Source organism: Pseudomonas sp. Irchel 3H3, assembly GCF_900187635.1.
Lineage (GTDB): Bacteria > Pseudomonadota > Gammaproteobacteria > Pseudomonadales > Pseudomonadaceae > Aquipseudomonas.
Genome location: NZ_FYEC01000031.1, coordinates 1 through 56,919, shown reverse-complemented (window position 1 = coordinate 56,919; position 56,919 = coordinate 1). Strand labels below are relative to the sequence as shown.

Below are 56,919 nucleotides of genomic sequence, written 5' to 3'. Positions count from 1 at the left end.
GCAATCACCTTGCTGCTCTCGGAGATGCTACGGCGCCAGAAAGAATATGAAGTGGACATCGTGCTGTACACTTACGGCTCCCCAAGAGCGGCTGACGCTACCTTTGTAAAAGGGGCTGCTGACTTAGTGCATTACCGCATGGTCAACCATAACGACCCAGTGCCGAGCGTGCCTGGAACATGGATGAACACCAAGACCTCGGTCTATGCGACAGGGGCAGCCTTAACCTTCGTAAACGTTCCAGCGGGGCTCGCAGTGTTTTCTGCGGGCATTACCAACCTGAGCGGTGAACCCTATGAGCACCACGGCAAGTTGCGCCACTTCTTTCCGGTGGAGCTTGGAGGCAAAGAGAAATCTTCGATCCTCTGGGAGCCTGGTTGCGACACCATTACCCAGCACGCCGCCTGCTCGTTGGCTGTCCAGCAAATCAATGACCTCCCCAACCGCCCCGGTTTGATTTCTCAGGCTTTTCATGGTGGCAATCACTCAATGGTGGGGGGCTATATTCCCAACTGCTGGGCCGCTCTTAAGCGCGCGCAGGAATCGCTGAAGCTGAAGAGCTCGCTGGTCACCGACCGTGAATTCGATTTCGTAGATGGTGCTCTGACACGAATTACCGACCAGTTGCGCAGTAAACGCAATGACTTGCGGGGTCGTAGTTTCAAATATCGTGAAACTCACGAACCTGCAGTTGATGCATTTAACCGAGAGGTTGATAAAGTGCAAGAGACCCGCGACCGATTAGCGACCGTGCATAAGGATAAGGTTGACGCAGCGAAGGTCTACGGTTTGCTTTCACAAGATGCCGAAGCACTGGCAAAAAACTTGCTTCGCTGGCAGGCCCACCCTGAAAACAGAGTAGCTGAACAACTGGCCATGGCGCCCACCGCAGTAGAAAGCGACCATGAATTATTCGCGTCCATATTAGGTCGCCCAATCGGCGCACCACACACACTTGATATTGATTCAATCGTCTGAAACAGGACGGTAGCAGGCAACGCTTCGAAATGGTTGCCAGCAAGATATCCGGCAGGTTATCTAAGGTTTCAGGAGTCCTTCAAGAACGTCTGCAAGCGCTTCTACGGGATTCCCTGAGCCGTAGTTATCATAGGCAACTCCTGTAGCGTGCCTCACATACGCCTACTTCAATTTGTAGTCGTGCTGATCGAGTTTAAGTAGCTTGATGGACGACGATTCCAAACTGAAAACGGACCTTAGTATTTCCAGTCGAAACCTGGTCCATCATTGGGACAAGGCAGGGGCGCCGGCACAGATACCGGGTTAATTGGCGACTAAGCGCCGGCTTGCGAGAAGGTCAGGTTTACGCAAGGAGGTCAATTGGCCGCTAGCGGCCTCCCCACTGATCTTTCCCCCTCACCGCAAACTCCAAGAAACCCCCGCATAAACCCCAAACCCTTCCCCAGGCGTCGACCGTGCTGCATCCAGCCCCCTATCGTCATACCCCGGCGTAACCGTCGCCGCGTACCGCTTATCCGTCAAATTGCGCAGGTCCAGCCAGGTTTGCCAGTCGCCCTTTGGGGCGTTGTAGCCCAGGGTGGCGCCGAAGAGGGCGTAGGGGTCGGCGTATTCGCTGTTGGCGTAGTCGACGGCGACTTTGGAGACCAGTTGGCTGTTGATTGCGGCGAAGAAGCCCCGGGGCCAGTCGTAGCGCAGTTCGCTCTGGTAGTAGTGCATCGGCAGGCCGGGTAGGCGGTTGTCGTCGAAGTGGTCGTCGTCGCGGTAGTGGAAGTCGCTGAAGGTGTAGCTCTGGCGCAGGCTCAGTTGTTCGCCGGTTGGCGATGCCCACAGGGTGCTTTGCAGGCTGGCTTCCACGCCCTGGTGCACGGTGGGGCTGGCGTTGAGTTCGTAGGGGGTGACGGTGTTGGCGTCCGGCAGGACGGAGAGCAGTTCATGGCGGACCTGGGCGTAGTACCAGGACAGGCTCCATTGTCCGAGGACGGCATCGCCGCGTCCGCCGAGTTCGAGGGTGGTGGCGGTCTGGTTTTGCAGTTCGATCGGGTCGCGCTGGGTGCCGGTGGCGGGACCGCTGCCTTGCGGGAAACGAATGTTCGAGCTGTAGATCAGCGACCAGGGGTGGGGCGCTTCCACCGAGCGGCTGAGGTTGCCGAACACTTGCACGCCGGGCGTCAACTGGTAGCGCAGGCCCAGGCGGGCGGCGTAGTCCCAGTCGTGTTGGCTGGTCTTGCCGCCTTCCTCGGGGTAGGTGACGGCGCTTTCGCGGCGGGTGTAGAGGGCGGCGAGGCCGGTGGTCAGCCACAGGTCGTCGGCGATTTCCAGGTCGTTGCCGGCGTGCAGCACGGAGTCCGAACCCTGGTAGGTGAAGTCGCGCATCGGTGTGCCCGGGACGTAGCCTGCCGTGTTGCCGGTGGGGATGCGCACTTCTTCGCTGGCGCCGGCGTTGGGCAGGTGCTTGGTGGTGCGCAGGCCCAGGGTGCTCTGGCTTTCCAGGCCCCAGAGGGTGTCGCGGCGCTTGTAGTCGAAGGTGCCGCTGACATCGCTGTAGGCGACTTTCAGGCGGTTGGGTCCTTCGCGCAGGTCCATCGGGTAGTCGTGGTAGACCAGGCCGGTCTGGATGCTCGAATCGTCGTCGATGTAGTAGGTGGTCTTGTTGCCGATGAAGGTGCTGCCCGGTTGCTCGCGGCGATCGTCGCGCGTCACGTACGCAGGGTTGGCAGCCCGTGGGTCGTGCTCGATCGAGTACTTGCTGACCCGCCCGGCCAGGTCGTTGTCGGTCTGGCGGTAGCGCAGGTAGAAGCGGGTTTCCAGATTCGGGTTGAAGCGATAGCCGACGTTGGCGATGAACCCCTGGCTGTCGCTGGCGGTGTGGTCCTGGTAGCCATCGGAGCGGGCATCGGTCACGGCCAGGTAGTAATCGAAGTCGCCCAGCACCTGGCCGGAGCTGATCTGGCGCTGTTGGTAGCCGTGGCTGCCGATCCCGTAGCGCACCTGCAACAGCGGTGAGTCATAGCCGGTGTGCTGACGTAGTCGATGGCGCCGCCCAGGGCGAGGGCGCCGCGGTCGAAACCGTTGGCGCCGCGCAACACTTCCACGTGATCGAGCCACAGCGGCTCGAGCAGTTCATAGGGGGTGCCGCCTGGGCCGGTCAAAGGCAGGCCGTCGAGCATGGCGTACAGTCCCGAGGCGTGGGCGCCCGGGGCGCGGTTGATCCCCGAACCACGGATCGAGATCTTGACCCCTTCGTTGCCCGCGGACTGGGCATAGATCCCCGGCTGATAGGCCAACACATCCTGGTTGCTGGCAACCCGGCCCTGGAGCGGTCGGCGCAGGTCGACCACGTTAGTGCCACCGGGCACCTGGGCCAGTCGGGCCTTGGCTTCTTCCACCGACGCGTCTTCGCCGCTGCGCTCTTCGGCACCGATCAGCACCTGGCCCAATTCCAGGCCCTGCGCCTCGGCCATGGCCGGACAGGCCAGGGCCAGGCCGAGTAATGCAGTGGGCAAGGATTTGGACGCGGGCATCGGGCGAACTCCAGACGAAAAGGGGGCGGGCAGTAAACAACTGCGACGCCGGGGAGCCCCCGGGGAACACATGAAAACGCGGTTTTTTACCGTGAATTTCAGTGGCTTGCCTGCCAGATCATGGTCTGGACCAGGGTCTACGGATGACTGGCCAAGGGCTCCCACTCATCGATGAAGACGAAACCTGCGTCAGTCGAATAAGCATGATCTTCCTGATCCTGGGTAAACCGCCATGCTGCCATGGGGGCGATGAACGGTGCAGCTAGAATGAACCGGTCTGTGCCAATTCTGGAGAAACAAAATGGTCAGCAAAAATACGATCTGTCTGTGGTTCAACGGCGATGCCCTGGACGCCGCGACCTTCTACGCCAAGACCTTCCCGGACAGCACGGTGGGCGCTGCGCATCGTGCGCCCGGTGACTACCCGGCGGGCAAACAGGGCGATGTGTTGACGGTGGAGTTCAATGTGATGGGCATCCCTTGCCTGGGGCTCAACGGCGGGCCGGCGTTCAAGCATAACGAGGCGTTTTCGTTCCAGGTCGCGACCGACGATCAGGCCGAAACCGACCGCCTGTGGGACGCGATTGTCGGCAACGGCGGCGAGGCCAGCGCCTGCGGCTGGTGCAAGGACCGCTGGGGACTGTCGTGGCAGATCACTCCGCGAGTGCTCACGGCGGCCTTCACCCACCCCGACCGAGCGGTGGCCAAGCGCGCCTTCGCGGCAATGATGGAGATGGGCAAAATCGATGTCGCCGCCATTGAGGCCGCGATCAAGGGTTAACCCGCGTCAACTGGGGGCAGGGCAGGCCGACTGTCCTGGCCCCGACATCTGCAGCACCCGGTCTGCGCCAGCCTGACCCCCCAGCCTTATCCCCCCGATTACCCGACCTTGCACCAAGCAGCCGCGAGCGCGATCTTTCCGCTTGCGGGTAAATCAATATGGTTATATCGTAATTAGACATCAACTATTGCATAGAGATAACCATGTCAAACATTGTGCTAGAAACTCAAGGTTCCGTGGCAGTTATCACCCTCAATCGCCCGGCAGTCTTGAATGCATGGACCACCGCCATGCGTGACGAAATCATCGACGCCTTGCTGGCTTATGACGCCGACGCGTCGATCAAGGCAGTGATCATGACCGGCGCGGGGGACCGTGCTTTTTCGGCGGGGCAGGACCTCTCCGAAGCCCATGATTTTGATGGTGAGCGCGCAGTGCAATGGGTCGGTGAGTGGGAACGCTACTACGCCACCTTGCGGGGGTTGTCCAAGCCACTGGTCATGGCCCTGAACGGCACGGCGGCAGGTTCCGCCTTCCAGGTTGCGCTGCTGGGGGATATCCGGGTCGGTCATCCAGGCGTGCGCATGGGCCAGCCGGAGATCAACTCGGGCATTCCAAGCACCACCGGGCCGTGGATCATGAACAGCATGCTGGGCATGTCGCGCACCATCGAGCTGACCCTGACCGGGCGCCTGATGGACGCCGAGGAGTGCCACCGCATCGGCCTGATCCACTACATGGTGCCGGCCGAGCAAGTGTTCGCCAAGGCCCTGGAGGTGGCCAACGAGTTGGCCAACAAACCGCCGGTGGCCATGCGCCTGGACAAGCAGCGTTTCCGCGAAATGAGCGACCCCGATTTCAAGAGCGCCATCGAAGCCGGCCAGCGCCTGCAGAAAGAGGCGTACGACTCCGGTGAGCCGGCGCGCATGATGGAAGCGTTCTTCCAGCAACGGGCCAAACAGGCCTGATTCACTCCTGGTAACTCGCCGCCGGCCTAGTGGGTCGGTGGCTACAACAATGCGCACGGCGGCGGCAACGTACCCTCACCGGCAACCCCCACGACCTTGTGAACTGCCGATGTCTTCGCCTTTTATCGATGCTTTCGTTTTTCGCAGGAGTCCTTCATGAATAATCCAGAAAGCCCTGACCGTCGAAATCTGCTCAAGGCCGGCATGACCCTCGCACTGGCCTGCAGCCTGCCGAGCGTGGTCCGCGCCAGTGCGCGGCAAATTATTGTTTCCGACCCCGGAGGCCCCTACACCAAGGCCTATCGCATCGCGTTCTACGACCCCTTCGAGCAAGCCACCGGGATCAAGGTGATCAGCGTCGCCCGCGAAGCACAGCCGGTCGCGCAGCTCGCGGCCATGGTCAAGACCCGCAACTTCGTCTGGGATGTCACCACCCTGACGATCTCGGCCGACATCCCCTACCTGGAGAGCCAGGGCTTCCTCGAGCCGATCGGCTTGAGCAGCGAAGAGTTTCCGGACCTGCTGCCGGAGGCCATTACCCCGAACTTCCTCGGCGTCGATGTGTACTCCACGGTATTGGCCTATCGCACCGACACCTTTGCCAACAACGCCCCTCAGTCCTGGGCGGATTTCTGGAACGTCGAGAAATTTCCCGGTCGCCGCTGCCTGCGCCGCAGTCCGCTGGACACCCTGGAACAGGCCCTGCTGGCCGACGGCGTCGAGCTGGACGCGCTGTATCCGCTGGACGTCGACCGGGCCTTCAAGAGCCTGGACCGGATCAAGCCGCACATCGACCTGTGGTGGACCTCCGGAGCCCAGGCCATGCAAGCGATCCAGAGCGGCGAAGTGGACCTGATCTCGATCTGGAACGGTCGCGCCCAGGCCGCGCTGGAGAACGGTGCACCGGTGCAGATCGAGTGGAACCAGGGCCTGTACTCCATCGAAGGCTGGGCCATTCCCAAAGGCACCCCGCGCGCCGAGATGGCCAAGCAATTCGTGCGATTTTGCGCCGACGCCAAACGCCAGGCCGCCTTCACCAATGACCTGGCCTACGGTCCGACCAACCGCAAATCCTTCGAGCAGATCCCCGCCGAACGGGCCGCGCTGCTGCCCACCGCGCCGCAGAACCTGAAGAACATGCGCCTGCCCAGCCCGCAATGGTGGGAAGCCAACCGCACTCAGGTGACTGAACGTTTTAACGCCTGGATCTTGTCGTAAGGGAGTCGTTGCATGAGCGTAAAACTCGAAACACGTGGCCTGGGCAAAACCTATGGCCAGTTCGTCGCGCTGCAGCCCACCGATATCCAGGTGCGCGAAGGGGAGTTCCTGACGCTCCTGGGGCCTTCGGGCTCAGGCAAGTCGACCCTGCTGCAAATGATCTCCGGGCTGGTGCCGCCCAGCAGTGGGCAGTTGCTGATCGACGGCCAGGAGGCCACCCACATCGCTCCCGGCAAACGCGGAATCGGCCTGGTGTTCCAGAGCTATGCGCTGTTTCCCCACATGAGCGTGCGCGACAACGTCGCCTACGGTTTGCGCATGCGCAAGTACCCCAAGCGCGAACTGGAAACCGCGGTCGATGCGGCGCTGGAAATGGTGCGCATGCACGAGTTCGCCCATCGTTATCCCAGTGAACTTTCCGGTGGCCAACAGCAGCGTATTGCCCTGGCGCGCTGCTTCGCCTATCGGCCCTCGGTGATCCTGCTGGACGAACCCCTGGGGGCGCTGGACAAGAATCTGCGCGAGCACATGCAGCTGGAAATCCGCCGCATGCACAAGGAGCTGGGCGCGACCTTCATCTACGTGACCCACGACCAGGAAGAAGCGCTGACCCTGTCGGACCGCATCTGCCTGATGAACAAGGCACGCATTGAGCAACTGGCGACTCCCGAGGAGCTCTACGACCGCCCGGCCAGCCTGTTCGCCGCCGAGTTCATCGGCCACTCCAACGTGCTGCAGGGCAAGCGCACCAGTGCCAGCCAACTGCACGTCGAAGGACGCCTGCTGGAACTCAGCGGCTGCATAGGCCACGAGGTGTCGGCCAAGGTCGACAGCGCGGACCACTTCGTCCTGGTGCGCCCGGAAGCGGCTCGCCTGACTGAACCGAGTGCCGGCCTGCTGGTGGGCAGTGTCGACGAATGCGTGTTTCTCGGCAGCGATACGCGAGCGCTGATTCGCCTGCCTTCGGGCGCCCGGTTCAGCGTGCGTTGCGCGCGCCACATCAACCCGCGGGTTGGCGACGCCGTCGGCATCACCTGGGACGCCCACCGTGCCACCTTGTTGCCTGCGCAGGTGCAGCCATGAGCCTGCCTAGACGGCTGTTGCCGGCGATCCCGGCCCTATTGTTCCTCGCGGTGTTCTTTCTGTTGCCGGTCGCCGAAATGCTCATGGGCAGCTTCCAGGACAGCGCCGGCTACCTGAGCCTGAGCAACTTCGAACGCATCGCCTCGACGCCGGTCTATGGCCGGGTGCTGGGCATCACCTTCTGGATTTCGGCGTTGACTGCGATCCTCTCGGTACTGCTGGCCTACCCGGTGACCTACCTGCTGACGCGCTTGTCGCCCCAGGGCCGCGAGCGCTGGATGCTGTGGATCATGCTGCCGTTCTGGACCAGTTACCTGGTCAAGACGTACGCCTGGATGCTGTTGTTGTCGCGCAAGGGCCTGGTCACCAGCCTGGTGGCGCAGTTCATCGATAATCCGTCCGGGATGGTCCCGGCCTTGTCCGGCGTGCTGATCGGCATGGTCCACTCGATGCTGCCGCTGGCGGTCATCACCTTGCTGCCGATCATGCGCAGCATCGACCAGCGCCTGGCACCCGCCGCGCAAACCCTCGGCGCCAGTGGCCCGATGAGTTTCTTCAGTATCTTCCTGCCCCTGTCGGCGCCGGGTATCGCCGCCGCTGCGCTGCTGGTGTTCATTACCAGCCTGGGCTTTTTCATCGTTCCCGCGCTGCTGGGTTCGCCACGGGAAATGATGGTCGCCCAATTGGTCATTTCCTCGGTACTCGACCTGTTCGACATGCACTTTGCCGGCGCGCTGTCGGTGGTGCTGCTGATCTGCTCGTTGTTGGTGTTCGTGATCTACGACCGGGTTGCGGGGTTGTCTTCCCTCGGCGGCGAAGCACCCAAGGGCCGGCAGTCCGGCCTGGGCCTGCGGCTGTTGTTCGGCATCGGGCATTTCTGTTCACGCTTCAGCTCCGGGCGCCCGCGCGGTGGTGATGGGGTGATGCTGCCGGGCTACAGCGTGCTGTTGGTGTTGCTGCTGATCCTGCCGGTGCTGGTGGTGATTCCGCTGGCCTTTACCAGCAGTCCATTCATTGCGTTCCCGCCCAAGCTCTACAGCTTCAAGTGGTTCATCGAGTTCTTTACCTCGCCGGTATGGCAGGCGGCATTGCTGCGCTCCTTTGGCGTGGGGGTGGCGACGGCGTTGCTGGCGCTGGTGCTGGGGTTTGGCGCGACCATGGCCATGACCCGCATGTCGGCGCGCTGGCGCAAGGGCCTGTTCGCCTTGTTCATCGCGCCGCTGATCGTGCCGCGCATCGTCATCGCCCTCGGGTTGCTGTACCTGTTCTCCCGCCTGGGCCTGGCCGGCAAGGACCTGGGCCTGGTGCTCGGGCATACGGTGCTGGCGTTGCCCTACGTGGTGGTGACCCTGGCGGCGGCCTTTCGCCAATACGACATGCGCCTGGACGATGCGGCCCGGATCCTCGGTGCCGGGACCTTCACCAGGTTGCGCACGGTGACCCTGCCGTTGATGGCGGGCAGCCTGATGTCGGCATTCCTGCTGGCGTTCATTACCTCGTTCGACGACCTGACTGTCGCGATCTTCGTCAGCGGCGGGATCAACACCACCTTGCCCAAGCAAATGTGGGACAGCATCCAGTTGGCGCTCACGCCGACGCTGGCGGCGGTATCCACCACGCTGCTGGGCTTCATCGTGCTGTTCGTGGTGGTCGCCCAATGGGTCGCGCGACGCTCTCTTTCCAAACGCCAAGGCTCTTGAACGATGCAAAACTTTCCTAGCGAATTTTTCCCCCAGCGCATCACCCACGACCCATTGACGGCCGCGCCGCTGATTCACGCCGGCCTGATGAACGATGACAGCCGGGTGCGTATCACCTTCGAAGGGCGCTCGTTGCAAACCGCCGAACTGCGGGCCCGGGTCGCGGCCCTGCAGGCGGTGCTGGCTGCGCAAGGGCTGCGCCCCGGGCAACGGGTGGCGGTGATGCTGGGCAACAGCGACGAGCAGATCGTGTTGATCTACGCGTTGATCCTGTCCGGGCTGGTGTGGATTCCAATCAATACCCGGCTGCGCGGCCCGGGGCTGGATTATCCGTTCGAACACGCTCGGCCCGAGCTGGTGGTGGCGGACGCCGAGTTCGAGCCGCTGCTGCGCCAGGGTGCGGCCGCTGCTTTACCGTACCAGTCGATCACGGCCTTGCAGCGTGCCGCCGAGGAGTATCCGGATGCACCGTTGCAATGGCTGGACAGCGCCAGCGATGCGCCGCTGTGCCTGATCTACACCTCGGGTACCACCGGTGCCCCCAAGGGCGTGATCTTTACCCATCGGATGATGCGCATCGCCGGCGAGGCAGTGTTGCTGGTGGCCGATGTGCAGGCGGGCGATCGCCTGCTGTTGTGGGAGCCCCTGTGCCATATCGGTGGCGCGCAAATGTTGTTGCTGCCATTCCTGGCCGACGTCCAGTTGAACGTGGTGCAGCGTTTTTCCGCGAGTCGTTTCTGGGATCAGTGCGCGGCGGTCGGGGCCACGCAGTTGCATTATCTGGGCGGGGTGCTGGACATCCTCATGCAACAGGATGCCGCCACCTGGCCGACCGCGCATAGCCTGCGCACGTTGTGGGGGGCGGGGGTGTCCGTGAACAACTGGGCGGCCATCGAACAGCGTTTCGGCTGCCAGTTGCGCGAGTGCTACGGCATGACCGAATGCGCCAGCTTCGCCACCCTCAATCGCAACAACAAGCCGGGCTCTGTGGGCCAGCCGCTGCCCTGGTTGACCCTGGAATTGCTGGACGCCGAAAACCAGCCGGTCGGTATTGGGCAGTTGGGCGAGATCGTCCTCTCCAGCAGCGTGGAGGGCGTGTTCCTGCCTGGCTACCTGGATAACCCTACGGCGACTGCCCAGGCGTTGCGCAACGGACGTTTGTACACCGGTGACATGGCGCGCCTGGATGCCGATGGCGACCTGTTCTTCGTCGGGCGCCGGACCGACAGCATGCGAGTACGCGGCGAGAACGTGTCGGCCTGGGAAGTGGAGCGGGTGTTCAGCAGTCATCCGGCGGTGCGGGCCTGTGCGGCGGTGGGGGTGCAATCGAGTATTGGCGAGCAGGAAATCCTCCTCTATGTGCAGTTCGAGGAACATGCGCAGGTCGACTGGCCCGCCATCGTGGAGTGGGCGAGCCAGCGCCTGGCGTCGTACCAGCAGCCGCGGTACTACCGGGCAATCGCCAGCTTCGAGATGACCCCCAGCGAGCGGATCAAGAAACACCTGCTGGCGCGCACCCTCGACGGTGCGTGGGACGGGCAGGGGCAGCGAGCGTAGAGGCAGGTTCAGGCGGGGAATTTCACTAAGAATTCGTGCCAGGTGACAGGCTGTCAGTGAATAGCGATAGACTGTGTCCAGCAAACCGCATTCTTTCATTTCACGACGCGATGTAAAGCACCCATGGCCAACCCCCGCCCGCCGAAAAAACCGGCAACTGATCCCACCGCTTCCTCGCTGTACGTGCAATCCGTGGAGAAGGCCATGAAAGTGCTCATGGCCTTCGATGGCAGCCAGCGGCAACTGTCGCTGTCGGAAATTGCCGGGCTGACGGGCATGGACCTCAGCGCGGCGCAGCGCTTCACCCATACCCTGGCCACCCTGGGCTACCTGAACAAGGACCAGGGCAAGAAGTATGAGTTGTCCCCCAAGCTGCTGGATTTCACCTTTCATTACCTCAGCTCCAGTGAGCTGGTGAACCGAGCCGCGCCGTACTTGCAGCAGTTGAGCGCGGAAACCGAGGAGGCGACCAACCTCACGGTGATGGACGACACCGACATTGTGTTTGTCCAGCGGATCGTCAGCCGCCATGTGTTCAACGCCAACGTAATTGTCGGCACCCGCTTGCCAGCCTGGTGCACCGCACCGGGCCTGGCGTTGCTGGCGACTTACCCGGATGACGAGGTCAACGACATCTTCGACCGCAGCCAGTTCGTCCAGCACACCCCGGCCACCATCACTGACCGTGGGCAGATCTGGGCCAACGTGGAGCAGGTGCGCCAGCAGCGGTTTGCCCACGTCGAGGACCAGTTTTTCTACGGCGACGTGTCCACCGCGGCAGCCATTCTCGACGGTTCCGGGCGCGGGATTGGCGCGGTCAACGTGGCAGTGTCACGTTCGCGCTGGGTCGCTGAGCGGGACATGCGCCGCTACGCCGACCTACTGATCTCCACCGCCTCCTCGATCTCCGCGAAACGCAAAAGCTGAGTCCCAGCCACCGGTTTTGCATACCCCCGCTAGCCCTGTAGGAGCGAGCTCGCGAAGGACGCATGAGCGCCGCGGTGAATCAGGCTTGGAACGTCATCGTTGACGACCATCGCGAGCAAGCTCGCTCCTACAGTGATATTAGGTGCCCACAGATTCTGTATACACCACATCAACCCTGTGGGAGCGGGCTTGCCCGCGATGGCGGTGTGTCAGGCAGCATCGATGTTGACTGTGCTGGCCTCATCGCGAGCAAGCTCGCTCCCACAGTGATTTTGGCTGTTCGCAGATTTTGCGTACACCATCGAAACCTGTAGGAGCGAGCCTGCTCGCGATGGCGGTGGGTCAGGCACCAATGATGTTGACTGTGCCTGCCTCATCGCGAGCAGGCTCGCTCCTACAGTGGTTTGTGGTGCCCGCAGATTTTGCGTACACCCATCGAAACCTGTGGGAGCGGGCTTGCCCGCGATGGCGGTGTGTCAGGCAGCATCGATGTTGACTGTGCTGGCCCCATCGCGAGCAAGCCGCAAGCGGGCGCCGCAAGCGGGCGCTCGCTACTACACCGCCGATAACGCCTGGGAACGGGCATGGGCTGCCTGGGTTGCGGCTTGAATCAGTTGGCGCAGGGCCTGGTCCTGTTCGAACACGCTGATGGCCGCTGCCGTGGTGCCGTTGGGGGAGGTGACGGCGGTGCGCAGTTCGACCAGGTCTGCGTTTTCCTGGGTTTGCTGGCATGCGGCGCCCAGGGCGGTCTGGCGGGCCAGGTTGAGTGCCAGTTGCGGTGGCAGGCCGAGCAGGACGCCGGCCTGGGCCAGGGCTTCGCTGAACAGGTGGTAGTAGGCCGGGCCGCTGCCGGAGATCGCGGTGACGGCATCCAGCAGGCTTTCCTGTTCAAGCCAGTAGCTACGTCCGACGCTGTCGAACAGTTGGCCGACCAGGGCGCGCCGTGTCGCATCCAGCCGGGCGTCGGCGTACAGCCCGGTGCAGCCGGCATTCACCAGCACCGGGGTGTTGGGCATCGCCCGGATCACCGGGCAGCGTCGGGCCAGCGCCTGGTCGAGGGCGTCGCTGGTGATGCCGGCTGCGACGCAGATGACCACTGCGTCCTGGCAGATCAGGTCCGGCAGGGACGCCGCGACGCTGCACACTTTGTCGGGCTTGACCGCGAGCACAATCAGGTCGAAGGCTTGCGGCGCAATGGCCAGCAGATCCGGGTACAGGGTTGCCCGCAGACCCGCCTGTGGATGCGGGTCGACGGCGCTAACTGCGTCAACCAGACCGTTGGCCAGCCAGGCTTCGCCCATGGCGCTGCCCATGCGTCCGTAACCGATAAAAAGTACGTTCATGCGGTGATCTCCGGATAAGCCCCAGGGCTTGGTTTGACAAACAGGGCGCGTTGCCGCCCGAGTACATTGGCCTTCCTGCAGTCGCGCACCGAGTGCGCACCCAGCAGGGTCATGGCCAGTTCCATTTCGTTGCGCAGCATCCGCAGGCTGTCGGTGGCGCCTTGCTGGCCGGCGGCTGCCAGGCCCCACAGCGGCAAACGCCCGACCATCACCGCATCCGCTCCCAGCGCCAGGTACTTGAGCACATCGCTGCCGCGGGTCACGCCGCTGTCGGCGATGATCTGCAGGTCGCCGCCGACGGCCTCGGCGATGGCCGGCAGGACTTGGATAGGCGCGGGCGCGATGTCGAGATTACGTCCGCCATGGGCCGAGACGACGATGGCATCCGCGCCTTCGTCCCGGGCAAGCAACGCATCCTGGGGGCTCAACACGCCCTTGATGACCAAACGCCCGTGCCAGCCACTGCGGATCTGCCGGATGTCGTTCCAGGTCAGGCGATTTTCCAGGCGCACCGCCTCATGGACTGTCTGTTGGGTGACCGCAGCGCGAAACTGTGCCGGGTAATGCCCATAGGAAGGCATCCCGCTCGCCAGCCATTGGCGCAACCAGACCGACACCAGCCAAGAGGGATGGCCCAGCACATCCAGCAGCAGCGCGAGGCTGGGTTTCAAGGGAATAGAGAAGCCGTTCCTGACGTTGTATTCGCGTTTCGGACTGATCGGCGTGTCGGCGGTGATCACCAGGGTATCGACCCCGGCCGCCTGGACGCGTTCGAGCAACTGGCGGGTGAGGTTGCGGTCTTTCCACACGTACAACTGGAACCACAGATTGGCATCCGGCACCTGCTTGCGGATCTCTTCCACCGTGGTCACCGACTGGGTGGAAACGCAGAAGGGAATGCCCAGGTCACGCGCGGTGCGCGCCAGTTGTATTTCCCCCTGGAACGACACCAGTCCCGCCAATGCCGTGGGCGCGATGACCAGCGGCATGGCCAGCGCTTGCCCCAACAACGGGGTGCGCAGCTCCGGTTGATCGACGCCATTGAGCAGGGAAGGCGTCAGCGTGATCTGGTCCAGGCTGGAACGGATGCGTAGCAGTGCCTGTTCATCCTCACTGCCGCGATCGATATATTCAAACAGTGCCTTTGGCAACCGTTGCCTGGCCCGGGCCCGGTAATCAATAAAGTTCAATAAGGATGACATAAGCCCTCGTCCAGACATGCAGGCAAACGCAACCGAGACTTATAAAGCCCGGTTGTTATTGATTGCCGATGTACGCGCTAAGTTATGAAATTGATGCGGGTTTCAGGAGAAAAACTTCTTCGCGGAAATGGAAGTCGCCACCACTTGAACATGTTGGGCGAGTTCTTCTTCGACGCGTTCTTTAGTCCAGCGAGTGGTCGGTACCGCGATAGTAATGGCCGCGATTGCATGGCCATGTTCATCCAATATGGCCGAGGCCACGGCAATATCTCCCAGTACGGTTTCATTGGCGATGATCGCGTAGCCGGTTTCAGCCGCGCGTTGCATGCGTTCGAGTAACAAACCCTTGTCGGTGACGGTATGCGGGGTCAGTGCCCGCAGTTGGGTGGCCTCGATCGCCGCTTCCCGCTCTTCAGCGCTGCAGTGGGACAGGATGGCGGTGCCCGAAGCGGTGAATATCGCGGGCAGGCGGCTGCCGACCATGATGTCGACGTTGATCAAGTGCCGGCCCGGATAGCGCCCCACGTAGACCACTTCGTGGCCATCGAGCTCTTGCAGGTTAGTGGTTTCGCCCAGGGTACTGCTCAGGTCCACCAGGTACGGCGCGGCCTTGTGCAGCAACTCATGGGCGCACAGAAAGTTGTAGGAAAACTGCAGCACTTTGGAAGTCAGTGCGTAATCCCGAGTGTTGTGTACGCGGCGTAGATATCCCAGGGCTTCCAGGGTAAATACCAGGCGTTGTGCGGCACTGCGATCAAGCCCCGACAAGGTGGCTATTTCCGAGAGCGGCATTTGCCGTTTCGGATGGTCGAAGGCATGCAGTATCTGAAAGGTCTTTTCAGTAGAGCCGACATACAATGACGAATTACGAGGATCGCCAACTGCTTCTTTTGCAGTTTTTTTTGTGGTTTTGGTTGGGCGAGAATTCGGCATTTGTTGAGCGGTCCATAAATGTCATGACATTGGATTGTGGCATTCACCTGTGCCCTTGCATAGCGCAGGGGCACTGGCGTGGCAGCCGTTGTTTTGAACTAGCGGGCCGCGGTTGGGGCCTTCTCGAACATGTCCAGAAGTTTGCTGTATTCGACTCTCAGTGCATTACGCAGATCTTCCTTCGGCTCACGCAGGGGCGCGAGCAGGGCAGGGGCGTTGACCCCGATCAGGTCCATCACCGACTTCATCGGCCCGGGGTTGGTTTCGGAAAACGCCAGGTTCATCAGCGGAATCAATTGCCGGTGCAGCGCCAGCGCCTCGGCAGTTTTGCCGGCGCTGGCGAGGTCGAACACCCGGCGCCAGGTTTTCGGCAGCAGGTTGGCCGTGACCACGATCCCGCCTGTTGCACCCGCCGCCACTTGCAGCGGGAACAGCGTGTCTTCGCCGCTGAGTACGGCGAACTCAGGATCGACGCCGGCGATCACCCGCAGGAAGTGGTACATGTCGGTGTTGCAGGCCTTCATGCCGATGATGCGTTCATGCCGGGACAGTTCGTGCAGCACCTCGGGATCGATCGAGATCCGCGTGCGATAAGGAATCTCGTAGATCAGGATCGGCAGCGGCGACTCATCGGCGTAACGCAGGAAGTAGTCGCGGATGCCCAGTTGGGTCGGGTTGGTGTAGTAGGGCGTGATCACCAGCAGGCCATCGGCGCCGGCCTTGGCAAAGTCCTGCGCCGCGGTCATCGCGTCGTGATAGCCGGTGTCCAGCACCCCGCAGATCACCGGCATGCGCTGGTCGGCGAGCTTGGCGCAGAGTTCGACGAAGCGCACCCGCTCATGCCTGGACAGGGCACCGTACTCGCCGGTTCCGCCCAACGGCACCACGCCGTCCACGCCTTGCCCGGTCAACCAACTGAACAGCGCTTCGGTGGCGGTTACATCAATCGTGTCATCACTCTGCACCGGCGTGGTAATAGCCGGGAAAATACCTTTGAGGTGTTCAGAACTGAGCATGGATGTTTCTCCTTTGATCATGGGTTACGGGCTCAGCGCGCCAGGCTGCGCTGACGCAGGCGATCGGCGCCGAAAATCAGCAGGGTGATGAAAATCAGCAAGCAGGTGGAGACGGCGGCAATCACCGGTGAAACCTGCAAGGTCACCTCGTCCCAGAACTGCTTGGGCAAGGTGGCGTTGAGGCCGCCCGACGAAAACAGCGCAATCGTCAGTTCGTCGAACGAGGTGGCGAAGGCAAACAGGAACGCGGAAAACATCCCGGCGCCCAGCAGGGGGAAGGTCACGTGGCGCAGGGTTCTCAGGGGGCTGGCCCCCAGGCTCTGCGCGGCCAGGTCCAGGCGCTGGTCATAGTTGCGCAGCACCGCGATCATGGTCATCACCACGTAGGGCACGCACACCACGGTGTGACCAATGATCAGGCCGATGGACGTACCGACCAGCTTCAGCTCGGCGAACATGTAGAACAGGCCGAGGGCGATGATCACTCGTGGCGCGATGATCGGCGACAGCAGGAACGCCAGCAGGATCGCCTTGCCACGGATCCTGCCGCGGGCCAGGAGAAACGCTGCGGGAACGCCGATCAGCATCGACAGAATGCCCGCGCCGGTCGCCACCGTCAGGGAGCGCACCAGGGCCTGGGTCCAGACCGGGGTATTGAGCATTTGCTCGTACCACTGCAGCGTCATGCCCGAAGGTGGCCACTGCAGGCCGGCACTGCTGAAGGAGATCGGGATCATCAGCAGCGCCGGCAGACTGATCAGCACCAGCACGGTCCAGACGAAGACACTGAGCACCAGCGGCGTACCTTCAGCGCTCTTGCGCCGGCGCTTGAACGACAGGCGCGCGATCAGCCAGTCGCTGACCGCACCAATGCCCGCCAGCACCGTACTGCCTGCACGTCGCGCCAGGGTGTCGCGGCGGGCTTGGGCGGACGGGTCTTCGCCGGTGAGGGTGGCGAAGCCGAAGATCCGGTCATAGATCACGAAGACCACCAGCACCACCACCAGCAACAGCACGGAAATCGACCCGGCCAGTTCCCAGTTCAGGGTCTGTTGCACCTGATCGATGATCAGTTGGGTGATCATGGTTTCCTTGCGCCCACCCAACAGCGCCGGAACGATGAAGAAGCCGATGGCAGTGACGAACACCATGATGGTGGCGGCGGCCACGCCGGGCATCGACAGCGGGAAGTAGATCGTCCAGAAGGCCGTGCCCGGACGCGCACCCAGGGTAGAAGCGGCGCGGGGCAGGCTGCGGTCGATGTTCTCCATCACCGCGAGCATGGTCATGACGGCGAGCGGCAGCATCGCGTGCACCATGCCGGTGAGGGTCGCGCCGGTGCCGTAGAGCAGGTTGATCGGTCGGTCGATCAGGCCCAGGGACATCAGGAAGTTGTTGGCCACCCCGTTGCGTCCCAGGATCACCACCCAGGCGAATGCCCGGACCAGGAAGCTGGTCCAGAACGACAGGAGCACCAGGAACACCAGGCGGCTCTTGAGCTTGGCCGGCGCCGTGGAGATCAGGTAGGCCACCGGATAGCCCAGCACCACCGACAGCACGGTGGTGGCCAGGGAAATCTTGAAGGTGATCCACAGCACGTTGAGGTACAGGCTCGAGGCGAACAGGTGCCGGTAGGCGTCGAGGGAAAAGCCCTCCGGCCCGAGGATGCTCAACGACAGCAGGCGGCCCACCGGATAGGCCAGGAACACCGCCAGCAGCACCAGCAACGGCGCGATCATCAGGCTGTTCTTGGCCCAGGCGGGCATCGGCGCAGAGGTAAACAGGCTCATGGGAACGCCGCCTTGGGTTGTTCGGTGATGGCAACGGCGTCCGAGGCGTGCCAGGACAGGGAGACCTTGTCGCCGCGCTGGAAGCTCTCGCCATTGACCCGGGTCGGGAAGGCCGAGACCAGCGCGGGAATGCCTTCCTCCTCGGTGCTCATGTAGACCTTGGTCAGGCTGCCGGTGACCATCACATCGCTGACGCTCGCCTGCAGATGGCGCACGTCGCCGTCCGTGGCTTTGGCAATCAGCATGTTCTGTGGGCGGACCATGATGTGGATGTGCGCGCCCGGCAGGTTCTCGCCGTTTGGCGTGGCGCTGGCCTTGATCCCACGGCTGCCGACCAGCACATCGAGCACCCCGTCCTGGGAGGCGACGATCTGCGCCGGCAACAGGTTCGACTCACCGAGGAAGTCGGCAACGAACAGCGTGCGTGGGCGGAAGTACAGGTCATCGGGGGTGCCCAGTTGCTCGATCTTCCCGGCATTCATCAGGCAGATGCGATCCGACATGGTCATCGCCTCTTCCTGGTCGTGGGTCACATAAATGATGGTGGTTCCCAGCTCCCGGTGAATGCGCTTGATCTCCAGCTGCATGTGTTCGCGCAGCTTCTTGTCGAGCGCGCCCAGGGGTTCGTCCATCAGGATGATCGAGGGGCGATAGACCATGCAGCGCGCCAGCGCGACCCGTTGTTGCTGGCCGCCGGACAACTCCTTGGGATAACGCTGGGCGATGTGCGGCAGTTTGATCATGTCCAGGGCGGCCATGGCCCGCTCACGGGCCTCAGTCGCCGAGACCTTGCGCATCTTCAGCGGGAAGGCAATGTTCTCCAGGATCGTCATGTGGGGAAATAGCGCGTAGTTCTGGAACACCACACCAATGTCGCGATGATGGGGCGCCAGGTACGTCACATCGTTGTCGCCGATGGACACCTCGCCGCCATCGGGATGGGTGAGGCCGGCCACCAGGCTGAGCAAGGTGGTTTTGCCGGAGCCGGAAGGACCGAGCAGGGTCAGGAACTCCCCATCGGCGACGGTCAGGTCAGTTTGAGCGAGGGCCACGAACTGGCCATAATTTTTAGCGAGCTTCTTTACGGTTAGGCTGGAAGAGGACATGGCGAAGACCTGAAGACAAGGGGCAGGAAATATCGGGCCCGCCGCGTGGCGGACCCGTCAGCGGGGTCAGCTCAGGAGCCATGCGTTATAGCGTTCCAGCGCCGTGCCCTGTTTTTCTGTCCAATACTGGGCATCGATCGGTAGCCCCTTGGCGATGTGGTCGGGGTAGGAGGGGCAATCGGCGGCCACGGCCGGGTCGATGAAGTCAAAGGCCCGGGGATGGGTCACACCGGCGGGGAAGTACTTGGTCAGTGCAGCCTGGCGCTCGGGGTCGCAGGTGAACTTGATGAACTCGCGGCAGGCTGCGGCGTTGGGCGTGCCCGCCAGGATGGCCCAGCTGTCCAGGCCCCAGATGTTCTGGTCCCAGACGATGCCGACCGGGGCATTGGAGCTGCGGGCCGATTGCGCACGCGAGACCCAGACCGGCACCATGTCGACTTCGCCGGACACCAGTAATTGCTCGACTTGTGCGCCACTGGTCCAGAACACCGAGACGTCATTCTTGATTCTGTCGAGTGCCGAGAACGCCCGCTCCAGGTCGCACGGATAGACGTTGGCCACGGCAACTCCGTCGGCCAGCAGTGCCTGCTCGATGGTGTCGAAGGGGTGACGGCGCAGGGCGCGGCGACCGGGGAAACCCTGCACATCGTAGAAGTCCTTCCAGGAGGTAGGCGCCTGGCGCCCTTCGAAGGCATCCTTGCGATAGGCCAGCACGGTGGTGTAGACGTTGGTGCCGACTCCGTACTCGGACATGAAGTGCTCGGGCATCTGCGCCACGATGGGGTCGTTGCCCAGGCCGTGGGCCTCGAGGTATTTCTTCTGGCCCTGGGTGAGCATCTTGATTGCCGGCTGGCTGATCTTGGCCATGTCCCAGGTGTAGGAACCGGCATCGACCATCGACAGGATCTGCGCGGTCGGTTCGGCGTTGGCTTGCACGCCAATCACCTCGATTCCCGTCGCCTCCTGGAAGGGCCGATAGAACACCTCGGTGTAGGCCTTGGTGTAGACGCCGCCATCATCGCGCACCACGATGCGTTTGGTTTGCGCCCGCAAGGACGACCACATGCTGCTCGTCGACAGTGCGACGGCCCCGACCACGCTGGCCTTGAGCACACTGCGGCGTGACCAGTTATTAATGTTGTTGCCCATACTCCTGACCTCTCTTCGCGATATTGTCGATAGTCGCTATCGTCACTAGGGATGTTTGTTGTGGGTTTTATTTTTCAGGCGGTATAAGTCGGCCCGGGTTGAACAGGCCAAGGGGGTCGACGGCGTGTTTGATCGCCCGCATCAGGGCGAGCGAAGCCGCGGATTTATAGTTATGCATTTCATCGAGCGAGGTTTGCCCGACGCCATGTTCGGCGCTGAAGGTCCCGGCCAGTTCGGCGGCCACGTCATTGACCGCGCGACGCAGTTCACGGGCGAGGGCTTCGGTTTGCTCGAGTCCGTCCCAGACCGCGAACGGGAAGAACGGAATGTAGTGAATGTTGCCGTCACCCATGTGCCCGACGATCACGATCTGCGCTTGCGGAGCAAGCTTCGCCACCGCGGCGTTGGCCCGCTCGATGAAGGTCGCGATGGTGGACACCGGCACAGCGCAATCGGTGGTCAGGCCGATGCCGCCTTTCTTGTTGGCTTCCGACACGCTGTGGCGCAGCTCCCACATGGCGGCTTGCTGGCCTTGACTGGAAGCGATGCTGGCGTTGTCGACGATGGCCTGGTCGAACGCCTGCTCGAGGATGGCCGTAAGGGCCGCCTCGGGGTCGGCGCTGCCCGCGGTATCCGCCAGCTCGATCAGCACGTGCCAGGGATGCCGGGTATCCAGTGGCGAGCGGCGCTGCGGCACGTGCTCCACTACCAGGTCCAGTTGCAACTGGTTCATCAGCTCGAAGGCCGACAGCGATGAGCCCGACAGCTGGCGGGTGAGCACCAGCAGCTCGATCGCTTGGGCCGGGCTGCTGACGCCGACCCAGGCCACTGCGCAGCGCGTGGGCAGGGGATGCAGCTTGAGCACGGCGGCGGTGATGATCCCCAGGGTGCCTTCGGAGCCGATAAACAGATGCTTGAGGTCGTAGCCGGTATTGTCTTTGCGCAGGGCCCGCAGTTCCGAGCAGATGGTGCCATCGGCCAGTACCACTTCAATGCCCAGGACGTTGTCGCGGGTGTTGCCATAACGCAGTACGGAGATGCCCCCGGCGTTGGTGGCGATGGTGCCGCCGATCTGGCAGGAACCTTCGGCCCCCAGGCTGACCGGGTACAGGCGTCCGGCGTCCCGCGCCGCTTGCTGCACGTTAGCCAGGACGCAGCCGGCCTGCACTTCGATGGAGTTGTTGACGGGGTCGACGAGGCCGATGCGGCGCATGCGCTGCAGATTGATGATCACCGGAACCGGCCCGCTGGAAGGCGGCACCGAACCACCGACCAGGCCGGTGTTGCCGCCTTGAGGCAGCACGGGCACGCGGTGCCGGTGACAGCAGGCCACTACCGCTGCCACTTCTGCGGTGCTGGCCGGACGGGCGACACACAGCGCCGCGCCACGGTAGCGCCCACGCCAGTCCTCAAGGGAAGCGGCCATTTCGCCCGCGTCGGTAATCAGGTTGTTTGCACCAAGCAGAGCGATGAGCTCGTCGACCAATGACATTCGCTGACTCCAGTAATCTCAATGCAATTAAAGTAATTGCAAAAATAGTAGAGTGCTTCTCCCCTCATTGGCAATAGGGATTCTGGGGTGTGTCGTTTTTAGGTATGTCGTTTTTAGATATGGCTCACGGCTGGGCAACAGAGCGCCCATTGCGCTGCTAGAGCCAAGCTGGAAAGGAGGAGGGTGATCGCTGATTGGCAACTTTATCGACTCAGGCGGTGCGACGGGCACCAGCTTGAATATCGCAAGCTGCTACCATCGCGCCATTGTCACCCTGAGTAGAGCACCATGAATCGCCGTAAGAAAATCAAGCAGCTGTTAAAAGCCCACGCGAAAAAGGCCAGCGCCAAGCTGGCCCCAGTCAACAAAGACAAGTACATCAGCAAAGCCGACCGCTTGAAGCTGGCGGCTGAAGCCAGTCAGGATCCAAGCAGCCCGGTCGAGAGCTGATCGCGCCTCGACTATTTTGCTGTGCCGCCCTGGGGAATATCGCCACAGAACAGATCGAGGTTGCCGTCCTCCGGTGCCGATCGCAGGACGATCGAGTACTGGCCGGCCAGCAACTCCGGCAGGGCGATGGCGGCGCTCCTGGAAAAGGTCCAGCCGGCAACGGCGGCGCGTTCGGTATTGACCTTGTCGTTCATCGCATAGGCCACCGGGCCGGGCTGCTGGCAACTGCCCTTATGGATGAAGGTGTAGATGCGCAGGGGCAGGGAGGTGCCGGTGGGCACGCCGCTGATGAAAAAGTCGAACCCGGTGTTCTGGTCCCAATTGGCCAGGGTGGTATTGGCGATTTGCCCGACGTTGTGCCGAGTGGCCGCCAGGGGAATGCTGATCCCGTGCTCGCTTGACGTGGTACAGCCAAACAGGCTCGCGCTGACCAGCAGGGCGACCAGTGGATATCTGGGATTCATGACCAACCTCCAGTGTTGAAGAATTGCCATGGGAGATTAGCGGGTATCGCCCAATAGTCGCCTGACGTTCGTCAGTCAGGCCCGCAGCACCCTGCGGGCCTGGCCTGTGTCAATGCACGATCTGCGCCAGGAAGGCCTTGGCCCGTGGGCTTTTCGGGGCGTTGAAGAAGTCTTCCGGCGGGGCGTCCTCGATGATCTGGCCACCGTCGAGAAACAGCACGCGCTCGGCTACTTGCCGGGCAAACCCCATCTCGTGGGTCACGCAGAGCATGGTCATGCCGCTGCCAGCCAGTTTCACCATCACGTCCAGCACTTCGCTGACCATCTCCGGGTCGAGCGCCGAAGTGGGCTCGTCGAACAGCATGATTTTCGGTTCCATGCACAACGCCCGGGCGATGGCCACGCGCTGTTGCTGGCCGCCGGAGAGCTGGCTGGGGTACTTGCTGGCCTGGCTGGCGATCCCGACTTTGTGCAGGAAGTGCTCGGCCAGTTCCTCGGCTTTCTTGCGGCTCAGGCCACGCACCGAGATCGGCGCCAGGGTGCAGTTGTCGAGCACGCTCATGTGCGGGAACAGATTGAAATGCTGGAACACCATGCCCACTTCGCTGCGCACCTTGGCCGCCTCGCGGGTGTTCTGGGACAGGTCGGTGTCATTCACCAGGATCCGGCCTTTCTCGGCGATTTCCAGGCGGTTGATGCAGCGGATCAGGGTCGATTTACCCGAGCCGGAAGGCCCGCACAGGACGATGCGTTCGCCTTCGCGCACTTGCAGGTTGATGTCGTGCAAGACATGGAAGGCGCCATAGAACTTGTTCAGGGCGGCGATATCCACCACTACCTTACGGGTGTCGGGTTGCACGGCCAGCGGCGTATCGATACGGGCAGAGAGGGCAGGCATGGTCGGGTCTCCGGCAATCAATGGAAGCGCTCGGCGCTGTAAGGGGCAGGGTCGGTGAACGGGGTGGCGCCGGTCATCATTTCGGCCAGCAAACGGCCGCAGACCGGGCCGAGGGTCAGGCCGTGGTGGGCGTGGCCGAAGTTGAACCACAGGCCCGGGTGCCGCGCTGCCGGGCCGATCACCGGGCACATGTCCGGCAGGCACGGGCGGCGGCCCAGCCAAGGTTCGGCGTCCAGGCGTTCGCCCAGCGGGTAGAACTTGCGCGCCAGCTCTTCGCAGCGGCGCAACTGGATTTCGTTGATCGGGTCGTCACTGTCGGCGAACTCGATCCCGGTGGTCAGACGCACGCCACCCACCATCGGCGCCAGCACGTAACCGCCGATAGGGTCGAGCAAGGGTTGTTGCAGGCAACTGCCTGGCAGGGCGGCATAGTGCATGTGATAGCCGCGCTTGATCGCCAGCGGAATCTTGTAGCCCAGGGGTTCGAAGACGCCTCGGGCTTGCGGACCGAGGGCGACCACGGCTTCGTCGCCGATCACCAGGCCCTGCTCGGTCTGTACCTGCCATTTGCCTTCGCCCTGGCGCAGGGAGAGGGCATCGCCGAGGACAAACACGCCGCCGCGTTCGACGAACAGTTCGGCGTACCCACGGGTCAGGCCGCCGGGATCGCTGACGGTCTTGGGGTCGAGCCAGTGGATGCCACCGATCACGCTGCTGTGCAGGCCGGGTTGGCGCGCCCGCAGTTCGTCGCGGTCGAGCACCTGGTAATTGAGGCCAAAGCGCTGCAGTGCTGCGGCGTCCTGCTGCGCCTTGAAGAAAGCCGGGATCGAGCTGTAGGCCTCGACCCAACCGCCGGCCTGGATCAAATGGTCCATGCCGGCTGGCGTCGAGAGCAGGTCATGTTCACTGACACAACGTTCCACCAGCGGCAGCATGGCCTTGGTCGCCATGGCCAGGCCCTTGGCCCCGGAGTGCCGCCAGTATTGCAGCAACCAGGGACCGGCCTTGGGCAGGTGCTTGAGGCTGTAGCGCACGTCCGATTGCTGGTTGCGGGCGTAGCGCAGCAGGCTCGACAGCTCGCGGGGGAACGAATAGGGAATCACGCTGGCGCGCTCGATCAGCCCGGCGTTGCCGTGGCTGGTGCCTTTGCCCGGCTGCTGGCGGTCGATAAGCACCACCTGGCGGCCACGGGCCTGTAACTGGAGGGCGGTACTGACGCCGACAATCCCGGCGCCCAGAACGATGGTTTGGCAATGCATGGGTAGATCCTTGATGCTGGGGCGCCCACGGCAGCCCGAGAAAAAACCGGTTTACTGCAAGTGGCGGCCGAGGCGGCCTTCCAGGGCTTTGAGGCTGCGTCGCACCACTTCCACGATCAGCAGGTACAGCACCGCGGCCCAGAGGTAGATCTGGAAGTCGAAACTGCGCGAGAAGGCCAGTTTGGTCACCCCCATCAAGTCGTAGATGGTCACCAGCGAGGCAATGGCGCTGGCCTTGATCATCAGGATCAGTTCGTTGCCCAGGGGGCCGATGGCCACCAGCAGCGATTGCGGCAGGACGACTTTGCGAAAGGTGGTCCAGCGCGACAGGCTCAGGGCGTTGCAGGCTTCGCGTTGCCCCTGGGCCACGGCCATGATGCTGCCCCGCAGGATCTCCGCCTGATAGGCCGCGGTGTTCAGGGTGAACGCCAGCAGGGTGCAGAACCAGGCGTCACGGAAGAACCACCACAGGCCGACGTCCTGCCAGAAGCCTTTGAACGAACCCAGGCCGTAATACAGCATGAACAGTTGGGCCAGCAGCGGCGAGCCACGGAAGAAGTACACATAGACGCCGGCAAAACGGCTGAGAAAGCGGTTGCCCGACAACCGCGCCAGGGCAATCAGCAGGCCGAGCAGGGCACCGAGGGTGAAGGAAATAGCCACCAGTTTGGCGGTGACCAACAGCCCGTCTATGAAGCGTGGACCATAACGTTCCAGCAACTCAGGGCTGAGGAACAGACTCTGCAATTCAGCCAGGCTCATGGGCGCACGCTCCGTTGATGGCGACTGAAATGCTGTTCCAGGTACTGGAACAGGCGGCCGGAAATCGCCGAGAAGAACAGGTAGCCAAAGCAGGCCACGGTGTAGAACAACATTGGTTCCTTGGTCACGCTGACGGCCAGGTTGGTCTGGCGCATCAGGTCGACCAGCGAGATGGTCGACACCAGCGAAGTGTCCTTGAGCAACGACAGCCAGTTGTTCGACAGGCCCGGCAGGGCGATGCGCACCAGTTGCGGCAGCACCACTTTGGTAAAGGTGGTGCGCCGGGACAGGCCGAGGGCGGCAGCGGCTTCGAACTGGCCCTTGGGCACGGTCTTGAAGGCGCCCAGCCAGATCTGGCTGGAGAACGCAGCGAACACCAGGCTGAACGCGATCATGGCGGCGACGAAGGGGTTGATCGCCACTTCAGCCTCGTAGCCCATCACCGACAACAGTTTCTGCGCGCCGATCTGGCAGCCGTAGTAAATGATCAGCAGGGTCAGCAGTTCGGGCAGGCCACGGAACACGGTGGCAAACACCGTGCTCATGGCGCGCGGCCAGCGACGTCGGGAGCGGGCGGCCAAGGCCAGGCCCAACCCCAGTGGCAAGCCGATCGGCAGGCAGCTCAAGGCCAGGACGATGGTCACCAGGGCGCCGGCCAGCAAGGCTGAGCCCCAGCCGCCGCTGGCGAAGGAAAGCAGTGACAGGTTTTCGAACATGCTCGAACCCTCTCGGTAAATTAGGCCCGCACGCGTGCACCGCCGCCGGTGGGCGCGCGGTGCAGCAGGTCGGCAAGGAACGCCCCGCAGGCTGGCCTGGGGGGCAGGGGATCAGTAGATGTCGAACGCGAAGTAGCGGCTGGAGATCTTCTTGTAGGTGCCGTCGGCGACGATTTCATCCAGCGCCTTGTTGAAACGTTCGCGCAGTGCATCGTCACCCTTGCGTACCGCGATGGAGGCGTCGGCGGTGGTGCCGTTGACATCGCCGATGATCTTGCAGCAGTCCTTGCCGGCGCTGTCGATCCAGGCCAGCAGTGGGAACTTGTCGGCAATCACCCCGTCGACGCGGCCGGCAGCCAGGTCGCTGTTGGCTTCATCCAGGGTCGGGTAGAACTTGACGTCGGCGCCAGCCGGGCCGTAGTGATCTTCGGCGTAGATGGCCTGGGTCGAGGAGGCCTGGGCACCCACGGTGCGACCTTTGAAATCGGTCTGGGCGTCGGAGATGTCCGAGTCCTTGGGCACGGCCACGGACAGCGGAGTGCGGTAGTAGTGGTTAGTGAAATCGATCTTCTGCTTGCGCTCGTCGGTGGCGATCATCGAGGCAACCACGGCGTCGTATTTCTTCGCCATCAGCGCCGGGATAATCCCTTCCCAGTCCTGGGCGACGATCTTGCATTGGACTTTCATGCGTTCACACAGCGCGTTGGCAATGTCCACATCGAAGCCGTGCAGCTTGTTGTCCGAGTCGACATAGTTGAACGGCGGGTAAGCGCCTTCGGTGGCGATCTTCAGGACTTCAGCCTGCGCGCCGGAGGCCCCGGCCAGGACCATTGCACATGCACTGGCAAAGCGAATGACGTGTTTCATCTAGCACCTCGATTTATTGTTTTGAGCTTGGTGATGATGTGTATCCAACGAACTCGTTGTGCAGGAGCGCAACGGCGGCAAGACGTTTTTCCACTTCCGGGCCCAGCTGTTTGCAGACGTCGTTGACCAGCAGGTGCACCAACGACAGCATCGCGGCGGTCGACTCCCAGAAGAGGTTGAACTCGGTGGGCACGCGGAACACTTCGTCGGCGTTCTGCTCGGCCCAGTCGCAAAAGGTGTCGGTGACCAGCGTCACCGGGATGCCCGCCTCGCGGGCCTTGCGGCACAGGGTCAGGGCATGGCGTGAATAGCGGCGGGCTTCGAACACCACCAGGGCGCTGTCGGCGGGCAGGCTGAGCAGCACGTCGGCGTAATGCCCGGCAGCGCCGTCGACCCAGTGCACGTCATCGCGCAGGTACTGCAGCAAGTGCACCATGGAGGCGGCGATGCCCCGTTCGGTCTGGAACCCGGCGACGAACACCTTGCGCCGGCTGGCCAGGCGCTGGCTGACGGCGTGCCAGGTGGGGGTCAGGCTGTATTCGTAGACCTTGACCAGCGCCGCCACTTCCAGCTCGAAGCTGCGGGGCAGGCCCTGCGGACCCTGGTTGGCCTGCTGGCGGAATTCCTGCAAACGGTCGCCTACCAGCCACGGGCCATCGCCCAGGTCGGCCTTGAGGTCGTTTTTCAGGTCTTTGAAGTGGCTGTAGCCGATGGAGCGACAGAAGCGCCCGACGCTGGATTCACTGACGTTCAACTTCGCGGCAATGTCGGCAGCGGTCTGGAACGGCAGTTCATAGAGGTTGGCCAGCATGTAGTTGGCAATCGCCCGGCCAGAGGCGGCGGCGGTTGACAGACTGCTTTCAAGGCGTTGTTTGATGGGCTGGCTCAAGGCTGTTTCCTGTTGTTATTCAGCGCTTGGGAAGGAAAATGGATGTTTTCTGTCATAAAGTCAATATTTGACAGATAACTGTCATCGCCGGATAGTTCGCCCATAACAACAAATCGCCCGGAGCTTCAGAATGTCCCACGCCAACACCGCTTTGCCCGAAGTGCAAAGCCTTTCACTCGCCGACCTGACTGAGCTGCTGCAGCGCATCTTTGAACAGCACGGCACCTCGTCGGAAGTCGCCCAGGTACTGGCGCACAACTGTGCCAGCGCCCAGCGCGACGGCGCCCACAGTCACGGGGTGTTCCGCATTCCCGGTTACCTGTCGTCGTTGGCCAGTGGCTGGGTGGATGGTCGGGCCGTGCCGGTGGTGGAGGATGTGGCTTCGGGTTTTGTCCGGGTCGACGCGGCCAAAGGTTTTGCCCAGCCGGCCTTGGCCGCAGCCCGTGGCTTGCTGGTCGAAAAGGCCCGCAGTGCCGGCATCGCGGTGTTGGCGATCCGCAACTCGCACCATTTCGCCGCGCTCTGGCCGGACGTCGAACCCTTCGCCGAAGAGGGCCTGGTGGCCTTGAGCGTGGTCAACAGCATGACCTGCGTGGTGCCCCATGGCGCGCAACGGCCGCTGTTCGGCACCAACCCGATTGCCTTTGCCGCACCGCGGGCCGGTGGCGAGCCGATCGTCTTTGACCTGGCGACCAGCGCCATCGCCCACGGCGATGTGCAGATCGCCGCGCGTCAGGGTCAATTGCTGCCCGAGGGCATGGGCGTCGACAGCCTGGGCCAGCCGACCCGGGACCCCAAGGCTATCCTCAACGGCGGCGCGCTGTTGCCGTTTGGCGGGCACAAGGGTTCGGCCCTGTCGATGATGGTGGAACTGTTGGCGGCGGCCCTGACCGGCGGCAACTTCTCGTTCGAGTTCGACTGGTCGAACCATCCCGGGGCACAAACCCCCTGGACCGGTCAGTTGCTGATCGTGATCGATCCGAGCAAGACCGCCGGCAACCACTTCGCCAGCCGTAGCGAAGAACTGGTGCAGCAGATGCGCGGCGTCGGCCTGCAACGCATGCCAGGCGACCGACGGTATCAGGAACGGGCCAAATCCCTGGCCGATGGCATCAGCCTGCCTGCAGCCGAGTTGGCGCGGCTGCGTGAACTGGCGAGCGCGCGCTAGGCAAAGGTGTATCCGACCTTGCAGGTGTATACAAAATCTGTGAGCAACCAAATTCATTGTGGGAGCGAGCGCCCGCTTGCGGCTTGCTCGCGATGAGGCCAGCACAGCCAACATCGCTGGCGCCTGACACACCGCCATCGCGGGCAAGCCCGCTCCCACAGGTTTGATGTGGGTGTATACAAAATCCGTGACCAACCAAGTTCATTGTAGGAGCGAGCCTGCTCGCGATGAGGCCGGCACAGCCAACATCGATGTTGCCTGACACACCGCCATCGCGGGCAAGCCCGCTCCCACAGGTTTGGTATGGGTGTATACAAAATCTGTGAGCAACCAAATTCATTGTGGGAGCGAGCGCCCGCTTGCGGCTTGCTCGCGATGTGGCCAGCACAGCCAACATCGATGTTGCCTGACACACCGCCATCGCGGGCAAGCCCGCTCCCACAGGTTTGATGTGGTGTATACAGAATCTGTGAACAGCCAAAATCACTGTAGGAGCGGGCTTGCCCGCGATGAGGCCGGCACAGTCAACATCCATGGCACCTGACACCCCCACCGGTTTGGTGGGTTGAAACTGCCGTCCTGCATGCCCCGCCCCGTTATAACTGACCCCTTCCCATGCCCTGGCCAGGGCGCAAACGCTTTCTGCTCTTTCGATCTGCAGTCAGTGAAGGCACAATGCGCATCCTTTTTTGGCTAGCCTTGCCGGAGGCCTCGAAATGATTAAGACGCCGTACTACCTGATCGATAAACAAAAGCTGCTGGCGAACATGCAGAAGATCGCCTACGTGCGCGAGCAGTCCGGGGCCAAGGCCCTGTTGGCGCTCAAGTGCTTCGCCACCTGGTCGGTGTTCGACCTGATGGAGCAGTACATGGATGGCACCACCTCGTCCTCGCTCTACGAGCTCAAGCTCGGCCGCCAGAAATTTGCCGGCGAGACCCACGCCTACAGCGTGGCCTGGGCCGACGATGAGATCGAGGAGATGCTCGCCAACTGCGACAAGATCATCTTCAACTCCATCGGCCAGTTGCAGCGCTTTGCCGAGGCGTCCGAAGGCAAGGTTCGCGGTCTGCGGGTCAACCCGCAGGTGAGCAGCTCCGACTACCTGCTGGCAGACCCGGCGCGTCCATACAGCCGCCTGGGCGAGTGGGACCCGGTCAAGGTCGAGGCGGTCATCGAGCAGATCTCCGGCTTCATGTTCCACAACAACTGCGAGAACGGCGACTTCGGCCTGTTCGACCAGATGCTGTGCACCATCGAGGAGCGCTTCGGTCACCTGCTGCACAAGGTCGAATGGGTCAGCCTGGGCGGCGGTATTCACTTCACCGGTGAAGACTATGCCCTCGACCAGTTCTGCGCGCGCCTCAAGGCCTTTTCGCAGAAGTACGGCGTGCAGGTCTACCTGGAGCCGGGCGAAGCTGCCATCACCCAGAGCGCTTCGCTGGAAGTCACCGTGCTCGACACCCTCTACAACGGCAAGCACCTGGCCGTCGTGGACAGCTCCATCGAAGCGCATATGCTCGATCTGCTGATCTACCGCCTGAACGCCAAGCTGGCGCCGAGCGAGGGTGAACACACCTACATGGTGTGCGGCAAATCCTGCCTGGCCGGGGATATCTTTGGTGAGTATCAGTTTGCTGCACCGTTGGCGATTGGCGACCGTCTGTCGTTTGTCGATGCCGCGGGTTACACCATGGTCAAGAAAAACTGGTTCAACGGCCTGAAAATGCCGTCCATCGTAGTGAAACAACTCGATGGTAGTGTCGAGCTGGTTCGTGAGTTTGGTTTCGACGATTACTTGTCCAGCCTTTCGTAAGCTGGCGCAGAAGGAGAGAGAGAAAAATTGAAGAAGAACGTACTTATCATTGGTGCAGGAGGTGTCGCCAAGGTGGTGGCCCACAAGTGCGCGCAGCACAACGATGAACTCGGTCGTATTGCTATCGCGTCGCGCAACATCTCCAAATGCCAGGCCATCATCGACAGCGTCAAGGCCAAGGGCAGCCTCAAAGTGCCCGCCGATATCCAGGCTTTTGCCCTGGACGCCATGGATGTCGAAGCGACCAAGACGCTGATCCGCGAAACCGAATCGCAGATCGTCATCAACGTTGGTTCCGCGTTCCTCAACATGTCGGTGCTGCGTGCCTGCATCGATACCGGTGTCGCCTACCTGGACACCGCCATCCACGAAGAGCCGGGCAAAATCTGTGAAACGCCGCCCTGGTATGGCAACTACGAGTGGAAGCACCTCGAGGAATGCCAGCAGAAGAACGTCACCGCCATTCTCGGCGTGGGCTTCGACCCGGGTGTGGTCAACGCCTATGCAGCCCTGGCGCAACAACAGTATTTCGACCGCATTGATTCGATCGACATTCTCGACGTCAATGCCGGTTCCCACGGCAAATATTTCGCCACCAATTTCGACCCGGAAATCAACTTCCGCGAATTCACCGGACAGGTGTGGAGCTGGCAGGACAGCCAGTGGACCAGCAACACCATGTTCGAAGTCAAACGCACCGACGACCTGCCAGTGGTCGGCGCGCAGAACCTCTACCTCACCGGTCACGATGAAGTGCACTCCCTGTCGAAGAACCTCGGCGTGGCCAACGTGCGTTTCTGGATGAGCTTCGGCGAGCACTACATCAATGTGTTCACCGTACTCAAGAACCTTGGCCTGCTCTCCGAGCAACCGGTCAAGACTGCCGAAGGCCTGGAAGTGGTGCCGTTGAAAGTGGTCAAGGCCGTGCTGCCGGACCCAAGTTCGCTGGCGCCTGGCTACACCGGCAAGACCTGCATCGGCGACCTGGTCAAGGGCACCAAGGATGGCCAGCCGCGTGAAGTGTTCATCTACAACGTGGCTGATCACGAGGAGGCCTATGCCGAAACCGACAGCCAGGGCATTTCCTATACCGCTGGCGTGCCACCGGTAGCCGCCGCCTTGCTGGTCGCCCGTGGCGAGTGGGACGTGCAACGCATGGTCAACGTCGAGGAGCTGCCAGCCGAGCCGTTCCTCAAGGCGCTGGACGTGATGGGCCTGCCGACCCGCATCAAGGATGAGCGTGGCGATCGTCCATGGGACAGCAAAGCCTGAGGCCTTCCAGGTCCTGGTAACTGCCCCGCGCACAAGAACGCCGCTCATTGAGCGGCGTTTTGTTTTCCAGCACAGGACCGGTGGGCGAGCGTCCCTCTGTGCACTGCTTATTACAAGGGCTAGACTAGTGGCATATAACCACAATAACGACGTGACTTGCCTGCATGAGAATCCATCCACTTCCACCCCTCAATAGTTTGATTGCTTTTGAGGCCGCAGCGCGGCACATGAGTTTCACGTTGGCGGCGCATGAATTAAACGTTACCCAAGGCGCGATCAGTCGCCAGGTACGTTTGCTCGAAGATTACCTGGGTAAAACCCTATTTATACGCACGACCCGTACTCTGCAACTAAGCCCGGCCGCCAGCCAGTATTACGAAGCGGTTCGCAATTCATTGCTGGGCGTGGCGCAAGCCACCGGGGAAATACGCCAATGGCAGGGGGCCGAGCAAGTAACGGTGGCCACCAGTACGGCCATGGCATCACTCTGGTTATTGCCCAAAGTCACCCAGTTCCAGCGTGAAAACGAAGAGATCGACCTGCGGATCATCGCCCACGATCAGGTCAAGGATTTCTCCCGGCTGGACTGTGACCTGGCCTTGTATTACTGCCGCACGCCACCACCGAACATGCAGGTAACGCCCTTGTTTTGCGAGGAGGTGTACCCGGTTTGCAGCCCGGCCTACCTGGCCCAGCACCCGCATTTGAGCAAGCCTGAGGACCTTGCCGGCTTGACCTGGCTGTACCTCGATGACCCGCAGCGGGACTGGATCGGCTGGTCCGACTGGTTGCTCAGCCAGGGCCTGAACAAGGTCGAGCCAAAGCGCCGAATCAATATCAATAGTTACTCGATGCTGATCCAGTCGGCAATCAACGGGCAGGGCATTGCCCTGGCCTGGTCGAACCTGGTCGACGACCCTTTGCGCACCGGCGCATTGGTACGACCGCTGGAGGCGGTATTAACGACCGAGGCGCAGTTCTGTTTGCTGGAACCGTTGTCCCGGGGGGCTATGCGCCAGAGTGTGAAGTGCTTTAGAAGTTGGTTGTTGAATCAACTTCCGCCTTCGAAAGACTCCGTCTAATAATCGCAAAAAGTTAAACTTGCCGATAACAACAAGTTGCTCATATATTCGCGCGCCCCTGCAATTAGCAAGTTTCAAGGCAAAAAACAAGGCAGGCGAATTTATGACTAAAAGTCATGAATCGCCCCGCAAATATCGTTTGTCGAGACCACTCCTGTTTTCCCAAACTGGCTGCCAACGGACAGTGGCCAGTGGGCCTGCCGATCTTTCCAAACCGTGCCCAGCAGGGGAAAACAATAATGAGCAACAACCGCCAAATTCCTGTGCATCACCTTGAAACCGTACTTAACCCGATCCATGAGGCCACCGGGCTGAGCAACGAGTTCTACACCGATCAACATTTCTTCGAACTGGAACGTGATCAGGTCATGGGCAAGACCTGGGCCTGTGTCGGTTTCGCCAGTGACCTGGTCAAGGCCGGTTCGGTCAAGCCGATTGATTTCATGGGCCTGCCCCTGCTGCTGATGCGCAACCGTGAAGGCCTGGTGCAGGTATTCCATAACGTTTGCAGTCACCGCGGCATGAAGCTGGTGGAGGAGGCCGGTGAGGTGCAAGGGGTGATTCGCTGCCCTTACCACTCCTGGACCTATGACCTCAACGGCGGCCTGCGTGGCACGCCGCACGTCGGCGGGATCGATCAGCACAAGGACGAGCGCTTCGCCTGCGAAAAGCACGGCCTGAAAGCCATCCGCAGCGCGATCTGGATGGACATGGTGTTCATCAACCTGTCGGGCGACGCCCAGCCACTCGAGGACATGCTCGCGCCACTGACCACGCGCTGGACCCAGTTCCTTGGCGAGGACGGCATGAGCCTGCTGCGTCGCCGTGCGGGCCAGGACCAGACCACCCTGGACATCAACTGCAACTGGAAGCTGGCGGTGGAGAACTACTGCGAGGCCTATCACCTGCCGTGGGTGCACCCGAGCCTGAACTCCTATTCACGCCTGGAAGACCACTACAACATCCTGTTCGACGAGCATTTCGCCGGCCAGGGCAGCTACGCCTACAACCTCTCGGATGTCGCCGGGACCCACCTGCCGAAGTTCCCGGCGTGGCCCCAGGACCGTCTGCGCAACGCCGAATATGTAGCATTTTTCCCCAACGTGCTGCTGGGCATCCAGGCCGACCACGCCTTTGCCATGCAGCTTGAGCCGGTTGCGCCGGGACGCACCATCGAGCACCTGCGCCTGTTCTATGTGGGTGACGAAGCGGCCACCAGCGATGAGTTCGCCGCCTGCCGCGCAGCGATTCTCGAGTCCTGGAAAGTGGTGTTCCAGGAAGACATCAGCTCGGTGGAAGGCATGCAGAAAGGCCGTTTCTCCCCAGGCTACAAAGGTGGCGCGTTCTCTCCGGAAATGGACATCCCGACGCACTTCTTCCACCAGTGGGCTGCACGTCAGTTGCTCGCCACCACGCCGTCTGCCTGAGGAGGAGCGCCCATGTATCCGATAGCCTCGCACTGGCTCAACTACATCGACGGTGAATGGAGCGACAGTACCCAGCACTTGAAAGTCCACAACCCGGGCAATGGCGAGTTGCTCGCAACCATCGCCCAGGCCGGTCTGGCAGACGCCGAGCGCGCCTTGGCGGCGGCCCGGCGCTGTGCCGACAGCGGTGAAATGACCCGAGTGCGCCCGGCGCAACGCGTTACTTGGCTGCTGCGCATCGCCGAAGAAATTCGCGCCGTGGCCGACGAGGGCGCCTGGGTGCTGTGCCAGGAGAACGGCAAGCGCCTGTGCGACGCCAGGGACGAGTTCGTCGAGGCGGCGCGGTACTTCGAGTATTACGCCGGGATGGCGGACAAGATCGAGGGCACCTCGATCCCGCTGGGCAACGGTTACATGGACTTTACCCTGTACGACCCGATGGGCGTTTCGGCGCAGATCGTGCCCTGGAACTTCCCGGTTTCGATCTGTGCGCGTTCCCTGGCCCCGGCGTTGGCGGCGGGTAACGCGGTGATCATCAAGTCGCCTGAGCTTTCACCGTTGGGCCTGTGTGTACTGATCGGCGCCATCAGCAAAGCGGGCTTGCCGCGAGGCGCGGTCAACCTGATCTGCGGCCGAGGCCGTGAGGTCGGGGCGCACTTGGTCAGCCACCGTGCGGTGGACCAGATTGTGTTCACCGGTTCCGTGCCTACCGGGCAGTCGATCTTGCGGGATGCCGCCCAACACGCGATTCCCAGCGTGATGGAGTTGGGGGGCAAGTCGGCGGCGATTGCCTTCGCCGATGCCGACCCCGAGCAACTGCTGGCCAGCGTCCAGTCGGGGATTTTCTTCAATGCCGGCCAGGTCTGTTCAGCGATGTCCCGGCTGCTGGTGCAGCGCGAGATTTATGAGCAAGTGGTCGAGTCCGTGGTCGCCATGGCCGAAGGGCTCAGCGTCGGGATCGGCCAGGACGACGCGGACCTCACGCCCGTGGTCAGTGCCGGACAACTGGCAGGTATCGAAGACCTGTGTCGCCGCGCTGTGGCGCAAGGTGCGGTAGCGGCCACCGGTGGCCAGGCATTGCCTGACCGAGCCGGTCACTTCATGGCCCCGACGGTGTTCCGCGATGTGCGTCCCGACATGTGCATTGCCCAGGAAGAGGTGTTTGGCCCGGTGCTGGCGGTGATCCCTTTCGACACCGAGGAGGAAGCGATCGCCATCGCCAACGGTACCGAGTTCGGCCTGGTGGCGGGGGTGTTCACCCAGGACATCAGCCGGGCGATGCGCTGCACCCGGCGCCTGAGGGCCGGCCAGGTGTTCGTCAACGAATGGTACGCCGGGGGAATCGAAACCCCGTTTGGTGGCGTCGGGCTGTCGGGTTTTGGCCGGGAAAAGGGCCAGGAAGCCTTGTACAGCTATGTGCGCACCAAGAACGTAGCGATCCGGGTTGCGGGGGAGTGAGCGCCATGTACAAGACTTGGCTGTGTATCGTCTGTGGCCTGATCTACGACGAGGCGCTGGGCTGGCCCCAGGACGGCATCGTCGCCGGCACGCGCTGGGAGGATGTGCCCGAAGACTGGCTGTGCCCCGAATGCCACGTCGGCAAGGCGGATTTCGAGATGCTCGATATCAGTGAGCATGTTGCGCCGGCTACCGTCGCCAGTGTGCCGTTGCCCACCCCGGTGATAGCCCCTGCAGCGCTGTTGCCGACCCAGCCGATCGTCATCATCGGCAGCGGCTACGCCGGTTACGGCCTGGCCCAGGCATTGCGCAAGGCCGACCCGCGGGTGGAGATCTGCGTGCTGACCCAGGACTGCGGGCACTTGTATTCCAAGCCGGCACTGTCGATCGGGCTGTCCCAGGGCAAAGACGCCGAGGCATTGGCCAGCGAGTCGCCGATGGCCATCGAGCGGCGCCTGAATATCCGCGTCTATGCGCATTGCCAGGTGCAGCGCATTGACAGCGCGGCGCGGCGCTTGAGCACCAGTCTGGGTGAGATGGACTACGGCCAGTTGGTCCTCGCCAGCGGCGCGATGCCGCTGCGCCTGGCGATCGAGGGCGACACCAGTGCCGTACTCAGCGTCAACAATTTGCACGACTACCGACAGTTTCGTCAGCGCCTGAGCAGCGTGCAGCGTGTCGCCATCCTGGGCGACGGCCTGATCGGTTGCGAGTTTGCCAACGACCTGGCCAGCAACGGCGTGCGTGTCGATGTCATCGGCCTCGGCCGCTGGCCCATGGAGCGCCTGCTGCCGGTCGAGGCCGGCCAGAAGCTGCAGCACGCCCTCAGCGAATTGGGAGTGAATTGGTATCTGCAGAACACCCTGCAGGCCATCGAGCCAACGGCCCAGGGTTACGGCTTGCAACTCGCCGACGGGCAACGCATCGAGGCCGACCTGGTGTTGTCTGCCGTCGGGCTGCGGCCGGACCTCAGCCTGGCAGAGAGTGCCGGGGTGACAGTCGGCAGGGGCATTCAAGTGGACTCGCGACTGCAGACTTCCCAGCCGGGGATCTACGCCTTGGGCGATTGCATCGAAATCGCCGGGCAGTTGTTGCCGTATCTGGCACCGATCAACCAGGGCATCCAGGCACTCAGCCAGACTTTGCTCGGCCGGCCTACGGCCGTCGATTACCCGTTGATGCCGGTGACGGTCAAGACCCCGGTCGCGCCGCTGTGCCTGCTGCCGCCCGCGGCGGGTTGCGTGGGGGAATGGCGCTGCACCTTGACCGAGGATGGGGTGAGTGCCGGTTTCCATGACGTCGACGGCGCGCTGCAAGGTTTTGTCCTGCTCGGTCGCCAGGCGCAAGCCCAACGCAGCCGTTTGCTGCAGTCCTGCCAGAACTCCCAACAGGCTGTAGCCTGAGGCCCGAATCATGAAGAACACGATCAATCTGCCGTATGACGATGCCAGCTGCGGCTGGTACGCAGCCTTGCCTCCACAACCCGCCTGCACGCGCCTGTCCGGTGAGCAGCGGGCCGACTTCACCATCGTCGGCGCAGGGTTTGCCGGCCTGGCGGCCGCACGCCGCCTGGCAACGCATCACCCGCAAGCACGGATTCTGTTGGTCGATGCCCAACGGGTGGCTCACGGGGCTTCGGGGCGCAACTCCGGGTTTGTGATTGACCTGCCCCACAAGTTCGCCCTGGAGCATCCGGACCCGGCACACAAGCAGCGCTTGCTGGGGCTCAATCGCGCCGCCATTGCACAGTTGCAAGGCTTGGTGCAGAGCCGTGGGATCGATTGCCAATGGTCCCATGCCGGTAAGTATCAAGGTGCCGTCGGTGCGCGTGGCCTGGCTTACCTGGATCACTTCGAGCGGCTGATGAGCGACCTTGGCGAACCGTTTCGCCGGGTGGGTCCGGCAGAACTGTCCAGTGTCCTCGGCACCCAGCATTACAGTGGCGCGATCTACACCCCCGGCTGCTACCTGATGCAACCCGCGGCCCTGGTCACCGGGCTGGCGCGTTCGTTGCCGGAGAATGTCGAGTTGCTGGAAGAGTCACCGATCCAGCGCCTGGAGCGCGACGGCAAGGGCGGCTGGCTGTTGCATGGCAGCCAGGGGCTGATCCGCAGCCCGCAGGTATTGCTCGGCACCAGCATCTTCACCCAGGAGTTTGGTTATTTGCGTAACCGCCTGCTGCCGGTGATGACCTTCGCCAGTTGGACCCGACCGCTGACCGACAACGAGCTGGCGGCCTACGGCGGTCAGGTGGACTGGGGGCTGACCCCGGCGGACCACGCCGGTACCACGGTGCGCATGACCGAGGATCGTCGCCTGATCATCCGCAATACCTATAAACATGTGCCCAAGTATGGGCGCAGCACCAGCGATGCCATGCGCCTGGACGTGCGCGCGGCGCATCGCAAGGCGTTCCTGGCGCGCTTCCCGCAACTGGCCGAGGTGCCTTTCAGTCATACCTGGGGTGGGGTCTATGCGATCTCGCGCAACTTCACCAACTTCTTTGGCGAACTGGAACCGGGGCTGCATGCCTCGGCGTGCGACAACGGGGTGGGTGCGGCCTGGGGCACGATTTCCGGGACCTTGCTGGCCGATCTGGCGGTGGGCGCCGATTCGGCGCAGTTGAACGATATCCGCGCGGTGACCGGCATGCCGTCGCTCAACCCACCGGAACCGTTTCTCGGCCTGGGGGTGCGCTCGCGCATTCGCCTGGCCGCCTGGAACAGCCGGAGTGAGTTATGAGCCCGCGCGCCCCAGGCAAGGCACGGGTGCTGTGCATCGACCAGCAGGACCTGACATTCACCGTGCGTGGTGGGCCGCCCGGAGCGGCCTATGTCGCCCGTGCCGTGAGCAACGAGGTGTCGCCGAACATCGGGGTGGGATTTGCCCGCTGGGAAGGGGCAGAGGTGCGGTGGACGGTGCTGTATGACGAGGTGATCTTCGTGATCGAGGGCTGTCTGCAGTTGCAGGCCGACGGCGAAATGTTCGAGGTCAGGCCGGGCCAGGTGCTGTGGATTCCTGAAGGCAGCGAGCTGGTGTATGGCGGTCATGCCTTGTTCGGCTACGTGGTGCACCCAGGTAACTGGAAAGAGCTGCACGGATTGGCGTGACGCCAACTTCCCTCCCTTGGACTTCTTGGAATCCGCACCGTGCTTGGACTGACGCGAACTTTCGGGGCCCTTTACCTGGCCAGCTTGTTGATGCAATTGGGCTCGACCCTGCTGATGACCTATCTGGCGTTGCGCTTGAGTGGCATGGGCGGGAGCGAGGCGGCCGGCGGTGCCTTGATGGCCGCCAATGCCCTGGGCATGGTCCTGGGCGGTTGGGTCGGGCGTTGGCTGATCGGCGCGGTTGGGCACATTCGTACCTATGCAGCGTGCGCCGGGATTATTGCCGCAGCGGTGCTGGCCCATGAATTCAGTCATTCACTGCCGTTCTGGCTATTGCTCAGGGCGCTGGTGGGGCTGGCGATGATGTGCCAGCTGATGGTGATCGAAAGCTGGCTCAACGATCAGGCCCGCACCGAGCAACGTGGCGCGGTACTGGCGCTGTACATGGTTGCCAGCTACGTCGGCATGATGCTCGGCCAGTTGGCCCTGACCCTCGATACCGGCTTGGGCATTCGTGCGCTATTGGGCGTGGCCATGGTGTTTGCCCTGTGCTCGGTGCCAGTGGCGCTGACCCGCAGCGCCCATCCCAGCGTGGTGCCCAGTGCGGCGATTGATGTGCGGTTGTTTGTGCGGCGGATTCCCCAGTCGTTGGTGACCGTCCTGGTGTCCGGGATGATCAATGGCAGTTTCTACGGCCTGGCTGCGATCTATGCGAGCAAGCAGGGACTCGATACGGCGCAGGTCGGGCAGTTCATGGCCTTGACCATCGGCGCCGGGCTGCTGGCGCAGTTGCCGCTGGGCTGGCTCTCGGACCGGCTGCCACGGGCGAGCCTGATCCGTGGGGTGGCGGTGGTGCTTCTCGTGGCCAGCCTGCCGCTGGGGTTTAATCAGTCGCCCTCGTTCAGCACCGTGTTGCTGTTTGGCGCGGCGATTGGCTTCCTGCAGTTTTGCCTGTACCCGCTGGGCGTGGCGCTGGCCAATGACAATATGGAGGCAGGCTTGCGGGTGTCCCTCTCGGGCATGCTGTTGATCACCTTCGGCGTCGGAGCCTGTATCGGGCCGCTGGTGGCAGGTTTATTGATGGAATATGCGGGCGCCTCCAGCCTGTATTTTTTCCACGCCGGTTGTGCGTTGTTGCTGGCCTTGTGCGTGACCCAGACGCGAGTCAGCGGTCGGCACCTGAACCCGGACGCGCCCTTGCATCAACCGCTCACGCCGGATGGTCTGGCAAGTTCGAACTGGGTGGCGGTGGCAGAGCCGGTAGAGCAATCGGCAAGGCACTAAGTGCCGTCGCCAGGGAGGACAGCGACGGTTTTGATCGATGCGTTTTTCTCATGAATCGGTGACGAAAAATGGTTTGAAGGCGGGTGGGGTTTCCACCATCTTGCCAGTGGTAATTAGGATAAACACGCCTGGAATAATCATCGGATGAACAGCGTTGTTTTTCGGGGCTTTAAATAACCCGTCAAGCGCCTGACTCCAGAACACTCTCTACACCCTTATACAAAAACAAAAGGGGAATAAAATGCGTGCGCAATCTGGCATGTTGAAAGGCTTGAATCCGAAAGTGACGGTGGCTTCATTAGTTGGCGTGATCCTGTTTGTACTGTTTTGTGCCGTTCAAGATGAACAAGCCGCCAAGGCGTTTGAAACGGCCTCCGGGTTTATCCTGTACAACTTCAAGTGGTACTACATCACGTTGATCAGTGCTGTACTTGGGGTGCTGGCTTATATTGCCGTCAGTCGCTTTGGCAACCTCAAGCTGGGCGCCGACGAGGATGTGCCAGAGTTCAGTTTCGCATCCTGGATCGCCATGCTGTTCAGCGCCGGCATGGGCATCGGCCTGATCTTCTGGTCGGTTGCCGAGCCCATGCTGCACTACGCCGACAACCCGTTTTCCAAGGGCTTGACCGACGAATCGGCGAGCATCGCCATGCGCATCACCCTGTTTCACTGGGGCCTGCACCCGTGGGCAATCTTTTCCATGATCGGCCTGGGCCTGGCGTACTTTGCCTATCGCCGGGGCTTGCCGCTGGCGCTGCGTTCGTTGCTCTATCCGTTGATCGGTAACCGCATCTACGGCTGGATCGGCCATGTGGTCGATATCATGGGTGTGGTGATCACCGCCTTTGGTGTTTCCCAGTCACTGGGCCTGGGTGTGGCGCAGATCAATACCGGCTTACATCAAGTGTTTGATGTCCCGGTGAGTATCGGCCTGCAGTTATCGATTATCCTGGTGGTCAGTATTCTCGCCTGCGTTTCCTTGCTGGTGGGATTGTCCAAGGGGATGAAGCGCATCTCCACCCTTAATATGTATTTGTCTTTCCTGTTAATGCTCGCGGTGCTGCTGTTAGGTCCAACCCGTTACATTCTGAACTTGATGTTCGAATCCACCGGCGATTATGTGCAGAACATCGTCGGCCTGAGTTTCTGGATGGATGCCCAGAAAGACAGCGAATGGCAAAACTGGTGGACCGCGTTCTACTGGCCTTGGTGGATGACCTGGGGGCCGTTTGTCGGCTTGTTCATCGCGCGAATTTCCAAAGGCCGGACCATCCGTGAGCTGGTAGTGGGTGCGTTGATTGTGCCGACCATGGTCACCATCCTCTGGATGTCGGTCTTTGGTGGTGCTTCCCTGAAGCAGGAGCAACTCGACCGGCAGGCCTATCAGCAGTCGGTAGCGGCTCAGGAAGTGGTGCAGGAGCAAGCACCGTTCAGCGGTGGCACGGTGCTGTTGGCGACCAAAAAAGAAACCACGGCGGCCATGTTCACCCTGTTGCAAGTGCTCGATGGCCCAGCGGTCGGCGCGGCACTGTCGATCCTGGTCTGCGTGTTGCTCGGGGTGCACTTTGTCACCACCGCCGATGCCGGGACCCAAGTGTTGTGTACCTTGTGCGCATTGGGCAGCACCAATCCACCGAAGTGGATCAGGGTGCTCTGGTGCCTGTTGGAAGGCGCCATTGCGGCGGGGTTGTTATTGGCCGGCGGATTGAAAGCGATTCAAATGGCGAGTATTGCCGCAGGGTTGCCGATCGCCATGTTGCTGTTGGCCATTTGCTACAGCCTGATCCACAGCTTGCGCCAGGAGATGCCGGCCGTGGCCTACCGTACCCCGGCACCGCAGCCGAAATCGGAGCAGGACGCTGCGTTGGCAGAACGACGTGAACCTGAAGTGGTAACGGGTAAACGTGTGCCTTTTCCGGTAGCTGAAGCCTACTGATCAGAGCGGTTGTCGGGCGTTTTTCCACGCCCGATAAGCCTCTGGCAAACACCCCGCACACGGCCGGAAACCGGCCGCCAGGGCGGCTGCCTCATCGGCAAAAAACACCCGATGAGTCACGTAGCCGCCCCGGGCGATGGCACGCAAGGCGCCTGGGCAATCCAGGCGACCGTAGATCTTCGAGCGCCGGTGGCCGCCCAACAGGCCGGGCACCGGGCTGGCGATCTTGTGCCGTTGTTCGTTGAGCAGCCAGTAGGTTTTCATCCCCTGGGCACTCGCCACAAATACCACGCGGCAACCGTCCGATACGGGCTCCAGGCCTGGCCAAGGTCGAGCATCTGCTTGCGCGTAGGCGTTTGCTCCAGGCCCTTGAGGCGGCGGTAACCGTCGCGTACACCAAAGTCGTCGGCGGGCAGGATGTCCGGGCGTTCGAGGGTGTAGATCAGCAGCATCTCCACGGTCCAGCGACCAACCCCACGCAACGGCGTCAGGCGCGCAATCAGCGCCTCGTCGTCCATGGCTTGCGCCGTGGGGTAGTCCGGGACAACGCCGCTCAACGTGGCGCCAGCGATGCCCTGGATGGTCGCGATCTTGCTCGCGGAAAAACCGCAGCGGCGCAGGTCGTCAAACTCGCTGGCCAGCAACTGTGCAGCAGTGGGGAAGGGCTGCCCGGGGAACAGCGCGAGCAAGCGCCCGACAATCGCATCGCCGGCACGCACGTGCAGCTGCTGATAGGCGATCGCCCGCACCAGGGCTTCGTAGGGATCGCGCGTTGGCTGGGGTTGATGCAGGCATGGGCCGATGGCCGCGACATGCCGCGCCCAGTCGTCGTCGAGGGCGGCGAGGAACTGGCGGGCGCGGTGATAGGGCATGGGGCATCCGGGTCAGGAATGAGGGGTTGGTGGACAGACTAGTCGTCCGCCCGCCACCGTGCACCCGGGGTCTTGCGCTTGAATTCGCAATGGCGCCTTGCTGCTCAGGCCTTGCTCGCAGCCAGGTACGCAGCAAGACGTCGGCCCATCTCGTCACCCAGGGCCTGCAAGGCACTCATCGGTCGCACCATCACTTCAAACTCGACGATTTTCCCCTCCTCGTTGAAGCGAATCATATCGATGCCCTTGAGTTGCTTGGCGCCGACCCGGGCACTGAATTCCAGCACCACATTCAATCCGTCGGCACTCGCCAGTTCGCGGTGGTAGGTAAAGTCCTCGAACACCTGGAACACCGTGTTGAGGATCATCGCCACCACCGGCGCGCCGGGGTAGGGCGTGTGGGCCATTGGCGAACGGAATACGGCTTCGGTAGCGAGCAATTCGGGCAGGGCGCGCAAGTCGCCCTTATCGAGCATGGCGTGCCACTGCGCCAGGGTGGCGGCGACGTTGGGATGCAGCTTGAGTTCAGACATGTTCGACTCCTGGGTTTTTATTGTTGTGCCGTCGCCCAGTGATGGCCTGGGCAGCGTGCTCTGCCCAGAGACTGTAGATCATCGGCCCGGGATGGAAACCGTCGACGGCCATCATCCCGGCCTCCGGGGCCAGGCTCAGGGTCAGCAGGCTACAAGATGGCTGGGCGGCGGTGAGGGTGGCCAGTCGTTGGTTGAAACGCCTGGCCCGGTTGCCCAGGTACCAGCGCAGAGGCTGGGGCAATGCCGGGAACAGATGCATCGGTGGCAGCGGGGAAATGATCAGCTGTTGCACTGCGAACTTGTCCCTCAACAACCCCAGCAAGCGCTGTTGCCGCACCAGCCATTGATCGGCGCCAAGGCTGCTGGTGACATCGTTGACCCCAATGCCCAGCACCGCCACATCGAAGGGCTCCGCGTCCTTGGCTTCGAGCAGCTCCAGCAGGCCTTGGGAATCCAGCCCGGTCTGTGCCCAGAGTTGCCAGCTCACCTGGAAGTCTGCAGCCAGCCGTCCAACCAGTTGCCCGCTCAGGGCCTGGTCCTGGGTCGCGGCACCCACCCCGGCGACGGCCGAATCCCCGACTATCAGCAAGCGCAGGCGCACGCCATTGCCGGTCAAGCCCTGGCGTGCACCGCTGGCTTCCGGCAACCGCGGGGTGACCCGCCGGACGTAGAGACCTTGCAGTAGGAGCAAAGGCCCCAGCAGCAGTTTGCTCAAGGGTTCAAGCATGCCCGAGGCTCACGTCCGACGCGCCATCAACAGCACACTTGCCGCCGCCGCCAACAGCCCGGCGCAGCACCGATTGAAAACCCGTTTGCCACGGGGCTGGCTGAACCAGCGGCGCATGTGCAGCCCCATGTAGGCGTATGAGGCGATGGCAACCCACTCCAGGGCCAGGAACAGCGCGCCCAGCAAGGCAAACTGCGGGGTCACCGCCTGGCTGGGGTCGACGAACTGCGGCAGGAAGGCGGTGAATATCAGGATGGCTTTGGGGTTGCCGGCCGCCACCAAAAACTCTTGCCGGGCCAGCGCCAGCAACCCCGCCTCAGGGCGTTTGGTTGCGGTTTCGACCTGGGGATCGGCGGTCCACAGTTGCCAGGCGAGGTACAGCAGGTAAGCCGCACCGACGATTTTGATCCCGTAGAACAGCCACTCCGACGTCTGCAGCACCACCGCCAGGCCGGCGGAGGCGAGGGCGATCATGCCGGCGAATGCCAGTAGCCGCCCGATCCCGGCCAGGCACGAGGTGCGGTAGCCATAGCGGGTAGCGTTGCTGACCGACAACAGATTGTTCGGCCCCGGCGCCATGTTCAAGGCGAAGCAGGCGGGGAGGAACAGGGTGAGGGTGGCGAGGTCCATAGGCGATTGCGTCCGTAGTCGGGGGTTGGTTCACTCTGTAGGAGCCGCCGGGTGGGGCTCCGTTTGCTTGCGATGAACGTCATCGATGACGCGTATTGTCTGAATCAACGCGTTGTTCTTCAGTTCATCGCGAGCAGGCTCGCTCCCACAGTTGTTTGTGCAGGTGCGGTATCTCACCGATGTTCCGCGGCCAACATTGCCCTGAACTGTGCAATGGTCTCTGCAGATAGCCCGGCAGCCTCGAACACCGCGCAGGTGAAGCTGACGGGGGCCGGGCCGGGCGCTGTAATGATGCGGTCTGCAACTACCGCGACCGGACTGCTTCGATAAAACGAGTGCCCCGCGTAACCTTGGGCATTGTCTTGCAGGAAGGCAGGGCTGTTCGAGGTATGCGGCACTGTGTCGAGAAGCCCGGCCCTGGCCAGTGCCAGCGTTCCTCCGCAGATCCCGGCAATGCTCGCTCCTCGTGAGCGACTGGTTTGAAGAAAGCCTGAAATGTCCGCTGCATGCGCACCTTCCCAGGCCGTTCCACCAATGACCACCACAACGTCCGGTTGCCAGTCCAGGCAGTGCTGCAAACTGCTCTCGACGGTGACAGCCAATCCGCCCTGTGAGTGGAACTGCCCCACAGCAGGCGCGAAAAACCTGACGTCGATCCCGTAGAACGGCGACCCAGTTCCTGCAATGAATGCATATTCCCAGTCTGCAAAACCGGGTGTCAGTATCAAACTTACGCGTGCCATCAGCCAGACTCCTCCATGAATGCCAGTAATCTAAGGCGCAAGTAAACAGACATCAAGGGCGGCAATGGGGGCGGGCTGTCGTAGTGACCCGTGCAGCAAGGTCACTACGATGCTGCAGCTTTCACTTCGCCTGGGTGATACCTGGGGGTGACCAAGTGCCGGAACCCGCTGGAAGAATCGAAGGTGGCGTGGCTTTCGGCCAATACAGGCGCAGCACCAGATAGGCCGTGTCGTCAGGCGCGGGCAACCAATTGGATTCCTTGGACTTGCCCGGCGAATCCTTCTGGATGTACAGCGTCAGCGAACCATCGGCATTTTTCTTCATGGCCGACAGCATCGGCGAGTTGATCAGGTAGCGGTCGAGCGGATTGTTGATCAGCAGCTGGCTCTTGCCGTCGTACATGGTCACCGACCAGAACGCATTGACGGGAGGCAGTTTGCCGGCAGGGAAGGTGAGCGTGTAGTTGTGTTTTCCGGTATTCAACGTCTGGCCGTTGCCGTCAGTACGTGTGAAGGGATACATGGCCTCGACGGCGTTATTACCGTAGATACCGCCCTTCGCAGCGCCAGCACGCATCAGCCAGTTGTCTTTGTAGAACGCCTGGTCGCCGAAGAACGCGCCGATGTTCCAGCCGTTGATATTTTTCATGCCGCTAGACAGAAATTTGTCGACCTTCTCGTCGCCGGCCTTCATCCCCAGCAAGACCACGGCCTTGTGTTCGAGCGAGAGGTCCTTGAACTCGAAGCTCCGGCCCGGACCTACGCCGATGCTGGCCAGCCTGGCACGGATCTCCTTGTCGTAGGCCGATGGCGGCACATACTCCAACGCGGCCGACAGGTACTCGAAGAAGTTGGCCTTGATGCCCTCTGTCGTCGCCGGCACGAAATCAATCTTCGGCGCAGCGGGCGGCGCGGGTTGATGGAGGAAGGCAGACAGCGGCTGGATCTTGTAACTCGCCTGCAGCTTCTCGACATTCGGCATGTCGGCCGGATTGAACAGCTGGGTGCGGATCAGCGTCAGCGCGAAGGGCGTCGTGGAGTTGAACACCTTGTGAATGCCAGGGGGCAGCGCACCCTTCCAGTCGGGGCCTGCGATCAGATAGCTCCCGGGTGCGCCGGCCGTTGCCCGGCTCCCGATGTAACCGTAGTTATAGGTGTTGCCGTCAATCAACTGAACCGAGTAGTAGCGTTTTTTGGGCACCGCCGGCACGGTGATCACCAGCGGCTCTGCGCGCAGGTCGGCCCAGAGTATCGAGTACGGAGTGTCGCTGTTTGGCGTAATGACAGCCGTATCGGCGGGAGTAGAAACCCGATGCTCGTTGCGCAGTTGGTTGAAGGGCGCCTTGAACTGGCTGGACTGTGAGTCCACCGCGAACTCGTTCATCACGGCGTAGTTCATGACCAGCGGCAAGCCGTAGATAAAACCTTCCTCGGCGATCGCCTTGGTCTGCTCCAGACTGGGTGCGGGTACGCCCTTGGCCACATCGGCCTGGTCTGCCTGCGTGATCGGATCGGTCTTGCTCGCACACCCTGCAAAAAGCGTTGAACCCACGACTACAGCCGCCGCCATTGTCCAGCCCCGGTTAAACTTCCTGTTCATTTGCACCTCGTCAGTGTTGAGCAAGCAATTACCGTGAGTGTTCAGGCTCCCATCCAGGCCGCAGCTCAACTGAAACTCAGGATTGTCTCCCGACTAAGTAAATCCGGCGGTAAAGCGCCAACTCAGCCGCCCAGGGAGTGTAGATCAGCCAAAACCCTTTAACCCCGAATCAAGGACGATGCATGAAACCAGTCGAGATTCACCACATCAGCCACCTGCCGCCACAGATCCTGGCCTCGGAAAAAGAGGCCGTTGGAGAGGGTTTCAGATTTCTCACTCGGCTGATTGGCGAATGGCACTGCGGGGCGAATCGCTTCGATGCACCCGGGGAATGTCTCATGGCGGCGTATTTCGACCAGCAACTGATAGGCATCGGCGGCCTTTCAGTTGATCCCTATGGCCAGACCAATACGGCAAGGCTGCGACGGGTTTACGTCGCAGCTTCTTCAAGGGGGCAGCACGTCGGTCAAAGGCTAGTAAAAGCGCTGGTCGCACATGCCGCTCTGCGCTTTCAGAGCGTGCGTCTGAGCACCGATACGCCCTCAGGAGACGCGTTTTACCTGCACTGCGGTTTTGTGCGAACAGAGGATATCCATGCCACTCACATCATGCTGCTAGGCGACACTTGAACAAGTCTATCGGCCAGATTCATGCCGGCCGCGAGGTAAACACCAGGCGAGCCGCAAGCAACACCAATACCAATGCCAGGCCCCGCGACTGCCACTTTGTGGACTGGCTTTTGTCGGACACGTAACCGCGGATGACTCCCCCGACCAGGCCCAGCGCGATGTGGAAAACGCTCGCGACCAGGGTCAACACCAGCCCCAGTACCACGATTTGCTGTGCGACCGTAGAACTCCCCTGAACAACGAACTGCGGCAAAAACACCATGAAGAACAGCAGCGCTTTCGGGTTGAGCAATGAGTTCAGCAGCGCCCGGATGAACACCGACATCAGCGAGGCCTGGATAGCGGAGTGTGGTGGCAGGCCGGCATGCGCCCGTATGGCCTTCCAGGCCATCCAGAGCAGATAGAACGCACCGGCCCAGCGGATCAGGTCGAACGACGGTGGCCACTGTGCTATTGCGGCCGTGAGACCGGCTGCGGTGAGCGCGGTCAATACCAGGTCAGCTGCGCCGATTCCCAAAGCAGCAACGACGCCGCCACGCCAGCCGTAGCTCGCGCCGTGCGCAATCACGAAGGCCATGTTGGGGCCGGGAGACATCAGCAACAGCAACACCGCCCCCGCGAACAGCAGTAGCGTCGATGGCTCTACCATGTGTGCTCCAGATCGCCGCGATAGACGATGTGCAGCTTGTTGCCATCAGGGTCGCGCAGGTAGGCACCGTAGTAGCCCTCGCCATACCAGGGTCGCTCACCCGGAGTGCCTTCATCAGTACCGCCGTGGAGAATCCCCGCGGTGTACGCCGCGCGTACGCTGTCAGGCGTCTCGGCATGAAACGCGAGCATGCTGCCATTGCCCGCCGTGGCCGCAAGGCCATCACGCGGCAAGTAGACATAGAACCTCGGCAGTGTGCGCGTCGGATGCACCCAGCAAGCCGAGGCGGGGCCTCCATCCGGGGTCACCGCTCGGCGGATCAGCCCGAGTGGCGCAAGTACGGCGTCATAAAAAGCCGCCGCTGTTTCGAGGTCGGTGCATCCCACAGTAACGTGACTGAACATCTCTCAATCGATTCGACGCCACTGGAACGGTTGTGTCCTGCGGGCCGAACTCGCCTCCTTGTTTTGTGTGGTAGTGGAGCCTACGCTCGGCACCTGATACACACAAAGAATTGTTCTAGGTACATTGAATGACGATGCCACGCTACAAAACCATTGCTGACCAGCTAGCGGAAAGCATTCGCAGCGGACGTTTGCGCCCTGGAACCCAACTGCCGACGGTACGCAGCTTGATGAGCGAACATGGGATTGCGCTTGCGACAGCCGCGCGGGTCTACCGCACGTTGGAATCGATGGGCCTGGTGGTGGGTGAAATGGGCCGTGGCACCTTCGTGCGCGACACCTCTGTGCCACGCGATCTTGGTCTGCAACCGGCATCCGACGCTGGAATAATTGACCTGGCCTTCAATAGTCCAGCGGTTCCCGGACAAGCCGAGTTGCTGAGGCAAGCACTGCGCAGCCTCGCATTGTCGGGCGATCTGGACGCCTTGTTGCGCAACGCCCCCCATGGCGGGCGTGCGCATGAACGAGAAATCGCGGCGAAACACCTGCGCAATCGAGGGATACGCGTCCCCGGATCACAAGTGTTGATCGTCAATGGCGCGCAGCAAGGGCTGGCGCTCGCGATGATGGCGCTACTCAAGCCGGGCGATGTACTCGCGGTCGACGCGCTCACCTACCCGGGCATCAAAGCGCTGGCCGTCGCCCATCGCATTGAACTCCTGCCGATACCCTTGGCTGATGGCAAGACCAATCTCGACGCGCTCGCGGCAAGTTGCAAGCGGCGTCCTGTGCGCGTGTTTTATGCGATGCCGACCCTGCACAATCCGCTGGGATCGATCATGCCGGCCACCGACCGCAAGCGCTTGGTAGCGCTGGCCGAGGAACACGATTTTGCTTTGATCGAGGACGGCGCCTATGCGTTTCTAGCCGAGCCGGCGCCGAAGCCGTTGTTCATGCTCGCACCGAATCGCACGATCTACGTTTCCGGCCTTTCCAAAAGCGTCGCCTCGGGCTTGCGTATCGGCTTCATCGCAGCGCCTGTATCGCTGATCCCAGCGCTCGAGCAAGCCGTGCGAGCCTCCACCTGGAGTTCGCCATCGCTCACCGTCGAACTGGCGTGTCGCTGGATCGAAGAAGGCGTGGTGGATGACCTGGAACAATTGAAGCGCAAAGACGCCGCGCATAGGCAACGACTGGCCCGCCGCATTTTCGCCGGCATCAACCTGCTCGCCCATCCAAACGCCTACTTCCTGTGGCTGCCGTTGCCCGAAGACATGCGGGCCGAGAGCATTGCTGCTGCATTGCGCCGCGACAACATCCTGGTGACGACAGCAGAGCCGTTTTCTGCGGCCTCCCATGCGCCTAATGCGCTGCGCGTGGCGCTGGGATCGGTGCCTGTTGCAACGCTTGAACTCGCCCTGGAAAAAGTCAGAGTCGCCTGTGGCTATTAGTTTGAGTTCTCGCGACTGACCTGCGCCGGGCTCTCTATTGCAGCGCTAGAAGCTCTCAAGACTGGCTTTGATTCCAGCTCGTCCAGCCAACTCGATAATTTCTTCCAGCCGCTCAGTGTCAACTATCACTCCTTCGTAATTGTCACCTGTGCAGTCCAGGTGAAGATAACGTTTGCCGAACCGAGCGAGCCACTGATCAAACTTGTCGAGCACCTCTGGCATCGACGACGCGTCTTCCCTCACATAAGCGTAGGGTTCTTTCAAACCACTGGCTCTGACCAAATAGGGAGCTTGATACTCAAACACGTCATAACCCTGCCACTCCACGCTAAGGAGCACCAGGGTTGCAAGTTTTTGCCCTTTCGGGTCATTCAGAAACCCTTCCGCCAGGGCACTGGGTGCGTCATCTCCCATCGCGTATCGACGCATAACGCGCCTGACCAGCCTGGCGCCTTCTTTTTCCGGAACGACAGCGACCAGCGCTTGGGCAAAAGTCTCAAGTGCTTTTTTCTGGGTAGGATCGCTCCGCTCGGGTCGCAGTTCTTTCATGATGGCGGAAGCGCTGAGGTTGGTTTCCTCAGGTGGAGGCATGGTAAATCGTCCACCAAACAAGCGATCTAAAATACCCATGTCAGTCCTTGTAGTTAGTTGCGGAAAACCATCTGGTTGCGGACTCGCGTCGATGATGACTGTAGGAGCGCTCAATGGCGGGCTTCGTAATCGGCCTCGCCTATGGTGCGTGGCCAAAACCCTTGCGCAATTCGTCTTCAAGCTTTCGACAGGTTTCTTCAATAATGGTTTTGCCGACTTCCGGGCCAGAGTAGCTGTCTACTTGCTGACGGCATAGTTCGCTGGCCTCTCGGGCCTGGATTATTTCCTTGTCCTGCGAGCTGTTACTGACAACAAAACCGAAAGACCAATACAAGGCGATGGCGATAACGCTGCCGACGAGGACCTTGCTGGCCGGGCCCATTCTCGTTACTGATGAAAGCGGCCCCCAGGGCGGGGTTGGTGTTTTCTGCCTTAGGTCGGATCGGCAGTGTTTGCACAAAATGGCTTCAGCCATGATAGCTTCCGCGCAGTAAGGGCAACTCTTTTTTCCAGCGTCCACAGATGAAACTCCTTTTTCAAAAGAAAATTCTATCATTGGGCCTGAGGGGGGGAGGAGGGGCGGGGCTGTGTGTTCCACCAAGAGGTTTTATGGGGGGCGTACTGGCAGACCCGCTTCAATTGCTCGCAGTGGGCATGGAAAAATCGATTGTGAGAGTCCGCTGTTGGCCGTTTTCTGCTTGGCGCAACTGGCGGAAATCGAGCCAAAGCTGCCGGTGGTGACAGACAGAGAGCGGCCAAGAGCGGACACATGGCACCGGGTGGCTCGGAATTACGGGCCTTCTTCCGTTAAGTGCCAAGCTCGGAGCAGGCTGTTGCGATTTGCAAACCTGTCCGATGCCCCAAAGTTACTCTACGTTGGCCGTCATCAGATAGAGCGGTGTACACAGAGGGCTTAGACACACTAGGTATAGGAATTGCTCGCTAGGGTCTCATTGCTGAGTCGCTACCTAGCGCTTGGTGAAATTGATATGCTTGTCAACGGGAGGCAAAGGTAGAACTTAGCATCCATTCATATGGCATATCAAGGATTCACTATTATGGAAAAAGTTAATCTTGATGCGGTCGATCCAAAAGTCGAGCCGCTTGACGAGAAGTTACATCGCATTGGAAGAGCTGCCATAGGTGCGATACCCGTTGTAGGAAGTCCATTATTGGAGATTTTTAATTCGTTACTCGAGGCGCCTTTGAATAAGCGCCGCACGGAAGCAATGCTTGCGATTGGGTCGGCTCTTAACAACCTCATAGAGCAAGGAGTTGTAACGGAAGCAGGGCTGCAGGAAAATGAAGCGTTTGTCAGTACAGTTGCAGAAGTTTGCAATATCTCCCTAAGAAATCACCAAACAGAGAAGCTTGAAGCATTGCGTAACGCCGTAATAAATTCTGCGTTACCTACATGTCCAAGTGATGATTATCGGCAGATATTTCTTAATTTTGTAGACGTATGCACAGTTTCTCATATCAGACTACTAAAGCTTTTCGAAGATCCTGGTCGGTGGTTTGCGGATAACAATCGAGTTAAGCCGTACCAAACCACAGTTTCGTTATCCCAGATTATTGCAAGCGCCATGCCCGAATTAATTGAAAATCATGAGATTCTTGACAGCATATGGGCTGACCTCTATCAAAAGGGATTGGTTGAAGTAAAGCAGCTTGAAATGATTCTAAGTGCGGATACTTGCCTGTCAAAACAGACGACGCAGTTCGGTAGTAAACTCGTGACCTTTTTAAGTTAATTGCCTAGGGAGTGAGATTATCTTGTGAAGCAGATCTTTTATGCTGGCAACGATCGTCAACCGTGCGCTGCCGAATATGCAATAGTCGTGGATGATTCCGGCTCGATTCAACGTGCTCACATTGTCGTGGTCCAGTCCTCAGAAAAAGGTGTATGGACTAGCTTGTACAATACCGATGAGGGAAGAGACAACGTATTAAACAGGATCTTGGCGCAAGATCTTCTTGGTGTCAGAGTAGAGTTTTTGACGTTTAATATTATTTTAGATCTATCCACTCGAATGGAAGGTTTCCGTCTCCCAATAAGGTTAAATTGGGATGACTATATGAGTAAGGGGAATCCTTACAAGTCTAGATTTTCTCTAACACTTAACTTGAAAAATTCGCTCCTTCAATTTTTCCGTAAAAACTATAGAGAAACCTCCATTTGGAGTGGTCATGTGGTTGGTGGCTGCGCAGATTTCTACACTGATCTAATGGATCCGGAACGGCACTCACTAGACATTATTGAGGCTAGTAAACTTCTTGAACAAGCCGGATACAGTCGCCCCAAACGTCGTTGCTAACGCAAAGTCAGTGGACATATCTTAATTGAGGGATGGAGCGGCATGAGTACACAGGACACCAAGCGGGGGAAGAACATCGAATTGCCATAGCTGACGCCACCGACCGCTTTTGGCGGATAGCTGCTAGCCGTCAACGGCAGTTAATGTGGGAGCGTACCGTTTCTACCAAGCCGATCACGCCTCCAAGAAGCGTTTTAGCAAGATCAGGCTTACTAATATTAAAATCAGCCAGCATACGCGGGTTAACCCATTAAGCTTGGAGTTAGCCGATTTAGAGAATGTCAAGACCTTTCTTCTTGAGTCTTCAATTTTTTCTTGAATATCTTCTACGCCCACGACGATGTCATCGTATTTTTTAGTGGAACGCTTGAACTCGTCCGAAAGTAGGTTGATATGACTAATTACATTGTTGTTTAAAGAGGTGATCATCCAGGTCGAAATAATCAGTCCTACGAGTATTACCAGATAGTCCCATGCTGTTGTAGCAGGTTTTAAAATAGCACCTACTGCCACTATGCCGCCAGGCACAGCAAATGCTTTTGTTTGCTGGGCAATGATTGCATCTTGGACCTTTCCTAAAAAGCTAACACAGTCGCTTTCGATCTCAGTCAGAATTTTGTTGACCGAAAATTTGCTTACATAAACTTTATAGCGCTCATTGTATTTTTTGTAGAAGGGCGAGATGGATGTCATTATCGTGCGGATATTGCAGTCTTTTTCATCCTTTAAAAAATCCGTCAGCGTTTCTCTCATAACGTGACGCCTTTCTTCGCAATGAACGTCCTCATCGGCCATCGCAGCTGCATGCATCGTTTGAGCGTGTTTCACGCCTTTGTTATCGACCTCGATGGCCATTAGCTCATCGCACGCCATCAGATATGAGATTTCTAGCTTTGTAAGAAGTGACTCTTTAGAACTGAAGAAAATGTATTTGAGGGTCTGGCTGTCGTCGCCTTCGCTATGGCAGAGCGTTTTGAGTGTTTCTCTGACCAAAAAATACAGGGCCAACAGTCGGGAAATCGACGCATGCTGATCCTGGTCCATGCCGATGATGTACATGTGTTCAGGCTTTGTGCTGCGCGTTCGTAGCGAGTGCCACATTGCTTCGGCATTCGCAAAGAAGGGCACGTAGCCCTCGTCCCATGCTGAGGGCTTCAGCAGGAAAAGCTCATCCCCAATCAGATCCAGATTGTCGGGGCTGTGACAACCATAAGATTTGAGGAGCTCATGGGCGTCTTTTATATCCAGTGACTGGGTATTGAGTATGAGCTGATCATCATCCAGCGAGATACGATCAAGCATTTTGTGAGCCTGACGATGTATCTTCAGCGTTTATGCCCCTTAGCCTGTTTGATACATCGCTTGGAAGCTTCACCTTCAAGTACACGAAATCCTTGTCGACGCTGAGTTCGGCAGTGCTGTCACCAACGGCTACGGCGTCTAGCTTTAAACGGCCCGCGAACTCACCCGAGGGCAGTTTAACATCGACATATCCCATGCTCTTCGCAGCGACACCTGAGGGTTGGAATTCTTCACTCACCTTAAAGCGCTCGGAGTTCTCTGAGATAAATTTGATGAGGCCGCCAAGGTGAGGCGATCCCGGTTGCAGACATTTGTTGATAACGTGCTGTATTTCGGAAAGGTGCACACGCTCGCCTGCTTTATTCTCGATATAGCTAACAACACGATTGTGAATTGTGCGCCGTTCCGAGGCGGGCAAATCACCCGCATCGTCCGTAAGATATGCGCCCAGAGCTTTTTTTAGGTTATCAACGCAGACTTTTCCTGGCATTGAGTCGGAACAACCAAGTGCGACGTTGAAAAATATGCTTTTTGAATTTCCATTAATAAAATAGAGGTAGGAATCACCTGTGTTTTGCGGAAAGCCTTTTCTAAACTCTGTTAGGTCCATACAGGCGGCTTGGCGAAAATCCTGAAGGTTTAAACTCTCCGTCCCTTTGGGATTAAGGTTGGTGTCATCGTCAAAATCATATCCCCCCCTTTTGCCAAGCATGACGATCAAAAGATGATCCACTTGCCGGTAATCTCGATAGTGTGAAAATACCACGTAGCCCTCATTGAGAGAGCTGCGTGCGGGGTCGTTCGCTTCGTGGCACAACCGCTCCATCACGCCAGTGACAAACGCATCAAAATCGGCATTGCTGGAATATTGTGAGAAATTATCGGCAGCAGCGAGCATGTTTGGATCTACGTATCCGTAAATCCTTCCAGATCTGGAAAACTTTTTGCCAATGAGATTGACAAAGTCGACACATATTGGGGACGCCAAGTCCCAATCGCTTCCTTTATTACTATCGTAGAATGATAGGCCACCGAGTTTTTTCTTGAAAAACTTCGCTGCACATGCGTTCAACACAACAAGCGACTTCACCTCAGAGCTTTTGATTTGTGCATCTGTATTAGCATCAGGTGTAGTGTGTGTCTGATCGTCCATGCCATGCTCGTCCGTATTGACTATGAGTGCCGAACGCTTCTGACGTCAGCTGTGAGTCATTGATGGTAGCACGGTGATTGTACGGGACATGCTATCTGGCCGAAGTGATTGACCGGGAGCGGCTCAATCGCCTGCGTCGCTGGGGCGCGTCCAGCTCGTGGTCTCTGAAGGCAGCGTAATCGCTGAGGGATGCCAAGGGCGGTGGGTGATGGTGCGTTTCATGCGAGTCGGACGCTCCAGTGGCAAACAAGAAAGTGGCGAAATCATTCACCCCTAGGCTACTTGGCACGCTGCTAGTAGGCAATGAGTCTGAAGGCAAAATGCATGAGGTGTATCACGTTGCCGACACCTTGAGCACTCTACTGTCACAGCTAAAAGTCCATTTTTCACTTGAATGAAAAAAAAGATATAGCGGTATTTCAAGTTAAGAACCTTGAACCCTACGCACCGGCAATACCTAGGTGGCTATCCACACGGTTGGCTAATCCGAGGGGTTGAACGTCCCCTATTGGCCGATTCTGTTGAAAAAGTCGGCGGCAGTTTTTGAGGTATCAAAGTACGCGTCAGAGACGGCGTTTTTCAAGGTAGTTGTCGTGTCGCCCGTCTTGCTAGGCGACCTTCACGACAACTGTCAGCTCCCTTTCGGGGTTGAGATACACCGTCCCGATAGGGTTCCAGTTGCGTGTCTCACCTGAC

Annotated in this window: 52 protein-coding genes and 2 pseudogenes (1 of these 54 only partly in view); 25 read left to right on the top strand and 29 right to left on the bottom strand. The window is 60.7% G+C overall.

Features of this window, described 5'->3' with window-relative positions; genetic code table 11:
* A protein-coding gene (locus CKW24_RS23920; protein ID WP_095170808.1) for a lipase family protein crosses the window boundary here: on the top strand, positions 1-978 show its end. Its footprint begins 1,212 nt before the window's first position; the window shows 978 of its 2,190 coding nt (coding positions 1,213-2,190); its start codon lies off the left edge, out of view; it ends in the stop codon at positions 976-978.
* Positions 979-1,374: 396 nt separating this feature from the next.
* Here the strand turns inward: CKW24_RS23920 and CKW24_RS23915 are convergent.
* Positions 1,375-3,500, bottom strand: a pseudogene (locus CKW24_RS23915) (TonB-dependent receptor family protein).
* Between the two features lie 301 nt (positions 3,501-3,801).
* On the opposite strand from CKW24_RS23915, the gene CKW24_RS23910 reads away from it, so the two are divergent.
* From CKW24_RS23910 to CKW24_RS23880, 7 genes are all read left to right on the top strand, one after another.
* Positions 3,802-4,281 carry a VOC family protein gene (locus CKW24_RS23910; RefSeq protein WP_095170806.1) on the top strand — a complete coding sequence of 160 codons (480 nt, stop codon included), beginning with the start codon at positions 3,802-3,804 and terminating at the stop codon, positions 4,279-4,281.
* Positions 4,282-4,484: 203 nt separating this feature from the next.
* Positions 4,485-5,249 (top strand): enoyl-CoA hydratase/isomerase family protein, encoded by a 765-nt coding sequence (locus CKW24_RS23905; protein ID WP_095170805.1) that lies wholly within the window; start codon positions 4,485-4,487, stop codon positions 5,247-5,249.
* Between the two features lie 156 nt (positions 5,250-5,405).
* Positions 5,406-6,467: an ABC transporter substrate-binding protein gene (locus tag CKW24_RS23900; protein WP_095170803.1), complete on the top strand. Its 1,062-nt coding sequence runs from the start codon at positions 5,406-5,408 to the stop codon at positions 6,465-6,467.
* Between the two features lie 12 nt (positions 6,468-6,479).
* Positions 6,480-7,550 (top strand): ABC transporter ATP-binding protein, encoded by a 1,071-nt coding sequence (locus CKW24_RS23895; protein WP_095170801.1) that lies wholly within the window; start codon positions 6,480-6,482, stop codon positions 7,548-7,550.
* Positions 7,547-9,250: an ABC transporter permease subunit gene (locus tag CKW24_RS23890; RefSeq protein WP_095170799.1), complete on the top strand. Its 1,704-nt coding sequence runs from the start codon at positions 7,547-7,549 to the stop codon at positions 9,248-9,250. The genes CKW24_RS23895 and CKW24_RS23890 overlap by 4 nt, the downstream gene beginning before the upstream one ends.
* Before the next feature lie 3 nt (positions 9,251-9,253).
* Positions 9,254-10,807 carry an AMP-binding protein gene (locus CKW24_RS23885; protein ID WP_095170797.1) on the top strand — a complete coding sequence of 518 codons (1,554 nt, stop codon included), beginning with the start codon at positions 9,254-9,256 and terminating at the stop codon, positions 10,805-10,807.
* A 123-nt stretch (positions 10,808-10,930) separates the two neighbouring features.
* Positions 10,931-11,734 carry an IclR family transcriptional regulator gene (locus tag CKW24_RS23880; protein WP_256585534.1) on the top strand — a complete coding sequence of 268 codons (804 nt, stop codon included), beginning with the start codon at positions 10,931-10,933 and terminating at the stop codon, positions 11,732-11,734.
* 554 nt (positions 11,735-12,288) lie between these two features.
* Here CKW24_RS23880 and proC read toward each other — a convergent pair.
* The 8 genes from proC to CKW24_RS23840 all read right to left on the bottom strand — a co-directional run bounded on the left by proC (position 12,289) and on the right by CKW24_RS23840 (position 21,765).
* Positions 12,289-13,077, bottom strand: a complete 789-nt coding sequence (proC, locus tag CKW24_RS23875) for a pyrroline-5-carboxylate reductase (protein ID WP_095170794.1) — start codon at positions 13,075-13,077, stop codon at positions 12,289-12,291.
* Positions 13,074-14,279, bottom strand: a complete 1,206-nt coding sequence (locus CKW24_RS23870) for an alpha-hydroxy acid oxidase (RefSeq protein ID WP_095170792.1) — start codon at positions 14,277-14,279, stop codon at positions 13,074-13,076. The genes proC and CKW24_RS23870 overlap by 4 nt, the downstream gene beginning before the upstream one ends.
* 102 nt (positions 14,280-14,381) lie before the next feature.
* Positions 14,382-15,212 carry an IclR family transcriptional regulator gene (locus CKW24_RS23865; RefSeq protein ID WP_095170790.1) on the bottom strand — a complete coding sequence of 277 codons (831 nt, stop codon included), beginning with the start codon at positions 15,210-15,212 and terminating at the stop codon, positions 14,382-14,384.
* 98 nt (positions 15,213-15,310) lie between these two features.
* Positions 15,311-16,228 (bottom strand): 4-hydroxy-tetrahydrodipicolinate synthase, encoded by a 918-nt coding sequence (dapA, locus tag CKW24_RS23860; RefSeq protein ID WP_095170788.1) that lies wholly within the window; start codon positions 16,226-16,228, stop codon positions 15,311-15,313.
* Positions 16,229-16,260: 32 nt separating this feature from the next.
* Positions 16,261-18,018, bottom strand: a complete 1,758-nt coding sequence (locus CKW24_RS23855) for an ABC transporter permease subunit (protein ID WP_095170786.1) — start codon at positions 18,016-18,018, stop codon at positions 16,261-16,263.
* On the bottom strand, positions 18,015-19,070 hold the full coding sequence (locus CKW24_RS23850) for an ABC transporter ATP-binding protein (protein ID WP_218274106.1): 1,056 nt from the start codon (positions 19,068-19,070) through the stop codon (positions 18,015-18,017). Before CKW24_RS23850 ends, CKW24_RS23855 begins: the two co-directional genes overlap by 4 nt.
* 120 nt (positions 19,071-19,190) lie before the next feature.
* Positions 19,191-20,273, bottom strand: a complete 1,083-nt coding sequence (locus tag CKW24_RS23845; protein ID WP_095170782.1) for an ABC transporter substrate-binding protein — start codon at positions 20,271-20,273, stop codon at positions 19,191-19,193.
* Between the two features lie 67 nt (positions 20,274-20,340).
* Positions 20,341-21,765, bottom strand: a complete 1,425-nt coding sequence (locus CKW24_RS23840; protein ID WP_095170779.1) for an FAD-binding oxidoreductase — start codon at positions 21,763-21,765, stop codon at positions 20,341-20,343.
* A 288-nt stretch (positions 21,766-22,053) separates the two neighbouring features.
* Here CKW24_RS23840 and CKW24_RS23835 point away from each other — a divergent pair, with 288 nt between their 5' ends.
* Entirely contained in the window at positions 22,054-22,215 is a 162-nt protein-coding gene (locus tag CKW24_RS23835; protein ID WP_095170777.1) for a DUF2986 domain-containing protein, read from the top strand.
* 11 nt (positions 22,216-22,226) lie between these two features.
* On the opposite strand, the gene CKW24_RS23830 is transcribed toward CKW24_RS23835, so the two are convergent.
* From CKW24_RS23830 to CKW24_RS23800, 7 genes are all read right to left on the bottom strand, one after another.
* A complete protein-coding gene (locus tag CKW24_RS23830) occupies positions 22,227-22,679 on the bottom strand; it encodes a hypothetical protein (RefSeq protein ID WP_095170775.1) in 453 nt (150 codons plus the stop codon).
* 109 nt (positions 22,680-22,788) lie between these two features.
* Positions 22,789-23,577, bottom strand: a complete 789-nt coding sequence (locus CKW24_RS23825) for an amino acid ABC transporter ATP-binding protein (RefSeq protein WP_371917608.1) — start codon at positions 23,575-23,577, stop codon at positions 22,789-22,791.
* 17 nt (positions 23,578-23,594) lie between these two features.
* Positions 23,595-24,836 (bottom strand): FAD-binding oxidoreductase, encoded by a 1,242-nt coding sequence (locus CKW24_RS23820; RefSeq protein ID WP_095170773.1) that lies wholly within the window; start codon positions 24,834-24,836, stop codon positions 23,595-23,597.
* A 51-nt stretch (positions 24,837-24,887) separates the two neighbouring features.
* A complete protein-coding gene (locus CKW24_RS23815) occupies positions 24,888-25,598 on the bottom strand; it encodes an ABC transporter permease (RefSeq protein WP_095170771.1) in 711 nt (236 codons plus the stop codon).
* A complete protein-coding gene (locus CKW24_RS23810; protein WP_095170769.1) occupies positions 25,595-26,314 on the bottom strand; it encodes an ABC transporter permease in 720 nt (239 codons plus the stop codon). The genes CKW24_RS23815 and CKW24_RS23810 overlap by 4 nt, the downstream gene beginning before the upstream one ends.
* A 111-nt stretch (positions 26,315-26,425) precedes the next feature.
* Positions 26,426-27,181: a transporter substrate-binding domain-containing protein gene (locus CKW24_RS23805; protein WP_095170761.1), complete on the bottom strand. Its 756-nt coding sequence runs from the start codon at positions 27,179-27,181 to the stop codon at positions 26,426-26,428.
* 13 nt (positions 27,182-27,194) lie between these two features.
* A complete protein-coding gene (locus tag CKW24_RS23800; protein WP_095170759.1) occupies positions 27,195-28,070 on the bottom strand; it encodes a MurR/RpiR family transcriptional regulator in 876 nt (291 codons plus the stop codon).
* A 130-nt stretch (positions 28,071-28,200) separates the two neighbouring features.
* Between CKW24_RS23800 and CKW24_RS23795 the strand changes: the two genes are divergently transcribed.
* From CKW24_RS23795 to CKW24_RS23745, 12 genes and pseudogenes are all read left to right on the top strand, one after another.
* Positions 28,201-29,238 carry an Ldh family oxidoreductase gene (locus CKW24_RS23795; protein WP_095170757.1) on the top strand — a complete coding sequence of 346 codons (1,038 nt, stop codon included), beginning with the start codon at positions 28,201-28,203 and terminating at the stop codon, positions 29,236-29,238.
* Positions 29,239-29,954: 716 nt separating this feature from the next.
* A complete protein-coding gene (locus CKW24_RS23790; RefSeq protein WP_095170755.1) occupies positions 29,955-31,052 on the top strand; it encodes a carboxynorspermidine decarboxylase in 1,098 nt (365 codons plus the stop codon).
* Positions 31,053-31,079: 27 nt separating this feature from the next.
* The gene (locus CKW24_RS23785; protein WP_095170753.1) at positions 31,080-32,324 is read left to right on the top strand and encodes a saccharopine dehydrogenase family protein; all 1,245 of its coding nucleotides are present in this window, start codon (positions 31,080-31,082) and stop codon (positions 32,322-32,324) included.
* 164 nt (positions 32,325-32,488) lie between these two features.
* Positions 32,489-33,406: a LysR substrate-binding domain-containing protein gene (locus CKW24_RS23780; protein WP_095170751.1), complete on the top strand. Its 918-nt coding sequence runs from the start codon at positions 32,489-32,491 to the stop codon at positions 33,404-33,406.
* A gap of 239 nt (positions 33,407-33,645) precedes the next feature.
* Entirely contained in the window at positions 33,646-34,833 is a 1,188-nt protein-coding gene (locus CKW24_RS23775) for an aromatic ring-hydroxylating dioxygenase subunit alpha (protein WP_174244582.1), read from the top strand.
* A gap of 12 nt (positions 34,834-34,845) precedes the next feature.
* Positions 34,846-36,291: an aldehyde dehydrogenase family protein gene (locus CKW24_RS23770; RefSeq protein ID WP_095170749.1), complete on the top strand. Its 1,446-nt coding sequence runs from the start codon at positions 34,846-34,848 to the stop codon at positions 36,289-36,291.
* 5 nt (positions 36,292-36,296) lie between these two features.
* A pseudogene (locus CKW24_RS28510) lies at positions 36,297-36,461 on the top strand (rubredoxin); the annotation flags it as partial.
* Positions 36,450-37,694 carry an FAD-dependent oxidoreductase gene (locus CKW24_RS23765; RefSeq protein ID WP_256585535.1) on the top strand — a complete coding sequence of 415 codons (1,245 nt, stop codon included), beginning with the start codon at positions 36,450-36,452 and terminating at the stop codon, positions 37,692-37,694. The pseudogene CKW24_RS28510 and the gene CKW24_RS23765, both read left to right, overlap by 12 nt.
* 10 nt (positions 37,695-37,704) lie before the next feature.
* Positions 37,705-39,033 (top strand): FAD-binding oxidoreductase, encoded by a 1,329-nt coding sequence (locus CKW24_RS23760; RefSeq protein ID WP_095170745.1) that lies wholly within the window; start codon positions 37,705-37,707, stop codon positions 39,031-39,033.
* Complete coding sequence (locus CKW24_RS23755) at positions 39,030-39,401, top strand: ethanolamine utilization protein EutQ (RefSeq protein WP_095170742.1); 372 nt, start codon at positions 39,030-39,032, stop codon at positions 39,399-39,401. The genes CKW24_RS23760 and CKW24_RS23755 overlap by 4 nt, the downstream gene beginning before the upstream one ends.
* 39 nt (positions 39,402-39,440) lie before the next feature.
* On the top strand, positions 39,441-40,685 hold the full coding sequence (locus tag CKW24_RS23750) for an MFS transporter (protein WP_177440703.1): 1,245 nt from the start codon (positions 39,441-39,443) through the stop codon (positions 40,683-40,685).
* Between the two features lie 241 nt (positions 40,686-40,926).
* Entirely contained in the window at positions 40,927-42,621 is a 1,695-nt protein-coding gene (locus tag CKW24_RS23745) for a BCCT family transporter (protein WP_095170741.1), read from the top strand.
* On the opposite strand, the gene CKW24_RS23740 is transcribed toward CKW24_RS23745, so the two are convergent.
* The 7 genes from CKW24_RS23740 to CKW24_RS23710 form a co-directional block, all read right to left on the bottom strand.
* Complete coding sequence (locus CKW24_RS23740; protein ID WP_095170739.1) at positions 42,622-42,885, bottom strand: Ada metal-binding domain-containing protein; 264 nt, start codon at positions 42,883-42,885, stop codon at positions 42,622-42,624.
* Positions 42,882-43,493, bottom strand: a complete 612-nt coding sequence (locus CKW24_RS23735) for a DNA-3-methyladenine glycosylase (RefSeq protein WP_095170737.1) — start codon at positions 43,491-43,493, stop codon at positions 42,882-42,884. The genes CKW24_RS23740 and CKW24_RS23735 overlap by 4 nt, the downstream gene beginning before the upstream one ends.
* Before the next feature lie 104 nt (positions 43,494-43,597).
* Positions 43,598-44,026, bottom strand: coding sequence for a nuclear transport factor 2 family protein (locus CKW24_RS23730; protein ID WP_095170735.1), 429 nt, complete (start codon positions 44,024-44,026; stop codon positions 43,598-43,600).
* Positions 44,019-44,753 (bottom strand): SGNH/GDSL hydrolase family protein, encoded by a 735-nt coding sequence (locus tag CKW24_RS23725; protein WP_095170734.1) that lies wholly within the window; start codon positions 44,751-44,753, stop codon positions 44,019-44,021. Before CKW24_RS23725 ends, CKW24_RS23730 begins: the two co-directional genes overlap by 8 nt.
* A gap of 9 nt (positions 44,754-44,762) precedes the next feature.
* Positions 44,763-45,383, bottom strand: a complete 621-nt coding sequence (locus CKW24_RS23720; RefSeq protein ID WP_095170732.1) for a LysE family translocator — start codon at positions 45,381-45,383, stop codon at positions 44,763-44,765.
* Positions 45,384-45,556: 173 nt separating this feature from the next.
* A complete protein-coding gene (locus CKW24_RS23715) occupies positions 45,557-46,126 on the bottom strand; it encodes a DJ-1/PfpI family protein (RefSeq protein WP_095170731.1) in 570 nt (189 codons plus the stop codon).
* A 121-nt stretch (positions 46,127-46,247) separates the two neighbouring features.
* A complete protein-coding gene (locus tag CKW24_RS23710; RefSeq protein WP_256585533.1) occupies positions 46,248-47,726 on the bottom strand; it encodes a DUF1254 domain-containing protein in 1,479 nt (492 codons plus the stop codon).
* Between the two features lie 182 nt (positions 47,727-47,908).
* On the opposite strand from CKW24_RS23710, the gene CKW24_RS23705 reads away from it, so the two are divergent.
* Entirely contained in the window at positions 47,909-48,355 is a 447-nt protein-coding gene (locus CKW24_RS23705; RefSeq protein ID WP_095170727.1) for a GNAT family N-acetyltransferase, read from the top strand.
* A gap of 19 nt (positions 48,356-48,374) precedes the next feature.
* On the opposite strand, the gene CKW24_RS23700 is transcribed toward CKW24_RS23705, so the two are convergent.
* Together CKW24_RS23700 and CKW24_RS23695 are read right to left on the bottom strand one after the other, a co-directional pair.
* Complete coding sequence (locus CKW24_RS23700; RefSeq protein WP_095170725.1) at positions 48,375-49,004, bottom strand: LysE family translocator; 630 nt, start codon at positions 49,002-49,004, stop codon at positions 48,375-48,377.
* A complete protein-coding gene (locus CKW24_RS23695) occupies positions 48,998-49,408 on the bottom strand; it encodes a VOC family protein (RefSeq protein ID WP_095170723.1) in 411 nt (136 codons plus the stop codon). Before CKW24_RS23695 ends, CKW24_RS23700 begins: the two co-directional genes overlap by 7 nt.
* A gap of 128 nt (positions 49,409-49,536) precedes the next feature.
* Between CKW24_RS23695 and CKW24_RS23690 the strand changes: the two genes are divergently transcribed.
* On the top strand, positions 49,537-50,859 hold the full coding sequence (locus CKW24_RS23690; RefSeq protein ID WP_095170722.1) for a PLP-dependent aminotransferase family protein: 1,323 nt from the start codon (positions 49,537-49,539) through the stop codon (positions 50,857-50,859).
* 45 nt (positions 50,860-50,904) lie between these two features.
* Here the strand turns inward: CKW24_RS23690 and CKW24_RS23685 are convergent, their stop codons facing one another.
* Positions 50,905-51,489, bottom strand: coding sequence for a hypothetical protein (locus CKW24_RS23685; RefSeq protein ID WP_095170720.1), 585 nt, complete (start codon positions 51,487-51,489; stop codon positions 50,905-50,907).
* Positions 51,490-51,589: 100 nt separating this feature from the next.
* Complete coding sequence (locus tag CKW24_RS23680) at positions 51,590-51,925, bottom strand: hypothetical protein (RefSeq protein ID WP_095170814.1); 336 nt, start codon at positions 51,923-51,925, stop codon at positions 51,590-51,592.
* A 583-nt stretch (positions 51,926-52,508) separates the two neighbouring features.
* On the opposite strand from CKW24_RS23680, the gene CKW24_RS23675 reads away from it, so the two are divergent.
* Both CKW24_RS23675 and CKW24_RS23670 read left to right on the top strand, forming a co-directional pair.
* Complete coding sequence (locus CKW24_RS23675) at positions 52,509-53,204, top strand: hypothetical protein (RefSeq protein WP_095170718.1); 696 nt, start codon at positions 52,509-52,511, stop codon at positions 53,202-53,204.
* 24 nt (positions 53,205-53,228) lie between these two features.
* A complete protein-coding gene (locus tag CKW24_RS23670) occupies positions 53,229-53,768 on the top strand; it encodes a hypothetical protein (protein ID WP_095170716.1) in 540 nt (179 codons plus the stop codon).
* 174 nt (positions 53,769-53,942) lie between these two features.
* On the opposite strand, the gene CKW24_RS23665 is transcribed toward CKW24_RS23670, so the two are convergent.
* Both CKW24_RS23665 and CKW24_RS23660 read right to left on the bottom strand, forming a co-directional pair.
* Positions 53,943-55,070, bottom strand: a complete 1,128-nt coding sequence (locus CKW24_RS23665; protein ID WP_095170714.1) for a hypothetical protein — start codon at positions 55,068-55,070, stop codon at positions 53,943-53,945.
* On the bottom strand, positions 55,063-56,223 hold the full coding sequence (locus CKW24_RS23660) for a nucleoid-associated protein (protein ID WP_095170712.1): 1,161 nt from the start codon (positions 56,221-56,223) through the stop codon (positions 55,063-55,065). Before CKW24_RS23660 ends, CKW24_RS23665 begins: the two co-directional genes overlap by 8 nt.
* Between the last annotated feature and the right edge of the window lie 696 nt (positions 56,224-56,919).

Excerpts from the sequence above, each read along its gene's own strand:
- CKW24_RS23865 (WP_095170790.1), bottom strand. The coding sequence starts at position 15,212 with ATGCCGAATTCTCGCCCAACCAAAACCACAAAAAAAACTGCAAAAGAA.
- CKW24_RS23795 (WP_095170757.1), top strand. The coding sequence starts at position 28,201 with ATGTCCCACGCCAACACCGCTTTGCCCGAAGTGCAAAGCCTTTCACTC.
- CKW24_RS23780 (WP_095170751.1), top strand. The coding sequence starts at position 32,489 with ATGAGAATCCATCCACTTCCACCCCTCAATAGTTTGATTGCTTTTGAG.
- CKW24_RS23805 (WP_095170761.1), bottom strand. The coding sequence starts at position 27,181 with ATGAAACACGTCATTCGCTTTGCCAGTGCATGTGCAATGGTCCTGGCC.
- CKW24_RS23760 (WP_095170745.1), top strand. The coding sequence starts at position 37,705 with ATGAAGAACACGATCAATCTGCCGTATGACGATGCCAGCTGCGGCTGG.
- CKW24_RS23810 (WP_095170769.1), bottom strand. The coding sequence starts at position 26,314 with ATGTTCGAAAACCTGTCACTGCTTTCCTTCGCCAGCGGCGGCTGGGGC.
- CKW24_RS23695 (WP_095170723.1), bottom strand. The coding sequence starts at position 49,408 with ATGTTCAGTCACGTTACTGTGGGATGCACCGACCTCGAAACAGCGGCG.
- CKW24_RS23665 (WP_095170714.1), bottom strand. The coding sequence starts at position 55,070 with ATGCTTGATCGTATCTCGCTGGATGATGATCAGCTCATACTCAATACC.
- CKW24_RS23790 (WP_095170755.1), top strand. The coding sequence starts at position 29,955 with ATGATTAAGACGCCGTACTACCTGATCGATAAACAAAAGCTGCTGGCG.
- CKW24_RS23735 (WP_095170737.1), bottom strand. The coding sequence starts at position 43,493 with ATGCCCTATCACCGCGCCCGCCAGTTCCTCGCCGCCCTCGACGACGAC.
- CKW24_RS23710 (WP_256585533.1), bottom strand. The coding sequence starts at position 47,726 with ATGAACAGGAAGTTTAACCGGGGCTGGACAATGGCGGCGGCTGTAGTC.
- CKW24_RS23730 (WP_095170735.1), bottom strand. The coding sequence starts at position 44,026 with ATGTCTGAACTCAAGCTGCATCCCAACGTCGCCGCCACCCTGGCGCAG.
- CKW24_RS23745 (WP_095170741.1), top strand. The coding sequence starts at position 40,927 with ATGCGTGCGCAATCTGGCATGTTGAAAGGCTTGAATCCGAAAGTGACG.
- dapA (WP_095170788.1), bottom strand. The coding sequence starts at position 16,228 with ATGCTCAGTTCTGAACACCTCAAAGGTATTTTCCCGGCTATTACCACG.
- CKW24_RS23895 (WP_095170801.1), top strand. The coding sequence starts at position 6,480 with ATGAGCGTAAAACTCGAAACACGTGGCCTGGGCAAAACCTATGGCCAG.
- CKW24_RS23660 (WP_095170712.1), bottom strand. The coding sequence starts at position 56,223 with ATGGACGATCAGACACACACTACACCTGATGCTAATACAGATGCACAA.
- CKW24_RS23855 (WP_095170786.1), bottom strand. The coding sequence starts at position 18,018 with ATGAGCCTGTTTACCTCTGCGCCGATGCCCGCCTGGGCCAAGAACAGC.
- CKW24_RS23880 (WP_256585534.1), top strand. The coding sequence starts at position 10,931 with ATGGCCAACCCCCGCCCGCCGAAAAAACCGGCAACTGATCCCACCGCT.
- proC (WP_095170794.1), bottom strand. The coding sequence starts at position 13,077 with ATGAACGTACTTTTTATCGGTTACGGACGCATGGGCAGCGCCATGGGC.
- CKW24_RS23900 (WP_095170803.1), top strand. The coding sequence starts at position 5,406 with ATGAATAATCCAGAAAGCCCTGACCGTCGAAATCTGCTCAAGGCCGGC.
- CKW24_RS23890 (WP_095170799.1), top strand. The coding sequence starts at position 7,547 with ATGAGCCTGCCTAGACGGCTGTTGCCGGCGATCCCGGCCCTATTGTTC.
- CKW24_RS23775 (WP_174244582.1), top strand. The coding sequence starts at position 33,646 with ATGAGCAACAACCGCCAAATTCCTGTGCATCACCTTGAAACCGTACTT.
- CKW24_RS23770 (WP_095170749.1), top strand. The coding sequence starts at position 34,846 with ATGTATCCGATAGCCTCGCACTGGCTCAACTACATCGACGGTGAATGG.
- CKW24_RS23675 (WP_095170718.1), top strand. The coding sequence starts at position 52,509 with ATGGAAAAAGTTAATCTTGATGCGGTCGATCCAAAAGTCGAGCCGCTT.
- CKW24_RS23680 (WP_095170814.1), bottom strand. The coding sequence starts at position 51,925 with ATGGCTGAAGCCATTTTGTGCAAACACTGCCGATCCGACCTAAGGCAG.
- CKW24_RS23870 (WP_095170792.1), bottom strand. The coding sequence starts at position 14,279 with ATGTCATCCTTATTGAACTTTATTGATTACCGGGCCCGGGCCAGGCAA.
- CKW24_RS23715 (WP_095170731.1), bottom strand. The coding sequence starts at position 46,126 with ATGGCACGCGTAAGTTTGATACTGACACCCGGTTTTGCAGACTGGGAA.
- CKW24_RS23835 (WP_095170777.1), top strand. The coding sequence starts at position 22,054 with ATGAATCGCCGTAAGAAAATCAAGCAGCTGTTAAAAGCCCACGCGAAA.
- CKW24_RS23755 (WP_095170742.1), top strand. The coding sequence starts at position 39,030 with ATGAGCCCGCGCGCCCCAGGCAAGGCACGGGTGCTGTGCATCGACCAG.
- CKW24_RS23720 (WP_095170732.1), bottom strand. The coding sequence starts at position 45,383 with ATGGACCTCGCCACCCTCACCCTGTTCCTCCCCGCCTGCTTCGCCTTG.
- CKW24_RS23685 (WP_095170720.1), bottom strand. The coding sequence starts at position 51,489 with ATGGGTATTTTAGATCGCTTGTTTGGTGGACGATTTACCATGCCTCCA.
- CKW24_RS23845 (WP_095170782.1), bottom strand. The coding sequence starts at position 20,273 with ATGGGCAACAACATTAATAACTGGTCACGCCGCAGTGTGCTCAAGGCC.
- CKW24_RS23725 (WP_095170734.1), bottom strand. The coding sequence starts at position 44,753 with ATGCTTGAACCCTTGAGCAAACTGCTGCTGGGGCCTTTGCTCCTACTG.
- CKW24_RS23740 (WP_095170739.1), bottom strand. The coding sequence starts at position 42,885 with ATGAAAACCTACTGGCTGCTCAACGAACAACGGCACAAGATCGCCAGC.
- CKW24_RS23910 (WP_095170806.1), top strand. The coding sequence starts at position 3,802 with ATGGTCAGCAAAAATACGATCTGTCTGTGGTTCAACGGCGATGCCCTG.
- CKW24_RS23825 (WP_371917608.1), bottom strand. The coding sequence starts at position 23,577 with ATGCCTGCCCTCTCTGCCCGTATCGATACGCCGCTGGCCGTGCAACCC.
- CKW24_RS23840 (WP_095170779.1), bottom strand. The coding sequence starts at position 21,765 with ATGTCATTGGTCGACGAGCTCATCGCTCTGCTTGGTGCAAACAACCTG.
- CKW24_RS23765 (WP_256585535.1), top strand. The coding sequence starts at position 36,450 with ATGCTCGATATCAGTGAGCATGTTGCGCCGGCTACCGTCGCCAGTGTG.
- CKW24_RS23690 (WP_095170722.1), top strand. The coding sequence starts at position 49,537 with ATGACGATGCCACGCTACAAAACCATTGCTGACCAGCTAGCGGAAAGC.
- CKW24_RS23705 (WP_095170727.1), top strand. The coding sequence starts at position 47,909 with ATGAAACCAGTCGAGATTCACCACATCAGCCACCTGCCGCCACAGATC.
- CKW24_RS23905 (WP_095170805.1), top strand. The coding sequence starts at position 4,485 with ATGTCAAACATTGTGCTAGAAACTCAAGGTTCCGTGGCAGTTATCACC.
- CKW24_RS23885 (WP_095170797.1), top strand. The coding sequence starts at position 9,254 with ATGCAAAACTTTCCTAGCGAATTTTTCCCCCAGCGCATCACCCACGAC.
- CKW24_RS23815 (WP_095170771.1), bottom strand. The coding sequence starts at position 25,598 with ATGAGCCTGGCTGAATTGCAGAGTCTGTTCCTCAGCCCTGAGTTGCTG.
- CKW24_RS23830 (WP_095170775.1), bottom strand. The coding sequence starts at position 22,679 with ATGAATCCCAGATATCCACTGGTCGCCCTGCTGGTCAGCGCGAGCCTG.
- CKW24_RS23700 (WP_095170725.1), bottom strand. The coding sequence starts at position 49,004 with ATGGTAGAGCCATCGACGCTACTGCTGTTCGCGGGGGCGGTGTTGCTG.
- CKW24_RS23820 (WP_095170773.1), bottom strand. The coding sequence starts at position 24,836 with ATGCATTGCCAAACCATCGTTCTGGGCGCCGGGATTGTCGGCGTCAGT.